Here is a 57,434-nt window from a genome sequence, read left to right as displayed (position 1 = left end):
TCAACCTCCAAGCCAAAGGGATCTGCATATCGCCGCGATCAGCAGAGACGGCCGGATGAATTGGCAAGCTTCCACCGGATACGGTAAGCGCGCGCGGGTCGAGACCGCCATCGGACGCTACAAATCGATCATCGGACCGCGTCTGCGGGCTCGGTCGTTTCTCGCTCAGCAGACGGAGGTAGCCATCGGCTGCGCCGTCCTCAACCGCATGCTTGCCTGTGCGCGCCCGAAATCCCTTCGCCGTAAGGCAAAGGCAGCTTAGATCACGCCATCAAAGACCGAGTTCCACAATCCTTCAGATCCGTGCACCAACGCCCAGTTCATGCGCGTTGCATGAATAATGCTGTGGGTAGGGTTATCTCACCCCAAATTTGATCCGTGCAACACCGCCCCTTGTGAACCACAAGAAGCTCTTCCGGCTCTATCGGGAGGAGAAGCTAACCAAAGCCCCTAGTAATCCTTTCAGCTCCGGCTCGTCTACGCGAGACGCCGCTTCGAAGGGCGACATCCATTCTATGGTGCGCTCCTTATATTCAGGGAATTTATCGAAGACCGTGTCGACAGCAAGAAGATGCACTTCGACCATCGCGGGGACCCTGTTGCCGCCGTCGAGTGTCTTGAGATACGTGTAATAGCCAGCGGGCTTTTTCTTGACTTTCCCTTTGACGCCTGCCTCTTCCCAAGCCTCTCGCTCGGCGACTTCATGCGCCTTCAATCCCTTGATGGGCCACCCTTTTGGAATCGTCCATCGGCGCGTTTCGCGGGTGGTAACCAGCAAGACTTCCGCGCAGCCATCCGAGCCGATGCGAAAACAGATAGCGCCGAATTGCTCAAAGCTCTCGCCGCGCATCATCATATCTGTGTAAGCAGCCAGCCGCGCGAGAAGGGATCCGTCTTTGCTCATGGGGTCGCTCCTTATCGCCAATTGGGATGGAACGCAAATTGGTTCCTGACAATGGCGGATGTGGGAATCAATGTGTCAATGCTAGCTAAAGCGGCAAATTCCCATAGGATCGATCATATTTATGACTTTATGGCGGAAATTTATTGATTTTCACAGAGTGGAGACGGAGCCGGCTGTCACTTCGCTGGCGAACGAAATGGCGGCTCAGCCCACCGCGCCCCAACCCTCAGCTTGGGCTCATATTAGTATGATCTGAGCGGTAGCGCATTCGGTTGGGCCCCCCTGACCGGATACGCAGGGCTCGGCTCTGCCGAGGCTGGCGGCACCGTGCCCGGGGTGTCGCCAGCCTCTCCAAGTGTCCGTCGACAGGCAAAAAAAAAGGCCCCGCCGAAGCGAGGCCGAGTTTGGCTGCTCCGGGAAAGACTAGAGCTGCTGCGCATGTTTAGCGCCGAGGGGCGAGGGAGGGGAGGCTATATTCCTTGGAACTGATACGGTGGCGAAAAGAAACGACGAGAGCCAGATTAGGGACGTTGTTGCATCGATCCGACGTTGTTGCATCGATCCCGGGTTTGCTAATATCTGGCTGTTGTTTTTGCTCCCAGGATGCATTTGATGCCGCATAAAGTTCAATGCCGACCGACGGCACAAGATTGCCAAGCAGAAATTTCAGGTGACGAATTGGGCGCGGTATAATGAAAGCCTGCGTCAACGTGGTGATTTGACCGTGTGGGGTGAGTGATGATGCGCTTTGCTTGTGGTCTGCGTCGCGCCGGATATCTCGGGGCGGCCAGCCCAAATACTCGGATCTGGCGATTACGCTGTGCTTGACCCTGCGTCTTGTCTACGGGCTGCCTCTGCGCCAGACCCAAGGTCTGATGCGCAGTCTCGCGACGCTGATGGGCATGGAGATTTCGGTGCCGGACTTCTCCACCCTGTCCCGCCGGAGCAAAGGGCTGGCATTGCCGTCGATAAAGTCCCGAACCAAAACATCAGGGCCGGTCCATCTGGTGGTCGATAGCACGGGGCCTGAAGGTCTTCGGCGAGGGCGAGTGGCTGGAAAACAAGCACAAAACCAGGGCAAGACGCAAACGATGGCGCAAGCTTCACCTTGGTCTTGATCTTGTCAGTGGAGAGATTGTTTGCTCCGATCTGACCGCGGATGATGTCGGCGATCCCTCGGCCTTGCCAGACCTTCTGGACCAGATCGGTGGCCCCGTCGACACGTTTATTGCCGATGGCGCCTACGATGGAGCGCCTACCCGTGATCTTCTGGCCGAACGCTTTGGTGAGATCGTCGAAGTCATTATCCCGCCTTCCAAGACTGCGGTTCCCAGCCCTCAATCGGTGCTGGCCCCATCTGTTCGCGACCGCCACATCGCCGAAATCGAGACCAAAGGCCGGATGGCATGGCAGAAATCCACCGGCTAAAACAAGCGCAGCCGGGTTGAGACCCAGATGGGTAGATGGAAAGCTGTGATCGGACCGAAACTCAAGGCGAGACACTTCGACAATCAGAAGACTGAAGCCAAGATCGGTGTCCGAGTTCTCAACCGGATGACCGAACTCGGTCGCCCCAGTTTAAGCGCGTTGCATGAAATGCGCCGGGGGTAGGGTTATCTCACCCCAACTTTGATCCCTGCAACACCGCCAATTTTACCCATCCACGCCGTTTCTCAGTTGCGCCACCCCTCAACAGATTGCCGTGGCGGTTGGCAACAGCGAACCTCAGGTTGGGCGCAGCACAAGGTCGAGGTTTTGACCTAGACCCGACATTGTTCCGCGCAGTGTCAAAACAATATCGCGATCTCTCCGGGTGATGGTTAGGCGAGCCGACGGGTTGGGACGAATAATGTCAGGCGTTTCGGTAAAAGCGAGCGAAAGCGTTTCCCCTATGCGAGAGCCGATCCGCAACAGTTCCCATGCTCTCGCGAAAGGCATTTGTATAGCGCGCCGTGTTTGCATTGTACTGGATGTCAATCCTCATTGATGTGCCAAATATAACTGCTGTCGAGCAGTGCCCGTCCAGGAGGATGCGCAGTACTTGGCTGGTGCCGTGAAACCTGCATGTCAGCGTGACCTGAGCCGTTGACACGCTCTAGCCTGCCGGTCCCCGCAAACTGCCCGTCGAAGGAATGAAGGAAAGTCGTGTCGCGGCTGCGCCTGGGTCGTTGTGGTCACTGCCAAAATCAAGATTGTCGCACACGCCTTCTGCATTGTGCCCACATAAGGCATCGTCATTCCTCCAACGCTTCGTCCTGGGCGAGACTGAGCTTCCCGTCGATCTCCGCAGGCCCCATCTCAGGCTCGGGCCTGCCCAGATCCGGCGCTCCAATCCGCTGGCTGTTTGCTCAAAGAAGGTTGCGAACGAATTGAGACGCGGAGCCTCCCGTCAAGCCACTATGGTCCTACTATCCACCCACCATGACGCGATCCTCGTTATCAAGCCGAATGACAGGCGCCGTGCTGATCTGGGTTCGGAACAGGCTTCACCGCTCCGCCGATCGCCCCCTGCCGAGGGCATTTCTCGCGACTACGCGTAATTGCCTAGAGTTGTTTGCCGAGGAGCCTCGGTGCCATCTACCGATATCGGTAGACTGACTCGCAACTTTTGCTTGCTCAAACGGCTCAAAAGCGCGGAATGGCGTACCCGTGGCTGAACAGGCGTTTCTGGCTGATCGTCGCACACAGGAAGTCCACCCGCCCTGCTACGCGAAATGGGAGAAACACGTATTGTCCCGGTGAATGGCTACGTGAAATTGACCAGCGATGCGGCGATGTCGGCGATGGAGCGGAAGAGGACGAGTGTGTCGTCCTTTGAAGGAGTGAATCCTCGCCGCCGCCAGAATTCAGCGGCCTCCTCGTCGACTGCATTGACCATTAAGGCCCGCCCGCCGATCAGTGCGGCAGCTTGAACGCAGCGCTGGAGTGCGTGCTTGACCAAGCCCGTTCCGATCCCCCGCCCCGCCCAGGCTTCGTCCGTTGCAAGCTGGCCAAGGAGAAGGCAGGGAACCGGATCAGGCGGTTGTCCGGTGCGGATTGAGCGTGGCAAGATCGCCGGCACTACGGCACTCGGCGCCAGACCATAATAACCGACGACGCGCCCCGCCTCGTGAACGACGAGAACGGCGGTGAAGCCCTTCTGCTGATTGGAGAGGGCGCGTGTCTTCAGCCAGTAATCGAGCGTCGGCTTGCCGCAGGAAAATTCGGAAACATTGTGCGCAACAGCGAGCGGTTCAGGAGCGGATAAAGCCACGGCTTACCGCTTTGGCCCATAACCGGGCTCCCAGGGGGCGGGTCGCTTGGCAAGCTCCACCATCTCGGGAACCGGAACTGCGGGAAGGGACAGGACTTCCATGAAATCGGCGAATCCTTCAGGACTCATGCGCACCAGCCGCTGCTCCATGATGACTTCTTCGGCCGCGCGCACGGCGGCGTCGCGCACAAAGTCGGTACGCGAACGGCCACGTAGGATGGCTGCACGATCAATCATTGCAACGTCCGCGGCAGGCAGGCGCATTGCAATCGGATATTCCTTGCGTTCGACGGTCGTAGCCATGGCTGATCTCCTTGAGGGAAAGATAAGGTCACGTATCGCAAAATGCAATACAATACGTCTGTTTCACCAAGACGGAAGAATGAAATTATCCACAGCACGCTCCGGAAACAATTTTCGCCGGACGCGGATCATTCGCCATGCCAGCATCGCCGATGTTACGCTGCACGTGACTTCCAGGCCTAACCGCTCCGAACGCTGTCGATCATTCCCCTTCGATTTCCGATTGCGGCAGCTCTCATGCGAATCCTGCTGGGATGACACATGCAACAACACAAATTGAATCGCCAAGTTAACCCGCTCCGGGTGGCGAGATGTTGTCGACCGTTGGTCTTTGCGCGCTATCAGGCCTGGATTATCTCAAGGAAGCTTGCCCCCCTAGACCAAAACGATCGGTGGAAATGCCGCTATCCGGCATTCGTCATCGCAGCGCGTCAATGACATAGCCTCCGCGCGCTGACAGGAATTCCGTCTTCTTAGACGATGTGAGGAATCCCATGACTAGCACCAATGAAATTGCCGACAAGATTGCGGCCGACAACACCCTGACGAAGGTCCAGGCCAAAGGCATCGTCGAAGCCGTGTTCAAGGCGATCGCAGAAGCTACCGGCTCCGACGATGAAACGTCCATCCCTAGATTCGGAAAATTCAAACTGAAAGCATCGCCGCAGCGCGAAGGCCGCAACCCGTCCACCGGCGCAACCGTAAAAATAGCGGCTTCGAAGAAGCTGACGTTTACGCCCAAAAGGCCCTCAAGGATGCACTGAACACCATGGGCTACTCTAGCCAGCGTGACAAACTCGGCGCATCCGTTGGAGCGCTACCTGCGGTCGCAGTAACGGGCGCTAGCATGGGAATGCTGCAGCTTTGGTGTTTGCGGATCGCCAGAGTCAAAAAATCCCGACCGCTACTGATGGATCCTGGAGACCTTGATGCGCCAATTGTCCATTTCAAATGTGCCGTCGCGCGCTATCGCGGCGATCAACAAGTCAGAAGGGCTAATACGCGTCGCCTTCGGAGCCGTCCGCACGATGATGTTGCGGAGTTGATCATAGGTATAGACGCCAAGCTCAATTTCCTCGCCGTCCTGTGTGACGCAGGCGTGAAACAAATCAGAATGATCAAGCATGATCTGTCTCCCGGTTCGTCGGCAGAAACTGGTGACCAGGCGCCGCAGGAAGGGTATCTTTTAGCGCCTGGCCCTTGTGGTCGCACCGGGCGGTGTAACCGCAATCAACTATATGCCTCAGGTTGCGTGAGTCAAGTATTCAGCCTACAGGCCTGTTACCCGAATTTACGGCAAAGAAAAAGGCCGGGACGCTTCCGTTCCGACCTTCCTCGATCTGTCTGGACACCACTGCCAGTTCATCCGTGGTCAGCGGTGGAGGCAAATTCTGTAACGCATCATGACATAGCCGGTTCCCAATTCAATTGACTTTTTGATCAAGTTGACACCCGAGCTAAGTTGTGACCGAAGCAGTGTTCGGGCACGCGAAATTCAATGCCAGAGACGGCCAGACCCAGTTCTTGTCAGCCGCCTTGGGGGGAGCACAGCTGTTGTCATGGCAGCGCCGAACGCAATGATCGAGGTGCAAAAGGGCGCACGCCAGCGCAACGATCCCCAAATTGCTACAAGCCTTACTGAGCGCAAGAACTCTGATATCGCACCGAGCGTTATGGATCAGGCGGTTATGAGACTTGTGCTAGAAGAGATCGAGCGTCTTGCTAACGACGCTATCGCAAACGGAGGTTAATGCTTTCTGTGATCGACGATGTTCGATGGTGCCCGGATCTGCTCCAGCGTGGTGGGTTCAAGCGTCAGATCAACGTTGTGAGGGGGCAAAACTTGCGCGTTGCGCAAAGCGTTTGGCTGGGCCCGGGTGCTTGAACGAGCGGGTGTTGCAGGTTTCTTGTCGGTAGGGCCGACAGTACCGAATGTTGTCATGGCGTTTCTCCTTGGCATTTCGCAAGCCAAACCTCACTGATGCCGTGCCAACTACGGCAACTGCTGATAGTTCCCTCACAAGTCAAACAATGTCCATTGCCCCTCCCGTTGGCCGCCCGGAAGACTCCAACTGTTGCCAGCAGCGGCTCGTAGTTCTGGCAATTATACAAGCGGCAACTCCCATCCTTGGAGGAAGCCCAGTCGCCAGGAGGTCGCGGACATGCGAAACGTCCAGTGAGCGGTCAAGACCGTTCACCCGAACGGCCGCTGTCGCTCTTTTCTGAAAGCGCGTATATCCCACTCTACGAAGAGCCCGTTCGCTTTTGCAAGGAACTTGCCGCGTTCGTGCGGATCGCCAATCAACGAGAAAAGGAGCAACCTGATCCGCGATACCCTCGGCGACCATCATGGACGGCGAGTGCGCATTTTGGCGCTATAGACGTGGAAATAGGCGAAGGCTCCGCGATGCCGCACTGAGCCAGGCGGCAAAGGCGGCTACGGCCGGAGCTATCATGGTGAGAAGTAGGACACCAAATCGTGATGGCGCGCCGCAAATCCGAGTGCAAACTTTTGAGTATGGCGTTCCAGGCAACTGGAGAACCAGGCATATCATGAGCGAGTGCCGTGAATGTTGAAGTTCGAAGCGGTGGGTGGGCGGAGCAAAAGCCGTCATTTGCGAATACGGTCGTTCGAGACGCGGCCGCGCGCTGGCTAGCAGCGGTAGAGAAATTTATGCTCGCTCTTGGCAGGCGGCATTCGCTCGGTCGAGTGCGGCTGCTGTCTTCTCACAACTTGTTTTTTAGCAATGGTCGCGCCCAAGGAAGAGCGTACCGCCCGTAGTTGCTGGCTCATTTAGTAAGACTGTCGGCTTTCACGCGGAGCGTTATGAGGACGCCACTTTGCGTCCAATCGTAAGCTAGTGAACCGGCCAGAGGCCCGGATATCGTTCGCTGGAGAAGTCTGCTGCCATAGCCTGCGGTGCCTTCGGGTGGCACGACCTCCGGACCGCCTTGTTCGGTCCACACGATTTCGACGTCGTCGCCGGTCAGGAGTCCAGAAACGTCCAACGTCCCTGCACCGACCGATAACGCGCCATACTTCAACGAATTCGTCGCGAGTTCGTGTATGACCAAGGCAAGGTGCGTTGCTGCGGCCTCACCCACTCCAGCACGTGGCACAGCAACCCTGATGCGCCCGGCGAACGCTCCCACGTCGTCATAGGGTGCCAGAAGGACGGCGAACAGGTCGCCGAGCAGCGCCGCTTTCCCTTGTCCACTTGGAAGCGGACGCACCAGGTCATGTGCCCTGCCAAGTGCAGTCAAGCGCTGCGTCAGTTGATGGGCCATTTCCTCTTTCGTGGTGGTCGAACGGGAAGTGATGCTAGTCAGGCCCGCAGCCAGGGCTAAAAGGTTCTTCACCCGGTGGCTCATCTCTCCAGCGAGCAACTCGTGGCCTTCCTCGGCCTGTTTGCGACCCGTGACGTCCAGAAAAACTCCGGTCATCTTGCGACCAATTATCCCGACGTCGTCACCCTGGCCACGTGCGGAAATCCACCGGACGTCAGAAGCGCCCGTCAGAATCCGGAAGTCGATTTCGTACGGGCCGACGATTGCCCTCGTCGCAACGAACGCCGCCCTTACCCGGTCGCGGTCCGCAGGGTGAATTTTCTCTGAAAGGTGCTCAAACGTCAGGACCTTGTCGCTGTTGACATCCCAGAGATCGTAGCCCTTCGTGTCCATCAGAAACGTGTCGTCGTCCACGTTCCAAGTCCATAGCGCCACTCCGGCGGCTTTGATCGCGTTGCGGAGCTGCTCGAGGCCCCAGTCCGGAGTGTCTGTAGCTTGAGTGGCTGTCACTGATCTTCCCCTACGTTCAAGACATCCTAGCGCATTGTGAACACCCGGTCGCGCTGGATTGTCCTTGCGGGGCGGCCCCTTTTCAAAACGTCGCCGTGCTCTATTGTTTTTGCTGAGATGCCACTAGAGACCAAATCGATGCCGACGACTGCATCGACATGACCTTCTACCGGAGACACTGCAGAGATGATGTTGGAAGACCTCTACCGGTTGCTGAGGAGCAGCCACGTGCAGGCACAGGGCGTTGTTGACACGATGACCCAGCCGGTTGTTGTCCTGGACCACAACCTCGGTGTGACCACGGCAAATAACGCCTTCATTAAAACCTTCAAAGTCGACCGCGACGACATCCTGGGCCAAGACTTCTTCAGCCTCGGTGACGGTCAGTGGGACATCGCCGAGCTTCGACATCTCATATCGGCGGTGGTCCCCAGGGCCGCCGCTGTTATCGGCTTCGAGGTAGAGCACGACTTTCCAGCAATTGGACAGCGCACGTTTCTCGTCGACGCGCGTCGCCTCAGTCACCCCGATGACAACAGCAAGAATATCCTCGTCCTTTTCGATGACGTGACGGATCGTCAGCGCGAGAGCGCCGAGATGGAGTTCATCGTCTCCGAGACGCGACACCGCATGAAGAACCTCTTCTCAGTGGTGCGTTCCATTGCGATGCGCACGGACACCAAAAATCGCACCGCTCTCGATTATCGCGATACCTTCCTTGGACGATTGGAAGCTTCCTTTCGGGCGCAAGAGATAGCCGCGACCAACGACGCGGCTGACCTTCAGGTGTTGCTGAAGCAGTCGATCGGCGAACCCGACATCAATCGCCTTTACTGCGATGGCCCCGCTGTGGAGATCTCCAGTTCCAAGGTTTTGCCTGTTAGCATGATCTTTCATGAGCTTATGACCAATGCCTTGAAATACGGTGCGTTTTCTGTTCCGGATGGTGAGGTCCACGTCAGGTGGACGCTTGAGCCAGGGACAGGACAGCGGACATACCTCCGCTGTGAATGGCGCGAGGCAAACGGCCCGCCGGTCGGTCCACCCGAGCGAAAAGGCTACGGTTCGGAACTGATCAAGGCCACCTCGGCTCAAGCCGGTGGAACGGTGGAACTTAATTATGACCCCTTTGGTTTAGTCGCCACGATCGAAATACCAATGTGAGGGACAATGGTTGAACCTGCGGGAGAAGATATCGAACGCAGATGCTGCGTCCTTGTCGTAGAAGATGAATTGTTCATTTCTATGGAACTTGAAGCTGCTCTTACCGACGCGGGATATCGGGTGCTGGGGCCAGCGGCTTCGGTAAACGATGCTCTCGAACTTTTGAGCAAAGAGCGGCCACACTTGGCGATTCTTGACTTCAACCTTGGCGGAGAGAAAGTTACGCCCGTCGCCCTCAAGCTAAAGTCCATTGGCGTTCCCTTTGTCTTGGCGAGCGCGAGCGACGGGGGAGAGCTTGCACGTTACGCCGTCTTTGCTGACGTCGGTAACCTCGGCAAACCAACGGACCTGAAGCGTTTGCTGAACGCGGTTCGAGATTTGCATCGGTGAGCTTGCATCCCGGGATCTCCGGCTCTCGTCATCGCAAGCCCTCAATAAGAACCCCTCGTAATCTAACAGGGATTGATATGATTCCCTGACCTCGGAGCCCCTGGGCGGGGCCTTCGTTGCTTCAGTCCGGTTTGGTCGGGGCCAGCGTCACCTGGCGTGATCGATTGTAAACGCCCTGCCCGCGCTCCAGTACGATCAGCCCACAAAACCAAGCTTGATGGCTCGCGTCGACGCACCTGTGGGGTGCCCCAAGCTGTTTCTCGCCGCGTTGTCGGCATGCCGCACGTCAAGCGTTCGATTGCATGACCGGCCCATTTCAACATGCACGCGCCGCAGCTCACGTCGATCTTTCAGCCGGCTTCCAGTCCGAAGACAGCGGCGGATTTCTGGCCCGTCCTGCGGCTTGATATTGACGACGTTGCCGAAGAGCGTGGCTTTGAGACCGATGCGGCGATCGACACATCCAAGCGCGTGGTTCAAGCCGCACGCTTTGCGCCATCGGCTGAAGATCGTGTAGACAGGCCACGCGCCTCCTTGCACTGGCGCGGCTGCAGAAAAGACGAACTATTTCTCTTCTTGAGCGCGTGTAATCAGCAGCAGCCCATAATGTATAGGCGCGGTGCCGCCGCTGTTGGGCTTGCCCAATGGAACCTTACGGTTCGCTCGGGTTCCTTTCGCGACGGTCTGAGCACCCGCTGTCCTTGACGCACGAAGTTGCCTAACCTCGACGTTGCTGTAGGGCGCGCCGGCTGACGAGCCGGAGGGGCCTGTCCGCGGACAAACTTGGACGCAGCAGGCCATGGCGAACATCGAAAAAGCAAGCCAAGCTGTAGCTGCGGGGGCAGATAGCAGCTGCGGTGAGTTTCATAAGGAATTCAACGTGCACTGGGCTAGCCAATGACGGCGCGCGCGAAGCTATGCAAAAGGGATCAGGCATGTTCCCTGGATAAACAACGGAATATTCCTGGTCGATGGTTGCGCCGGGACCGCAGTTTCTAATATAGTAACGCAGTTAGGCGCAACCGTTCATTGCAAACCGCGCATCGGCGCCGAGGGCGCCCGTCGATTTGGTCTTCAAACATGTTCCGCATCCGCAGTCACTTGCCTGATTGAGTCAGGTCTCGCGGCTTCGGAGAAGTCGGAGCCGGAGCCGGAGCCGGAGCCGGAGCCGGAGGGTGAAGGATCGTCGTGATCACAGCTAGCGCAAGAGGGACGCCGAATATGAGGATCAGAAGGACAACGATCATTCTCCGGACCTTGGACGATACCTTCTTGTTCGGCGATGCATCTGTCACTCATATCCCTCTCGTTCTCGAAATCCCAAACGGTTGTGTTTGAACGAGCGTCCGATTCTTTATAGCAGTTTTCGCTATGACGTGGGGGGGAAAAGCCGCATCAATGGGCCTCTATTCCGTGGTGATACAGTTCAGAACAACTACCCCGCTGCCACGACCGTGGCCGATGGCGAAAGGGCCAAACATTTCTTTAATGTTCGATTTATAATCTGAGGTGAAGCGATGCCGTGTGGCGGCGAAGTTGGGCAGCCTGACCGCCTGGGCCTTCGCTAGCAGGGACGGCCGTGATTACGCAGTTACCCGTTGATCCGCTCGGTGCAGGATCGGTGCCACCATGCGGACGCAGATCGATCCAAGCGCTTAATCCGATCAAAAAAATTCCTGCGATGTCACCGCCGATGTGCAGCGGACCTTGCCGCGGCGGGCCCGACAATGATCCGCCGATGACGCAGCATGCGGGGCATTGAGGACGCCTTGTTGGTTCGAGCACGTCCAGAATGCGCTGTTCGATCGGAACTGGCGTCTCTCGCCGCGGAAAATGGTGGAGAAATATCTTCTCGGGCGGCGGCGATCGCATGTCTAGCAGCGTCCAGTCCTCGAACGGGGAAGGATGCGTGCGGTAATGGATGGCGGCAGGCTCGCATGCGTCGCAGATGGCGAACGGAGTGGAAATCTTTCGCGCGTAACGGGTCGGGAGCATTCAAATGATAGTGGCGAGAGCTGCTGTTGACCCCCGTGCTGCAAGATCGTACACCCCGGTTGAGCCTTATGTCCAAGGCCTGCGCTCTGAGCGAAAAGGGAACCAGATGGACGTAAAATATCCCAATGCACGAGGGCACGTCTTCTCGGCAGTTCGGACACTCGCTACCTCCTCCGACAGCATTCAAACCCGATTGATCGAAGCCAGCGACAGCATTCTGGCGGTCACACTTGATGAGTTTGAAGGTGACATCGAACTGAAAATCAAGTTTGCCAGAATACTCGATCTTCTGGCCGTTGACCGTGACGATATCGAAATTGCCGCAGTCGAGAACGCAGCCCATATGAGCGATATCGACGCCATAAAACTCGCGGAACTCATCTGCGAGTTTTTCTACGATCTGGGTTAGGTCGGAGCTCCTTTGGTTCGTCGAGTAGATTGGGAGGGGTGCCTGGGAGCGCGCGAGCTGGGGCGCTGCGTCGACCACCTTTCGGCGCGCAACCCAACGTAATAAGCCGGGCCGTCTCGAAAATGCAGCTCGCGCAAATCCTCGGGCGAATCTGGCATTGGCGAGGCGCCTTCCCTTGGCCTCCATGACGCGGAGGCAATTGCGCCGACCCTCAAACAACATCGGCACCTGTGCGCTAGAGGCGAAAGCAAGTGGCGGCGAAAGGCCACATTGGAACGTCTCCGCCAGTGACCACTGTGGAATGCTGTGGGCTCGCTCAGATCCAAATGTGCAGTGGCTGTTCTAACAGAATGCGGACCTTGCACATGGAATGGCTGCTGCTGCATTTTCGTGTCACGAGTAGAGACTAGCCCTTCGCCACACGCAGGCGCTAAGGGAAAGCACCGCGCCGGGTGTACAAAAAGGCACGTCGTGTCCTGTGTCCTTTAAAAAGCCGCCGCACGCGGGGTTCGAATGCCCGCAGTCGCGGCTAGCCTGCCTTTTATTCATTTTTTGGGCGCTGTCGCCGAACTCATCGCCGGCTATGGTTGGCAGTGAGGTCCCTTGGACCGTCCATGCACGTCATGACCATAACTTTTCAGACGCAAGCGTTCGCTCGCAGCGTGAAGGGGCTGATCGGCCCATCTCGATAAAACAGCGCTTCATCCAACGATTTGTTTCAGATCATTGCGGAACTGAATCTTCGACAGTGGCATGTCGATGGTGAGTACAAGCCCCCGTTGCTCGTATACCACGTGCACCTGTCCGTATGCGCTCAAGCTCGAAGCAATGAGGCGCGACCCGAAACCTTTGCGACTGGGATCGACGACTGCCGGGCCGCCTGTCTCGCGCCAGACCGACATGAGGAAATCGTCTCCATCACGGCGGTCGATTCTCCACAATATTTCAATGTGTCCCTCAGTGTTCGAGAGAGCGCCATATTTACAGGCGTTCGTCAGGAGCTCGTGCAGGACCAGCGAAAATGCTAGGGCGGCCTGGGGACCCAGCTCAACCTCTGGACCCTCCGACCGGATGCGGTCGCTTTGGTCAAGCCCGATGTTCAGCACCGCGGCGTCGACGATGTTTGCGAGCGTCGCGCTCACCCAGTTCTTCTGAAGCAGGATGTCGTGGGCCTTCGAATAGGCTGCGATACGCGACTGCAGCTTGTCCGAGGCATCGTCAAGCGATGTGGCGTTGCGGAGAGACTGCGTGGCGATCGACTGCACCACCGAGAGGGTGTTCTTCATTCGATGGCCCAACTCGTGCATCAAAAGACGCTGCCTGTCGGCCTGGTCCCGCTCCTGCGTCCTGTCGCGAAGGATCTTGATGAAGCCGATGACAGTGTCGTCGTCGGCCCGAAGCGCCATCATTTCCCCCGAAGCCCAGAACGTCGTGCCGTCTTTCCTCAGGTGCCAACGTTCGTCGCTTCCTCGTCCAACGCTCAGCGCCGCGGTCATCTCGCGCTGCGGCACCCCCTCCTCCCTGTCCTCCTGAACGAAAAAGGCAGTGGCGGGCTTCCCCACCATCTCCTCGGCCGTCCAGCCGAGGATAAGGCGGGCACCCTCGTTCCAGCTTGTGACCAGGCCGTCGAGGTCCATGGAGATGATGGCGTAGTCGATCGCGCTCTGGACGATCGCTTCGAGAAAACGTTCCCTGGAGGAAATCTTGTCGGCTGCGATCTCGATCTTCATGGACATTTTCCTTGCACGCGGGTCATAGTTTTTGAACGACCTTTGTCCTCTTTGGAGCTAATTCGTCAATCCGCTCCACCGGGCATATGAAAAATAGCGCGGAATCACCCCGCCGGTCTTCGATACTTGGGCAAGTACGCAGACCCGCGACACTAGCTCCAATCTCATGGCTTCGAAAGGAACTCGGCAGAGAATAGCAGATCACCCTTTCGAGCATCAGCGGCCCCGATACTGCAACCTATCTCTGCACCGGAAACCCTGTGCCACTAAAAGTAGGAAATGCCCTGAAAGCCGGCCCGCATTGCTGCATTGGAACCCCCGAGAGGTGGAAAAGTTCCTCGGCGAAGGTCGTAGCCCGGTCGATTTTCAGGCCTGCGGGGAACGATATCTCTTCGTCAACGTTGCGGTGAGTCAGGTAAGGCCGAGCTTAACGGAGATATCAATGAAATATTCGGACGATGAACAACTGCGCAGGCGCGCTTATTCCATATGGGAGCGACAAGGTTGCCCCCATGGTAAGGATGACGAGATCTGGGAGTTGGCAGTGAAAGAAATGAACGGCCAATCGGCGCCGCAAATCGATCAGGGTGAGTGGCCCAAAGCGCAAAAAACGAAACCACGGAACGTCGAGAACTAAGTAGCGTCGACCGATTTAAAAGCGACCGGGCTCGGCGAGGCTCTGAAAAGCCACAACAAGGCCTGCCGCCTGCCGGCGCGATCAGCGACGTCGCCACTCCGGCGTGAGTGGCGCCATTCGACTTCAGAATCCGATGATGTATCAAGGCACAGTCGTTGCCGTGACAGACGGTGACAAGCTAGACCCTTGTCAACAAAGCCAAGGGACCCGGCGCGCGGCCGATACCTTCAGACTTGTTCCCGCCAGTCGCCGCGTCGGCGGAACCTTGGAGGCTTGGCGATTGCGTGGCAGTCCGTATCCTATCATACGGACCCAGACAGCCAGATGTCGCATTCCGCACAGATGCGGCGCTTGGCTTTCTCTAGTCTCCGGCGAAATTCTTTTCATTCCCCCTGCTGAAAATCCCGAAGTACTGCACTAGCTCTTTCCGCCTTGAACGAGGGCAAAGCTTTGCAGAAAACCAAGTTGGAGCGCTTCGATACTAAACAGGAGATCGACAGATCGTGGATGGTTTTCGATATCTTCACCGGGATGCCCGTCACGTTCGCTGGCAGGGCCATGCATGGGTTAGGCGAACAAGTGGCTCGGGAGCTAGTTGGGATGCTGAACGCGCAGGATATGCTACGACGAGCCTCGTTGGGTTTCTAGAACGCCGTCGGCTCGGGCGTGTGTTTGTGCAACTGGCTCCGACCTCCCCACGCCTGCGTCCAAACTCTCATCGCACACCCGGTGGTCCCGCTCAGCTCTCTGCATTATCGACCGTGGACGAGAGTGCTTCACTCAATTCCGCCTGGGAGAATGGTTTTGAGAGGCGCCGAATGCCCTTATCCGCGCCCTCCGGCAGTTCGGCGTAGCCGGTCGCTAGGATGACAGGGATCCCGGTATATTGCTCCGCCACCTTCCTAAGAAGCTCGACGCCGGTCATGTGCGGCATCGCCTGATCGGTTATTATAAGGTCCGGCAGCGGGTCTCTCGCCAGGATTTGAAGAGCCTCCTCCCCCGATTGGGCCTGAACGACCTCGTGACCGAGGTCTTCGAGCATCAGGGCTGTGTTCATAAGAACCAGGCCGTCGTCGTCGACGGCAAGCACCGTCAGACGTCTTCCATGCGCCGCAACCACCGGTGCAAGCGATAATGCGGGCGCTGGCTCGTCGGGCCCCTTGGTCGCAATTGGCAGCCAGAGCTCAGCGGTTGTTCCCTCGCCGGCGCGGGATATGAGATTCAAGACCCCTCCGGATTGTGCCATGAGGCCATGGACCATGGGCAGACCCAGACCCGTTCCCTTGCCGACGCCCTTCGTGGTGAAGAACGGGGTGGCGGCCTTTTCGAGTGTCTCCTTGTCCATTCCGGAACCCTCGTCGATGACAGAAAGGCAGATGTAGTCGCCGGCGGCCAGATCTGGAACCTGTCCCGCATCGACCGGACGACGCCGGGCCTCTATTTTGATCGTGCCACCCTCAGGCATGGCGTCGCGCGCGTTGACGACCAAATTGAGAAGCGCGCTCTCCAGCTGGTTGGGGTCTGAAAGGGCGGCCGGCAGGATGAGCGGGAACGTCGTAGCAATTTCGATCCGTGGTCCGATCGAGCGCTGCAAAAGTGCAGCCATTTCCTTCACGAGGTTCGGGACGTCTACCGCTTCGAGCTTGAGATCTTGCTTGCGGGAGAAGGCAAGCAGCCGTTGGGTAAGTGCAGCCCCCCGCTTTGCCCCCTGAATGGCGTTGTCGATGAGGTCGGCGTTATCCTGTCCGGAGAGTGCACGTTTCTTAGCGATCTCGAGGCTGCCGAGCACCGCCATCAGCAGATTGTTGAAGTCGTGCGCGATACCACCCGTGAGCTGTCCGACCGCTTCCATCTTCTGCGCCTGGAAGAGCTCCTGCTGGGCGCGATCGAGAGCTTCCTGCGCCTTCCGCCTTTCGGTGACGTCGCGTGTAACCTTGGCGAAACCGATGAGCGCGCCGTCCTCGGATCGGATAGCGTCGATGATCACGCTCGCCCAGAAGCGGGTGCCGTCCTTGCGTAGCCGCCACCCTTCCTTTTCGAAGCGGCCCTCTCTGGACGCTGTATCCAGCGCCTTTCGCGGCAGATCGTCTGCCCGATCCTCGTCCGTGTAGAATTTGGAAAAGTGCTCGCCGATGATCTCCTCCGGCTCGTATCCCTTGATACGCTGGGCGCCCTGGTTCCAACTTGAGACCTGACCTTCAGGATCAAGCATGTAGATCGCGTAGTCGGTGACGCCCTGGACGAGCAATCGGAACTGGGCCTCACTGCGCTTCAACTCGTCCTCGGCGGCTTTTCGTTCCGACAGGTCGCGCGTGATCTTTGCAAACCCGAGGAGGTGCCCGTCCGAATCCCGGATAGCATCGATGACGACATGCGCCCAGAAGCGTTGCCCGTCCTTGCGCAAGCGCCAGCCTTCTGCCTCGAAGCTTCCCTCGGCCTCCGCGGTGGCAAGCGCCTTTTGCGGCATGCCGGCCTCGCGATCACCGTCGGTGTAGAAACGCGAGAAGTGCTCTCCGAGTATTTCCGTTTCGGTGTATCCCTTGATGCGTTTCGCTCCGGCATTCCAGCTACTGACATGCCCACCGGTGTCGAGCATGTAGATGGCGTAGTCGGTAATTGCATCCACAAGCAACCGATAGCGTCCTTCCAGCGTGCCGGCCTGAAGTGCAGTCACGGTCTCAATCATATGCATTTCCCTCGCGCCCGTCGCTGTGTCGACGACCCCTCCGCACTTAGTCTTTCCTGCGGCTTGAGCAAGTGTTTGATCGAGTGAAACTGCTTTTGTGTTTCAGAAATTGGGCAGAACCTCGCGACTCCGGAAGTCGTCTGCATCGCGCGCCATCTCAGGAGGTCAGTTGGCTTTCCTTCATCTGCAACGTCACAACCACCCCGCTCCGCGTCCAGGCGTAGACGATCGATCCCCCGAGATGGCCGGTGACGGTACGTTGGAGAAGTTTGCTGCCGTAGCCTTCCGACGCCTTTGGTGGCTCGACTTCGGGGCCGCCCTGTTCGGTCCAGACGATCTCGACGTCGTCGCCGACAGTGTTTCCGGAAATGTCGAGCAAGCCGGTGTCGACCGAAAGCGCCCCGTACTTGAGTGAATTCGTTGCCAGCTCATGGATGACGAGCGCCAGGCTTGTCGCCGCCTTCTCGCCCAGTCCCATGCGTGGGACGGCGACACGGATGCGCCCGGCGAACGCGCCAACGTCATCGTACGGCGCCAGAAGCACCGCGAACAGATCGCCAAGTAGCGCAGCGCTCCCTTGCCCTCCAGGAAGTGGCCTCACGAGATCGTGCGCGCGTCCTAGCGCCGTCAGGCGCTCCGTCAACTGCTTGACCATCTCTTCCTTGGTCTGCGTCGCGCGTGAGGTTATCGCCGTTAGTCCGGACGCCAACGCTAGAAGGTTTTTGACGCGGTGGCTCATCTCTCCGGCCAGCAGCTCGTGCCCCTCCTCCGCCTGCTTTCTGTCTGTAACGTCGAGGAAAATACCAGTCGTCTTTCTTTTTGCAGCATCGCCGTTGTTGCCCTGACCGCGAGCGGAGATCCAGCGGACATTCGACGCGTCCGTCAGGATGCGGAAGTCAATCTCGTATCGACCCTCGATGGCTCTGGTGGCGACGAAGGCAGCCCTGACCCGATCCCGGTCGGCCGGATGAATCTTCGCCGAAAGGTGTTCGAACGTCGGCGTTGTTCCGATGGAGACATCCCAAAGCTGGTAGGCGTCCGCGTCCATGACGAACGTATCGTCGTCCAACGTCCAGGTCCAAAGGGCGACGCCCGCCGCCTTGATCGCGTTGCGTAGCTCTGTCGATGTCCATTCGGGCTGGCTGGTGGAAGTTTGATTCATCGAAACTCTTTCGTATCTTGCAGGGGCTCGTGTAGATGCGTCGATGCATTTAGCAGTAACCCTGCGTGGATCACAAACGCTAAACCGCCCAGTTCTTCATGACGCCAGCCTATATGATATTTGCTGAACTGAACGCTCCCGGCCGGTTTTAGCTTCAACCAATTGTTCGGAGGAGCACTTGCCTGGCGTCCGCGACCCCTCGAGAGGGCGTGCACCGCCGCGCGAGTTTCCCTTCCAATCCTAAAATAGCGCGCCATACTGCAAGTTCATGTGTGAAGGATGGACATTGAAGGACAGGGGGACGAAAACCGCCGAAGGCGATTGCGCAAGGATTTACGAGAGTTCGCCGGGGCCGCGTCGCGCTTGGGCCACAGGAGACCTGGCCGTCCGAACTGCGGACGCTAACCAGCGTCATGCTCGGTTCGCTCCAGCCGATGGTCATCGTCTGGGGGCCGCACACCAGACAACTCTTTACAATGACGGCTACGCGGCCATTTGCGGGGATCGGCACCCGGGCGCCTATGGACGTCCCTTCCATGAGCTCTGGCACAACATCTAGGATCAGGTCGACCCCTATCAGCCGCCTATGGTGGCCGCGGCACGACATCCAGTTCACAAGATGTATGGTCAGTGGTTTTTTTGGAACAGTTGGTGAGGCGTGGAGTTTGCGTCGTGCCTAGCAACTCGAGCACAAGGAACCCATTCCATGGCGAAAGAACCGAAAGACCTCAGTGACCTTCTCTATGAAACAATGAAGGACATCTATTTTGCCGAAAAGCAGATCCTGGTCGCGCTGCCGAAAATGGCCGCAGCGGCGCAGTCTTCGGATTTGAAGGCTGCTTTCGAAAAGCACCTCGGAGAGACGCAGGGCCACGTCACGCGGCTCGAACAAGCTTTCGAGTTGATCGGAAAGCCTGCCAAGGGCAAGACCTGCGCTGCAATCGGCGGCATTATCGAAGAAGGCAAGGAAGTGATGGAGGAGTTCGCCGACACGGCGGCGCTCGATCCGGGCCTACTTGCCGGAGCACAGGCTGTCGAACATTACGAGATCAGCCGTTACGGGACTATGGTCGCTTGGGCGAAGTCTCTGGGACTGGATGAGGTCGCCAATTTGTTGGCGCAAACTCTTGAGGAAGAAGAGACCACAGATCAGTTACTGTCGGAACTTGCAGAAGAGAGTATCAACGCAAAGGCGGCATGACCGGCAGTCTCTGCAGCGAAGCCTCGCGTCAGCGAGGCTTCTGCACGATGCCGATAGGTCTAGATAAAAATTCGACCGCAGGGGGAACATCAGCGGCTTTCAGAGCTTCAGAACTGTTACCCCTGTTCGGAGATTTCCCATGGCCAAGAAGACATCCAAAACATCGGCGCCTACGGCGAACACATCGCCTTTAGACAACGTAACCATCCACGACCAAAAACTTCGCCGCGGCGAAGGCGGCGAGCTTCATCAGATTGCCGAAGACGGTGCGCCCGTCCTGACAACGGCGCAAGGCGGTCCTGTTACCGACGACCAGAATACGTTGCGCGTCGGAGCGCGCGGGCCAGCCCTTATCGATGACTTCCATTTTCGTGAGAAAATCTTCCACTTCGACCACGAGCGCATTCCCGAACGGGTCGTTCATGCCCGCGGCTATGGCGCCCACGGCTATTTCGAGACGTACGAGTCCTTAGCGGCCTATACCAGAGCTGATCTGTTCCAGCGACCCGGGGAGAAGACACCGGCGTTCGTCCGTTTCTCCACCGTTGCCGGGAGCAAGGGATCGTTCGATCTTGCGCGTGACGTCCGCGGTTTTGCCGTGAAGATATACACTCAGGAAGGCAATTGGGATCTGGTCGGCAACAATATCCCCGTTTTCTTCATTCAGGACGCCATAAAGTTTCCAGACATGGTCCATGCGGTAAAGCCCGAACCGGACAGGGAGTTTCCTCAAGCGCAGTCGGCGCATGACAATTTTTGGGACTTTATCACCCTGACACCCGAGAGCATGCATATGATCATGTGGGTGATGTCTGACCGGGCGATCCCCCGTTCCTTCCGCTTCATGGAAGGCTTCGGCGTTCATACGTTCCGCTTCGTCAATGCCAAGGACGAATCCACTTTTGTCAAATTCCATTGGAAGCCGAAGCTTGGCCTTCAGTCAGTCGCGTGGAACGAGGCGGTCAAAATCAATGGCGCGGACCCCGACTTTCATCGGCGCGACCTGTGGCAATCGATCCAAGCGGGGAATTATCCTGAGTGGGAACTATGCGTGCAGCTCTTCGATCAGGACTTCGCCGATAGTTTCGACTTCGATATCCTTGACCCGACCAAGATTATTCCGGAGGAAATCCTTCCCGTCCAGCCGATCGGCCGGCTTGTCCTCGACCGCATGCCGGACAACTTTTTTGCCGAAACCGAGCAAGTTGCGTTCATGACGCAGAACGTCCCGCCGGGCATCGATTTCAGTAACGACCCCCTGCTGCAGGGCCGCAACTTCTCCTACCTCGATACCCAACTCAAGCGCCTCGGCGGTCCGAACTTCACCCATATCCCGATCAATGCCCCGAAGTGTCCCTTTGCGAATTTTCAGCAGGACGGCCACATGGCGATGCGCAATCCGGTCGGCCGAGTGAACTATCAACCGAATTCATTCGGCGAGGGCCCTCGCGAATCTCCGCTTAAGGGATACCGGCATTTTCCTTCGGAGGAACATGGTCAGAAGGTCAGATTGCGACCCGAGAGCTTCGCCGACCATTATAGCCAGGCCCGACAGTTCTACGTCTCGCAGACACCGCCCGAACAGCGGCACATCGCGATGGCTCTCATTTTTGAACTGAGCAAGGTTGAAACGCCGGTTATCCGGGAACGTATGGTATCTCATCTATTGAATATCGACGAAACGTTAGCGAGCAAAGTCGGCAATGCCCTCGGCTTCTTATCAATGCCGAAGCCCGCCGATGCGGCAATGCCAACGCGACAGGATCTCGATCCCTCGCCCGCTCTCAGCATCGTGGAACGCGGACCAAAGCGGTTCGAGGGCCGAAAATTGGGTATTCTTGTAACTGATGGCGCCGACGGCGAAATCTTCAAAGCCTTGCTGGCTGCGGTAACGGAGCAAAAGGCCGTGGTCGAGATCATTGCACCGAAGGTCGGTGGAGCGACGCTATCAGACGGAAAACATATCGAGGTGCATCACATGATCGATGGGGGACCGTCGGTGCTTTTCGACGCCGTCGTCCTGTTGCCATCGGCAACAGGCGTTGCCGATTTGGTGAAGGAAGCGGCCGCCCGGGACTTCGTCGCGGACGCCTTTGCCCATTGCAAGTTCATCGGTTACGTCGACGCGGCTCTTCCGTTAATGCACAAAGCCGGGATCGCCCATGCCATGGACGAGGGCACGATCAACCTCGGCGGCCCAAGAGACGCTCCCGCGTTCGTTCAAGAACTCGGCAAGCTCCGCATTTGGGCGCGCGAGCCGTCAGTCAAACTGAATTGACCGCGATTAATTGGGCCCGGCCCCGTTGGCCGGGCTCATCGTTGCTCCTGCGAAAGGATTGAATTTGGTAGGCGCATGCAAAGAGTTTCTGACGGAAATGGCCGCATTGATCGAAGTGACAAGGTATGCGCGTGGCTCCGCCTGGAAATTTGGGTTTCTAGCTCGCAGGGGCGTCTCCTATTTTCTGCATAGCGATCATCGTTCGCCTAGGGGCTACAATGGTCAGACCATCGATATGAAAACCGGCGTTTGCCGCCGACCGGACTTGACTGCAATCGCGTTCGCAGCAGAGCACTTCCAAAAGAACAGCAGCATGGGCGTCTATGTCGGAGCCGCGGATCCGATCGATGAGATCGCGAAGCGATTTTATGCCGCTTTTCCAACAGAGGCGGTTCCGGAGTTCTGCCAGATAAGTTTCGATCGGCCAACGGACGATCAGCCGGACAATTCGATGAGGGAATATACCAATCTGATTTTTGTTGGGTTTTCCGAAAGGCCACAGCAGGGAAAATGGGGGGAGCTGGCAAATATGGGGCTCGATCATGCCCTGCCGGCCTTTTCCAGTCACTGGTGTTCTAGACGGATATATTTGTCGGGCTAGGTTGCAACCCGGGATTTACCGTCTCGACATTGGCGCGCGGAATGAATCGACCATTTCGGTATTTTATGCCGCCGCATCAAGAAACGTTTGTTTTCGCAGAATTAGCTCCGCGCTCCTCCACTTCACGTTTGGCCCCGCCCGTCCCATAGAGCGGGATTCTTCGCGCACGTCTAGTTGGCGCCTGAAAGGCCAAGCCCATCCCTTTGCCAAGGCCTGCACTCGATTTCCGCAATCTGCTGGGGATGGAACCAACTCGTGACCTTGAGGTTCGAAGTGAAAGAGGAAACTGAAGATGAACCAGCCAATGGAACATATTACAAACGATCAGGCCCCGCGGCCAAATGATAGTGGTCCTGAGAGATCCGACATCAGATTCGCGAGCAAACAGTCAACGACGGCTGTTGCGACGATGATTGTGGTCGCCGGGCTAGCAGTGCTTGCCATTGGAGCGACGTCGCGGCTCATGTGGCCCAGGCCTGTCACTGATGCGCATAGGACTTTATCGACAATAGTTCCTGGAACCGGCGCTCCTGCCGGAGCCATCGATAACGGTGCGCCTTTTGGCCAGCCATTGCAGACGGCCCCCACCAACAGATCAGAAAATAACGAAAGAGAACTGAACGGCACGCCGCAGCTGCCAAGCCGCGACGGTGCTCAGAAATAGGGAGTATGGACAGTGTCAAACTCAGATAACCCAGGTAAAAGTGGCTCTGCCTCTGTTGAACAAGACGCAGCCGGGCAATATCGAAAACTGATTAAGTCCAGTGACAACAACGGAGTTGCAAGCGCCAAGCCTCGCGTCATTACGGGTTCCGATGACGCCACTCTCAACAAGGCCCCTCCTGGCAAGAAGGCTCAAAAAGACTGGGACATAAACTACGATCCTGGCGAGATGAATGAAGGCGAATTTCGCGGCTGACTAGCTTAAAATCTTTCCCGTCCAAGGAATAGATAATGGCAAGATTGCTTATAACGCTCGCCCCCTGGTTTCAGGTTGCTGCCGAGTCTCAAACTGATAGAGCCAGGTAGCAGGTTTTTGCTTCCAAGGCGGGTGCAGACATTGGAGATTGAAGCGGCAAAGTTTGAAATGCAACGGGGCAACGCCACATGCTGACTGACCACAGCCGTCCTCCTGGAAGACCGAGCGATGGACAGCCCGTTGACCTTGTCGAGGCAACGCTGTGAGGTAGCCGATGCACAGAGCGACCGCCAATGCCTCATCGGCCCTGACTCTGCATGCGCCGCTTTTTCGGATGAAACTTCACACCCCTGATCCTGCGGTTTGGATCGGCCGGGCTTGCCAGCCGTAAATGTCGCGGCAGACTGCTAGCAGTGAAGCCGCCCCCCTTTCGGTCCGCACTGGTCGCCACCCCCTATCCTGGAAAAGGGTTTCGCCACGCTTCCAATTGTTCAAGCCGTCCATACCACGCCTCGATATGCCGGAACTCGGCGAGCGGAATCTGAGCAGCGGTCGCAAAAGGAAGTGCCGCGGCCAGTGCGAAATCGGCGACAGTCATCGTCGTCCCGAGTGCAAAATCGCGAGTAGCCAAATGATCATCGAGCACCCGAGCATGCAGTCGAAAGTTCGTCTTCGCCTCCTCGATCACTGCAACGTCGGGCTCCCCGCCCCATAACGGCTTGATCAGGTATTCAAACCACAGCGTTGCCCCGTGCCGGGTGAAATGACTGGCATCCCAACTTAGCCAGCGGAGCACGTCGATCTGCCGGTGGTCATGCGGCCAGAAATCCGATGCAACTCTGTCAGACAGCCTGCACATGATGGCATTCGCTTCCCATAAGGTCCCCCTATCATCCTGCAGCACAGGGACTTTCCCGTTGGGGTTGAGTGCCAGGAATTCTGGGGTACGCTGTTCTCCCCTCGCCAGGTCAATCCTTACGAACTCGACGTCGGCTTTAAGAAAACGAGCGGCGGCGCAGGCCTTCCGAGGATTGAGTGTCTCGCAATAATAAAGCTTCGTCGATGCCTCACTCATATTCTGGCCTGCCGGATTCAGTTCCTAGAAAAACACCCAATCGCTCGAAGCTTTGCGACCAACCGTCTTCATGACCCTTAAGTGACGATGCACTTTCAAATCCACTTTGCCGAAAGGTCATTTCCGTGCCTCCGTCGCTCTCCTTCAACGTGATGGTAACGATCGTTTCCGGGCTCCTTTCGCCGGTTCCGATCTCCCAGGCGTGGGTGAAGACCAACCTGTGAGGCGGCTCGACCTCGAGATATTTGCCGCTAACCCAGTGCTCTTCTCCATCGGGCGCTATCAGACAGGCGCGGTGTCTCCCGCCGGGCCAGACTTCAAGCTGGTCGCCCACCGCCTTGAAACCGGCAGGACCGCTCCATTGGGTCAACGCTTTCGGGTCGGTCCATGCCCTAAAAACAAGATCGCATGGGGCATCGAACCTTCGTACAATAACCAGCTCGCGGGCGTTGTCAGTTTTAGTCTCCGGATTTGTCATTTTCGTTTCCTTGTACCGTGGACAGATAGTCATCGAGACGATCAAAGTTCTGATCCCAGAAGCGCCTGTAATCGGCGATCCAATCAGAGATCTTCTTGAAAGCGTCCGGCTCAAGTTCGCGGGGACGCGAATTCGCTTCCCGGCCGGAGCGGATCAAGCCGGCCTCTTCCAGAACCTTCAGGTGCTTCGAAATGGCGGGCTGAGATAACTTAAAGGGCTTGGCGAGTTCGGCTACGGTCGCCTTGCCGTAAGCAAGCCTGCCAAGAATTGCCCTCCTTGTCGGATCGGAGAGCGCTGAGAAAAGCTCATTAAGGCCATCATCCATATATCACCAAATAGCTATATACCTATATGGCTATATTCTCGATGATATGTAAAGGCAATTTTTTGGGAGGTCGGGTTGACGAGAACGGATGGCAAGTTTCTAGGCAAATTGGAACAAACCGCAGGGGTCAATGTTCTGAAATTATGGTCCAAGGAGAAGCCGCCATGTCCCGCGCAGCAGCTGCCATCTCAATCATCGCGATCTTTGGAATATTTCATGCTCCCGTAGACGCGGCCGAGTTCCGCAAAACTCCCGGTCAGAGCGAGTCTTCCCGCTCGCAATTGCGAAAAACGCCGGATATCGGCAGCGCGAATGGCGAGATCAACACCGACCCTGCTATGACTTACAGCACTAACCGGACGAAGCCAGGCAACGCCGCCGGCACTGATTGCCGAAACGGTAATGGACAGACATATCCAAACGCCAACACCGACAACCCCCCTGGCTTTCAACCCTGCCCCGAGTGACAACATCGAACGAGGAAGTCCATGGAAGTTCGAAGTGGCGGACCCCGAAGGGGTGACGCTGGAAGTGGTGCTGATCAATTTTGAGCACCGTCCCGGCTCGGCTGCGCTGGTATGCTTTTCATTCCTCGCTGAGCATTTTCGGATTTGTCGACCGGCGCGAGTTGGACGGGACTGCCAGCGTTGGCGCTATTGTCGACCGTGCCCCGCTGCGGCGTCGACCCGGCAGACGAGCCCGCGGCCGGAGCAGCGGTTTGGGATTTGTTTGGATCGATATGCTGACCCCACATCTCCACCCCGGCCCAGCCTACGGCCACAAGTATGAGAGCTGCGACCAACACGACAAACACGGGAGTGCCGCGCTCGGCTTGCCTAGCTTCGGTGGGTGACAGGACGGGTTTATCATCTTGATTTGGCGTCATGGAGGGTGCTCTTAGGTTAGAATTATTCCCAATAACCGAGACCACTAGCGATAGTTCCTTTCCTGGCGGCGGAAGCTGTCATGGGCCAAAACTCAAGAGACACGGCACCTCGCTGAATGTCACAGGGAAACCCCCTCCGCTGGGCCCTGGCCAACGCCCCTGTCCGCAGTTGAGTGACAGCGAAATTTCTTAACCGGTTGGTCAGGGAATGCTCAAAAGCAGCCTATGGGCTGACGGCAGACGTACCGAGCTCGACAAGCTGGGAACGTACCATGTTATCAGGTTCACGCAGGGAGCCATTGACGTCCTTTGGATAGTTGGCCCAACGCGGGCGGCGATGAGCCTCTTGTGGTGATCGCAATATGTCGAGGTGCTTGAGGGAACCGACCTGCCAGCAAGGCCCGAATGGGCGCTCATTCGCGCGCTTCAGGAAGTCGGCCTCAATTGACAAGTGATCACTTCGCAAGATCCTTGACCGTTGCCCCCAGCATTGGCCGGTCGCCCTCACAACGCTCCAAAGCGGCGTGACCGGAAGGAGGTCAATTTAGTGCCTACCGTGAGGCAGCCTTTGCTTCCGCTTTGTCCTCCACCTTTTCCGCTTCCTTCATCAAGAGAGCACTCATTTCACGCAATTCCCGCTCGTCCAGCTTTTCGACCCCAACAAACTTGTTGCTCGCCTTGCTGGTCAGGATGAGTTCATCGAGTTTCGCCTGGAGTGCCTTGCCGTCGCGATTTTGGGAGTTTTGAAGGACGAACACCATCAGGAAGGTTATGATGGTCGTCCCGGTGTTGATCACAAGCTGCCAGGTTTCAGAGTAGTTGAACATTGGACCCGTGACCGCCCATACAATCACGGCTGCCAGTGCTAACATGAACGTCAAGGGCTTCCCTGACCAATTCGAGATGGCGCTTGCGAAACTGGAAAAGAAACTGGCTTTCTGTGACATCTTGCTCTCCACTTATGAGAAGCCGATAGCTCGTTGCGCAAAACGCCCGGTTTAGGCTGCGGGTTCCATTGCATTGTGCCGACAATTCTGCAGGTGCGCTGCCTTGACACCGCCGCCCTGCTGAGAATGGCCGCAGCAATCTACGGGGCCGCAATGGGTCTAGAGAGTTCAGAAAGACCAAACAGGCAAAAGCCGCTGAGGTGCTTGGCTTATCGTTGTTGAGGGCGCGTCTTGGAAGGAGCAGCGACGGGCCGCATGCCCTGTTCGACAAAGATCCGTCACTTAAAGTAGTTTGCCGTTCTTCAGAAGAAGCAACTGTCTGGGTTCAAAGCGAGGGACGTGAATGCGCAACCTGAAGCCGTAAAGGTCGCATTGCTCCCGAGCTTAGAAGTGATCGTTTTCATTGCCCGCCCATACCCAGGTCTGGAAAAGAGAGCCCGGCAATGGAGCCGGGGTCTGGCCGCGTCAATCGTGCCGGGCCCCCGAGGCATACTCGGAAATCTTCGCGCTTGACGAATTCGGCCGGTCATTCTCGACCTCTCGAGTTTCGTTCGAAACCACCGCCCCCTCGTGACGCTCTTCTGCGGAAATCGTCTGATCCTGGAAAGCGCGGTTCTCGGAGGCGGCGTCGAATTGCACTCACTCGTCTCTCCACGCTGTTGTCGCTGATGCCCGCTCGACAAATGAGCAGGCAATCCTATGGACGCGGTAACCCGTCTGGACTCGGAAGGAATCCTTTTCAAGCTGGCGAACCGCCCACCCACCCATTGCACGATGGGGCAGGTCGTTGGTCGTCAGTTGTGGCCTTAAATGGCGCGCCAGCTCGTCATCATCGTAGCCGATGACTGAGATGTCACGAGGTATCTCCAGGCCCGCGTCGCGGATCGCATCAAATGCCCCCATAGCCATCTTGTCATTCTGGCAAAAAATCGCTGTCGGCCGCTGCGGCATCGAGAGAAGCTTCCGCGTCGCTTCATAACCCGACGTCGGCGTCCAGTCCCCATCGACCACCAATCGGCTATCAAAAGGTAGGCCACCCCGCGCCAGCGCTTGCCTGTAACCTGTGAGCCGGTCCTGCGCCGCCTCCATAAAAGTCTCGCCGCAGATGGTGGCGATCCGCTTGTGCCCGAGATTGATCAATGCCTCGGTTGCGCTTCGTCCCCCGTTGACCTCGTCCGGTACAACGCAGGGAAATCGGTTGTCATTGGCATAGCAGTTGAGGAGTACGACTGGAACGGGCACGTCATGAAAAGACGGATCAAGCGCCACTCGGCGGGTAAAGATTGACATGTAGACGATGCCCTGCACATCGGCGCGCAATAGTCGATCGAGAACTCTCTTCTCATTCTCGGCCCGTCCTTGGGTTTGCCCAATAAGGATGGTGACCTCATCCTCCCATGATTCCTGACGTGCGCCCTCAATAGCATTCACCGCTTCGGGCGTTGTGGCGAGCTGATCGACGATAAATCCGATGCACCCTCCCCGCAGCTCCTGAAGAGCGGCGCGCCTGATCGGGCTGGCGGCACCGTAGCCAAGTGACCTTGCTGCATTAACGACCCTCGCCTGAAGGTCGGACGAGATTTTGATATCGTTGCTGTTGTTGAGGACCACGGACACAGTCGCCTGGGAGCATCCAGCCGCTCTGGCGACGTCCATCATTGTCGCCCTTCTTGGAACCTTCGTGACGCTCAATCTCTGTTCTCCCAATAACCGGACACTTTCTACCCTAGCTAAAGATGTTTTGCCATTGACTAATAATTATTAGTTGGGATATCTTAGCGGGGATCCTGGGAGGATGCGCCATGAATGTTCACACAACACCTAGCTACGACATCTCCGCTCATTTGGAGACACTGTCGAACGATGGCATCATCGGGCTGAAGGGAGCGTTTACCCCTGAGTGGGCGGCTGAGATGCGCGAAGACATGATGACGGCCTTCTGGTCGGCCATCCAGCGGCCGGGCGGTGCCGTCGGGCGCGGTCCAAGGCGGTGGTACGTGGAGATCCATCCTCAAGATTTTCGCGGCTTTGTCGATCTGGTCGTTAACCCGTGGGTTGTCGACATCTGCACAAACGCCCTTGGCCCCGACTACCAGATCGTGGAGATCGGCTTTGACGTCCCGTTCCAAGGCGCGAAGTATCAGCCGTGGCACCGTGATTTTCCGTCACCGGTTGAGACCTATCGCGACCGAACGCTTACATCCCTGGCGTTCAATCTGACCGGCGTCGACGTGACCGAAGACATGGGGCCATTCGAAGTCGCTCCAGGGACCCAATTTGACGATGGTCGGGACTGGAAACACGAGATGTTTCCTGACAAGGCGCTGTGGGGCCGTTTCCAGGAGAGGGCCGTGCGCAAATATCCTCGGCGTGGAGATATCTCTTGTCGGTCAGCCCTCACAGTTCATCGAGGCACAGAACATCTGTCGCCAATTGCTCGCCCGGTCATGGTCTTGGGCGTTGATGCGCCCGGCGCCGGACACGCGGCGCTCCATGACATGATGGTCACGAAGGCGTGGCATGATGCCCTGCCTGACATCGCCAAGCGGCATTTGGTCTGCCGCGTTGTCGATGAATTGGTGCCTATTGTCCAGAAACATGACATTGAGGGACTCGTCATGGGCGCCGACCCCGTTTGACCTCTGCGTGATAGCTTGGCTCCTGTGCGAGCCCTCAAAGCAGCCTCTCATCATGTGGCAGGAAACGCCCGGCAGCCGACACATATGGAGAGCGATCCCGATCTTTGTGACAAGCCCGCCGAGCAAAGTGCCAGCTCAAAGGAAAAGTGCTCAAGAGCCAATTCCGGGCATTGGCCGCTCGGAAAGACGGCGATCGTGCGTCCAGTCGGCCTTATTGCAAGATGTCTTGAATGATGTTCAGCTTAAGAGCTTCCGATGGGAACATATAGCAGTTGTTCATCAGCCTGTCGTAGAGCGCGTCCAAAGATAGCTTGCTGCCTTGTACCAACTCGGCGAAACCTTCTGCTTCCAGCTTTTCAGCGGTTTCAAGAAGGGCGAGCTGCTCACGTATGATCTGAATGTTTGCCTTCATCGGGCCATTGAGATCAATCGACTTCTCCAGTCTACGTTCGTGGATAAGTAGCACAGCGTCTTCCGTCAGAAAGCGGCTGCTGGGAGCAAATGAAGCGAAAATCGTCACTCCGGCTGAATAGACGTTTGTCTTCCCCACGCAATACGCTCCGTGGGCTCCGTGGCGGCGGAATAGCCTGATTTCCAGAGCAATCCGGCGCGCGACGTCGGCATCGCCGCCAGTGGTGTTGAGTTCCATGATGAGATCTTCGTTGCTGTCTCTGACTTCTGATAGACGGTCGAGAACGAAGGAGAGAGTGCCGTCGGTAATAGGTCCGTGGACTGAAATATTAGGTTTAAACAGGAGCTTCCGAATGTCCGGCAGGGCCGGCTGGTCTCTTGCACCGACTGGCGAGGATTGCAGCACTATACTCTCTCCCAAATGGACACAAACCTTGCAGGATGCCGCGTATGTACGGGTGACTATCTAACCCCGGTGTCAAACGGAAGTTCCTCCTTGCCGCAAGCCTTTCTTTCAAGAGATGCAAAAGTCTAACGCCACAAATCCACGGTTCGGACCGCTAGCATCAATGACTGGGGCTGGCGGCGCTCACCTTGACGATAATATCGATCCTGACGCGAGGTGGTCGACATTCGACTATGGCTGACTAAAGCAAACAGGTGAGCCTTTTTGCTCACGGCGTTCGGCTTGCTCGAAGTCGGATTGGATCGGCGCTCATTATGCCCGAGGTCGCCGCAGATCGGTCAGTTTGGCGGAATGACCCGTCGTGCAGTCTATCATCAGCGACTTCTGGCGGCGACGCCAGTTCTTCAGGGGCGGAAAGCCACCGTTTGTCCACAACTGTTCAATTGCTGGATTCCTGCTATCGTTGCGGCTTGAGCGGGGAGTTAAAGTTATGTCAGTGTCGCGTTTAATGCCGGACGGCTTCTATTGGGCGAGATCTATCAAGCACGGAGACGCCCAACTTACTGTCGTCCAGGTTTCCACCATCTTCGGAGAGGAGCCGGAATATTGGACCTTGGTCGTGCCGGGTTCAGACCAGCACCATATGCTGGTCGACTTCGAGATCATCTGTCGCGTCGACCGCCCTCAACCACAATCGATGCGTGACGCTGCCGAGTAACGTAGGAGGCAGCCGCACCCCGCCGTCTTCGGCCGGCGTTTACGGTCGCCACGCCGTTGCCCTGGACGCAGCGATGCGGGCTCCTTGGTGGCCGCCTCCCAGTTACCATCGTGACTACGGCACTGACGCGACCATCGCGACGACAAAAACAAATCCAGTCGCCGTCGTTCGAAGACAGACAGCCCATTTTGTACCGTCCATCGTGCCTCTCCTTTCAAGGATTCCAGCCCGACGGGTGCGCTTGTCTTCCAGCCGCATTGCGATCTGGGGACATTCGTATTCCGGAACCACCCACGGCTCACCTCACAGGCACGGACCCATTGTCGCCGATTGCAGCAAGGGCGTATGACTTAATCGGGCTAAATCTCACGTTGGAAATAAGCCGAACACGAAATCTTCGAGCAATCGAAGGTTGGGAAGCGCGGATGAAATTCGCTCCAGCCGGCGTGAAGACTGTAGCCCATTTGGCAGACGGCCATGATACGGCGTGTCGCGGCAATGTCCCCAAAGGCATGTCCGATACCGAGGAGTGCAACCTGTTTCGACAGGGGCGAGACGTAGAAAGGTCCTAGTGTTCCGGTCGGAATGCTGCGCGCACCCAACGCTGCTCCGGACGCAAGATCAAGCCCGTCCCAGCCTGCATTGTTCCGCCGCGCAGTGGGCGATGAACACAGTCACTCTTGCCGACGGCCGTGAGGACGAGCTTGTTGCCGTCAAGCTTTGCGCTTGTGGACTTGATGACCAAGGCGACACGATCGGGTCCCTTTGACTGACTTGGCCAATAGTCTTTGCCAGCGGGACGTGTGACGTCTTCAACTCCTAAACGAAGGCGGTCTTGGCTCAGAAAGCCAACGGCTCCGGCTAAGAGCATGCCGTATATAGCGCATGATGGCCCCCTGATTTCAGTCACCGCCGTGATGTTGCGGTCGAAAGTGCACAGCTGCCGCGGCGACCTCCCTCGCCTCTCCAAGCTGGGGTAGGAGTGAAGCAAAAGGGGCATTCATGGCTTTGGCGTCGGTCTCGACGGCAGGGTTTTGACGTAGCGAGCGATCGCGACGCGGTCCCCCTCCGGAAGCATCGACGCATTTGTGACCACATCCGACATCGAGGAACCCACTCGCCCATGAGCCGGTGTCTCCGCCGTCTTTAACATCCGAGCGATGTCCGCCTCAGACCAGTCCCCTATTCCGGCCGGCGTGATGTTCGGGACGTAGCCTGTCCCCTGCGGATCGATACCCCCTGCAAACTTGGCGGTGGGCTTGATCGCCCCGAATATATTGCGGGTGGAATGACACTCGGCGCAGTGCGACAGGGTTTCGACCAGATAGCCCCCTCGGTCATGAACACCATCCCCGGTCAGCGTGACTTGCGAAGCGCCTGGCGCGAAGAACAGCAGCTTCCACAAGCCAACCGAGCGGCGAACGGCAAACAGCACGCTTGGATGATGAGGAGGCGCGCGCCCTGAGACTGGCGTGAGGGTCTTCAGATAACTGTAAAGGTCCCTGACATCGGAAAGGCTCATGCCGGTGTAGCTGGTGTAGGGGAAAGCCGGATAGTAATGCTCGCCACGAGGGGACACGCCCGCGACAAGAGCGTTGGCGAGATCTGCGACACTCCACGTACCGATTCCGTCGGTCGGGTCCGGCGAGATGTTGGGAGGTCGGAATGTACCGAACGGGGATGAAAGCGCCAGACCGCCTCCGAGCAGCAAACGGTCCGACTGGCCAGGGGAAGCGTGGCAGGATGCACAGTCGCCGGCAAGAAATACCTCCCGTCCGTGCGTCGGGTCGCCCTCTGTCGCAAACGCAGGGTCGTCCCGCGTAAACAGGGGGCGCGGCGTGGTCAGATACCAGCACACACTTATTATGCCGATCATCCCAATCAGCAGACCCCATGCCAACCTGTGTGTCGTAATCACTCGCAAAACGGCTCCGTATGAAAGATTGCAGCAATTCAGCAATCGCAACGCCCCAAAGGATTCATCCAGACATTTGCCACCATCCATACGCCGACGCGGCCGCATTGAGCAACAACGCACCCGCGGCGGCCGGACGGGTCGGATGAATGAGAGCAAGCGCCGCTGAGACCAACGCCATAACGGGTACGATGGCGTTCATAACGGGCCGTCGAGCGCGTGGCGAGCGCCCAAATTCAGGTTGATGCGCGGCAACGTCGCCTCGTTGCTAGGCGAACAATAGGGGCGGCGAGCCCGACGCTTCCAGGCCTCTAACGAACAGGATCTTTTTCCGTCTGGCATTGTCGCCTCCTAGTTCCGCATCTTGCTGCGGTCGGCCGGCAGTCCGGCTCTCTTCGCCTTGGCGGCATGTGTTGCTGGCGCGCTCATCATCGACCGGCATCATCTGTTTTTCGCATCGTTGGGTCCTTCATGAACCGAACCCCCAGTTTGAACGTAGGTTCCCCGCTCAGACCATTCTCTCGGCGGAACATTCCTGATCACGCGTCGTTAGGTCGGTCGTGGGAGGAGGTGACTATGGCAGGCAAACCGAAAGATCGGCCTAGGGTAAAACCATATAAAGGACCTGCGGGAGGCTGGGGCTCTGCGAAATCGGTGACAGAGATATTGTCGCGCGAGCATAGGCCGCTAAGTGGCGCAAAGCTTCTCGCCCAACAGAACAAACCGGAAGGCTACATGTGCGTGAGCTGTGCGTGGGGGAAACCCGCCAAGACCCACCCACTTGAATTCTGCGAAAACGGAGCGAAGGCCACGGCCTGGGAAGTGACCAGTCGGCGTGCCGACAGGGCGTTCTTCGATAAGCACAAACTGGCTGACCTAGAACTTTGGCGCGATCACGATCTGGAAGAGCAAGGACGCCTGACCCATCCCATGCGTTGGGATCCACAGTCGGACAAGTATGTGGCGGTATCTTGGGAAATGGCTTTCGAAGAGATCGGCCGGGAACTGAAGGCGCTCGATCCTCACGCCGTCGATTTCTATACATCCGGCCGGGCTTCGCTGGAAACAAGCTACATGTACCAGCTATTCGCGCGCATGTACGGAAGCAATAACCTACCCGACAGCTCCAACATGTGTCATGAGAGCTCTTCCGTTGCGCTCCCCCAAAGCATTGGCGCTTCGGTGGGAACAGCGATCCTTTCCGATTTCGAAAACACCGATTGCATCTTCTACATCGCGCAAAACGTCGGAACGTCGTCGCCGCGAATGCTTCACGATCTTCAGGATGCCGTCGATCGCGGTGCGAAGATCGTTACGTTCAACATGCTGCGCGAGCGGGGACTCGAGCGCTTCATCAATCCGCAGTCACCGAGCCAGATGCTGACCGGAAGCGAGACGAAGATTTCGTCGTACTACTATCAGGTTAGAAATGGTGGCGACATCGCCGCGCTTTTCGGGGTCTGCAAGGCGCTTATTGAAGCAGATGACGCCCTGAAGGTTTCAGCGACTTCAAGGGTCGCCGGCAAGGACGGAATTCCGGCCGACCCATCGAACGCCGCGATGGTTGCCTTTGCCGCATCGATCGCATCAGCGGACAAGAAGCACGTCCTCGATCATGATTTTATCAAAGAGCATACATGCGGTTTTGACGTATTCGCGTCGGCCGCCCGCAAATACGAGTGGGACGAGCTCGAGCGTGTTTCGGGCTTGACGCGTGAGGAGATGATGCAGGCGGCAGCCATCTACGGGAAATCCGACGCTGTGCTCACGATCTACGGAATGGGTCTGACCCAGCAATTGATGGGCGTGCAGAGCGTCCACATGGTCGTCAACCTCGCCCTCCTTCGCGGCAACATCGGCAAGCCGGGAGCCAATATCTGCGCGGTGCGCGGACATTCGAACGTCCAGGGTCAACGAACCGTTGGCATCACGGAGAAGCCGGGATTAGTACCGCTCGACAAGCTGTCCGAACTTTACGGCTTCACGCCACCTCGCTGGACCGGGCGGTCGTCGGTGGAGACCTGCAAGGCCATGATGGATGGAGAGGCCCGCGCCTTCATCAGCCTGGGTGGCAACTTCCTGAAGGCGGCACCCGAGACTGAAGCGGTCGAAGCCGCGTGGCGGAAACTTCGCCTCACCGTGCAGATCGCCACAAAACTCAATCGAAGCCACGTGTTGCATGGCGAGGTCGCATATCTGCTTCCATGCCTCGGCCGCATCGAGGTCGACGAGCAGGCGACGGGACCGCAGGCGGTGTCGATCGAAAGCTCGGTCGCACATTTCCATGGGTCGCGCGGCAAGATCAAGCCGGCAAGCAAGGAACTGCTGTCCGAACCGGCGATCGTCGCCGGGCTGGCGAAAGCGACATTGGGCGATACCGTCGTCCCGTGGGATCAATGGGTCGGAGACTATGAAACGATCCGCAACGCCATAGAGGCGACCTATCCAGAAACCTTCAAGGAGTTCAACAAGCGGCTCTTTCAGCCGGGAGGGTTCCCAAGACCCCTGCCCGCGCGGGAGCGCAAGTGGGTGACCAACAGCGGCAAGGCGAATTTCATTACGCCGGAGCGTCTTTTCCCAGAGCTGTCGACCGCATCCCGTACCGATGTCCTCCATTTGGCGACCCTTCGCTCCAACGACCAGTTCAACACTACGATCTACGGCTATAGCGATCGGTTCCGCGGTATCGAAGGCACGCGAAAAATCGTATTCATGAACGTGGCAGACATCGAGGCACTGGGCCTATCCAACGGCATGAACGTTGACCTGGCCACGGCGATCGACGAGAAAACCGTGCGCAGGGTCACGGGTTTGCGCGTCGTCGAGTATGGCATTCCCAAGGGGTGCTGCGCGGCATATTATCCAGAGACAAACCCACTGTTTCCCCTGCAGCACCACGACGCTCAATCGAAGACGCCGTCCTACAAACTATTGCCGGTTTATGTGACACCCTCCCTTGAAACTCCTCGCGATTGACCGTCTCAGCTTGGAAACGACGATGACTATCGACAAACCAACAAGGACGCGGGGCCAGGTTCTTTCGGCAACTGCATTTGGCGTTTGTCTTTTGATTGCGGCGGCGGTCGGATGGGAGCGACAGGGTCGAGAGTTCAGGTTGGATCCGCCAGTTGCTCAAGAACTTGACAAGATACGCTTGATGCCGAACGGCATCAGCGGCGCCCCGCCGCAGGTCTATTATGCGCTCGGGCAAGCATACGAGGCGGACAGCTATAATTTGAGCGAGGGAAAGCGTCTCTACGCGTGGTTTGGCTGCAGCGCCTGTCACGGCGACGGTCGGGGGGAAGCCGGCCCATCCTTTCTCGATGGCTGGTGGCTTTACGGACCGGAGATGGTGTCGGTCGTTTCCTCGATCAGGGATGGACGGCCTCATGGAATGCCTTCGTTCCGCGACAGAATGACGATCGAGCAAATCTGGCAGCTCGCGGGCTACATACAGACGATTGGTGCTTACAAGGCCAAGGTTGCCGCTCCGAGCCGAGACGACGCCAAGTTCACGCGGCCGGCTGAAAACCGAGCGCCGGCGGAAGGTCTTTTCCAGGAAGGACCGGTCGGGACGCACCCCGAGCAGGGGCCAACGCCATGAAGAGGACGCGGAGTTTAATGCCGGTGCTGTTAGTTGCATTGCTCGCAGGCTGCGCCGGCACGCAATCCGCGCTCGACGTACACGGGACATCCGCGGTCCATCTGAAGCATCTGATATTTGCCGTGGTGGCAGTCTGCACGACCATATGGATCGCTGTCATGGCTGTGCTCGCCGCCGCGATCCTTCGTTCACGCAGGCGCGATGCCCATACCCCGGATGCATCTGAAAAACGTATGAGCATGATTATCGCCGGTGCTGTTTGCCTTACGGTCGTGATCGTCGCCGGACTGACCCTTGGCAGCTTTTACACGACGCGGGCGATGGGCGAGATCGACAAAAGTGACCTCACCATCATCGTTCGCGCAGAGCAATGGTGGTGGCGCATCACCTATCCGGATGGCGGCGCGGCGTTAGCATTTCAGACAGCGAACGAGATTCATGTGCCCGTCGGAGGAAACGTCCGCCTTCAACTTGAGAGCGCCGACGTCATCCATTCGTTTTGGGTTCCGAGCCTCGCGGGTAAACAGGATCTTGTCCCCGGTCGAACCAACTTCCTGTCAATACGTGCGGAGCGGCCTGGCGTCTATCGCGGCCAATGCGCCGAATTCTGCGGACTGCAGCACAGCCACATGGCCATGTTGGTGATCGCCGAAGACGAAGCAGATTTTAAGCGTTGGCAAGAAGCACAGCGTCAGGACGCCTATCCGATTGTCGCCCAGGAAGTCGCCGCCGGCAAAGCGTTGTTTCTCACCAAGCCTTGCGCGGGTTGCCACACGATACGAGGATCCGGCGCCAAGGCGACGACGGGTCCCGACCTGACGCATGTTGGCAGCCGCCAGACCATCGCAGCCGGACTGCTGGATAGAACGCGCGGGTCGCTCGCGGCATGGATTGCCGACCCGCAGACCCTGAAGCCCGGCAACAACATGCCCATGGTCCCGCTGGGAAGCGACGAACTCCGCGAGATCTCCGCCTACATGGAGAGCCTCAAATGAGCGACGATCTACGCGATGCCGGTCTTGCCGATGACGAATTGCAGATGCGCCTCGGGAACATCTGGAAGACGCCCAACGGTCTCTGGGGCGCGCTTTCGACCGTCGATCACAAGATTATTGGGCGTCGCTACATCGTCACAGCATTCGTCTTTCTGCTTCTGGGCGGCATCCTGTCGCTTGCCATGCGGCTTCAACTCGCTCGGCCGGAAGCTCGTTTTATCGGGCCCGACCGCTATAATCAAATCTTCACGATGCATGGCACGAACATGATGTTTCTATTCGCCGTTCCGGTTATGGAGGCGATGGCCGTTTATCTCGTGCCGCTGATGGTTGGAACCCGCAACATTGCTTTTCCACGGCTGAATGCATTTTCCTACTGGATGTTTTTAGCTGGTGGGATCCTTCTTTGGGTCGCGTTCGCGCTCGACGTTGGTCCCGACGTCGGCTGGTTCGCCTACGTTCCGCTATCGGGTCCGCAGTACGGCGTTGGGAAACGGGCCGACATATGGGCCCAGATGATTACGTTCACGGAAGTTTCGGCGCTCGCAGTCTCCGTCGAGCTTGTTGTAACCGTTTTCAAGCAGCGCGCGCCCGGAATGTCACTTGATCGCATACCTTTGTTTGTCTGGTCGATGCTGGTGACGTCGTTCCTCGTGATACTGGCGATGCCGGCGATCATGGTCGCCAGCACTTCACTCATCCTCGACCGGCTTGTCGGTACACAGTTCTTCAATCCTGCGGAAGGCGGCGATGTCCTCCTTTGGCAGCACCTGTTCTGGTTCTTCGGCCATCCGGAGGTCTACATCATTTTTCTGCCGGCTGTCGGCATGGTCTCAACGATCGTCGCAACCTTCGCCCAGCGACCGGTATTCGGCTATCTGGCGATGGTGATGGCCCTTGTCGCGACCGGCGTTCTTGCCTTCGGATTATGGGTTCACCACATGTTCGTTGCCGGCTTGCCGCGTCTCGGCGAAAGCTTCTTCACCGCCTCAAGCATGGCGATCGCTATTCCCGCCGGATTGCAGATTTTTTGCTGGCTGGCCACCCTATGGTCGGGACGTCCCATCTTCAGGACGCCCTTGCTGTTCGTCATAGGATTCATGATCATCTTTGTGATCGGGGGGATGACCGGGGTCATGGTTGCCTCGGTGCCCTTCGACACACAGGTCCACGACACCTATTTCGTCGTCGCCCATTTCCATTACGTGCTGGTCGGGGGCGCGGTCTTTCCTTTGCTGGGAGCGATCTACTACTGGTTCCCGAAGTTCACGGGGCGGATGATGAGCGAGCAGCTTGGGCGATGGGTCTTTGGACTGATTTTTGCAGGATTTAATCTCACGTTCTTCCCCATGCACATCCTCGGTCTCCAGGGCATGCCCCGTCGTATCTACACCTACCAGCCGGAGATGCCATGGGCCGGGCTGAACCTGTTCATCAGTCTTAGCTCGCTCATTCTTGCTACCGGTTTCTTGCTGTTCTTCATCGACGCATTGCGCAGCGCACGATCCGGTCCGATCGCGAGCGCCAATCCTTGGGAAGCCTCGACGCTGGAATGGGCGACCTCCTCGCCACCGTCGCCTTACAACTTCATTCGTATCCCAGTCGTCAGCGATAGCGAGCCCCTGTGGAACAACCCTTCCGAGATCGCCGTCGCCAGTGGACTTCGCATCAATCGGCGCGAACTTCTTATAACAAGCGTCGTTGCGGCGATGCCGGAGGCGCGGGAATCCTCTCCCGGACACTCGATCTGGCCTCTCTGGGCGGCGATCGCGACGAGCGTCGTCTTGATCTGGTCGATCTACACACCCTGGGCCGTCGTTTTTGGATCGATTCCGGTCGCCATCGCACTGATTATGTGGTTCTGGCCCAAGGGGGTTGCCGAGGACGAGTCATGAAGCAAAAGGTCGTTCTTGACGTTGGGGATCTGACCCCTCACGGTATGGGCACCGCAAGCCCGTCCTGGTGGGGAACGCTCGCCTTCATGCTGATTGAAGGCACCGGTTTCGCTCTCGCGATCATCATCTATCTTTATCTGATGAGCCTGGCTGCGAAATGGCCGATCGAGGCCCCCGCCCCCGACCTGCTGCCGGGCTCTCTGATGACCGGTCTCCTTGCAGCAAGCGTCGTACCCAATATGTTTTTGGCCCGCTGGGCAAAGCGCCAGGACAGGGTCAGGGTACGCTTCGGACTTATCATCATGGCCATCCTTGGCGTCATACCGATATTCATCCGCGCCTTTGAGTTTCCAGCGATGCACATAAGCTGGGATCAGAACGCCTATGGATCGATTGTGTGGCTGGCACTGGGGCTTCACACGACGCATCTCATCACCGATCTGATAGAGACCATCGTTCTCTTGTGCTTGATGTTTACCCGCCACGGCGACAACCCTCGTCGCTATGGCGACGTCGGAGATAACGCGATGTACTGGAACTTCGTCGTCGCGACGTGGATTCCCGTCTACCTCTGTCTTTACTGGATACCCCGCCTATGACCGGATCCCGAATCCAGCTTGGAAGTCTGGTAATCGTCATGTGCGTCTGGGCTGCCAATTTGGAGCTCGGCCAGATCTTGCCGCATTTGGACTGCCAGGCACGATCCCTTTGGAGCATCGCTGCTTCCGCCGTTGCGCTCTCCGTAGCGCTGTTGGTCACTACGATCTCGACCCAGATCGGGCGGTCGATGCGGGGCGAAAGCAATCGAGTTCCCTCCTTGATGATCGCGCTCGGAGCGCTCCCGTTCATTTTCGCAATCTTGATGCAAGGAGCGGCGTCCATGCTCGTAAACCCATGCCAATCTTGAGTGCAATCCCAGCATTGCTGATATCCGCCACTTCGGCGCTAGCACACGGCAACGAGACGAACGGCGATGGCGACGCATGGACCTTCGATCCTTGGGTTGTCATCCCATTGCTTATCGCCGTCAGCCTCTACGCAGTGGGCTTCGCCAAACTCTGGCGCCGAGCTCACCTTGGCCGGCTGCAATTGGTCCAACGCGCGGTTCTTTACGGGACAGCCATGCTCTCGCTCATTGGAGCCCTGATTTCGCCGTTGCATTCCTTGGGGGAACACCTGTTCACCTTCCATATGATCGAGCACGAGATCGTCATGGCAGTTGCAGCACCGCTGATCGTGCTTGCGCGCCCGATGGCAACTCTACTTTGGGCCCTTCCGCGAGATGTCAGGCAGCAAGTCGGCGACCTGATAAGCGGAAGAATTTCGCGCCGAATCTGGAACTGCATAACCTCCGGCACGATAGCGACAGTCGTTCACGCGGTCGCCATTTGGCTTTGGCACCTTCCCGTGTTGCTCGATGCTTCAGTCTTGGATCTGACGGTTCATCGACTGCAGCACCTAAGCTTTCTGCTGACCGCGCTATTGTTCTGGTGGTCAGTCATATGGCGAAGTCAGCGCGGGGTCGCGGCCTGGCACATCTTTGCAACCATGGTCCACACCAGCCTCCTTGGCGCTCTTTTGGCACTCTCCCCCCGCGTGCTCTATCCGTTTCAAACGCAATTTGCAGCCGACTGGGGTCTGACATCGCTAGAAGACCAGCAGTTGGCGGGAATTCTGATGTGGGTGCCTGCTGGAACAGTCTACGCTGGCGCGGCACTTGCCTTGATGTGGCTACTGGTTGCAGATTCGAGCAAAGGAGGTGTTCATGTCTAATGTTTTTGTTCGCGTCCAACGCTTCAAGGTCCTCGGCGGAACGATTGCGGTCGTGCTTGTCTTTGCCATCTTCCTGGCGGCAAACGCGATATCCACCTGGCGAACGGAGGGGAACGTAGGGGCCGCCCTTTCTAGCGGTGATGCGTCTCTAGCGCCCCAGCTTTTTCGCCGATATGGTTGCACAGGTTGCCACACCATCCCCGGCATTCCCGGTGCGGATGGGCAGGTCGGAGGACCATTGGCCGGCATCTCGAAGCGGGTCTACATCGGTGGTATTCTGCCCAACTCGACCGAGAACCTCGTTGGCTGGATCGTGTCGCCTCAGCGCTATTCGCCCCACACGGCGATGCCGGCGACCGGGATATCGGACGCCGAGGCTAGAGACCTCGTGGTATATCTTTATTCCCACTGAGTGGCCCACGCACCTCTCCGGCGCGCGAGGCACGCAGTCCATCTTCGCGCCCGAGTGGGTCCCTGACGACCTATACGAGGCGGCAGGCAACGATCCATCAGTCGTAAGATGCGGATTCCCCCAAAGGGTTGGGGCCGGGCCAGTCCGCTCGCCGCACGCCGACGCTGCACGCTCTTTTCGTCTAGGAGAGTTCCATCACAACGTCTCTACCTCTTGGCTAACGCAGAGGTGCACGGGCAGCCGCGCATTTCGGTCGATGTTAGCTTCAGGCAATGTGAGCAATGCGAAAAACCCTTACCCGCACTCACCGCAGTTCGCGGCGATCGGCGCACCACTCCTGCTGCCCGACGGGCATTCCTGATGATTGTAGATGCCATTGGCAGGCGATGACGCCACGGGCGTTCCGCGTCTTTGTTCATGGCTTGCACGATGCCCGCCTGGAGCTTTGCAGCCGTCGCCCTTGCTCGTCGATGCGGGAACCAAAAGGCAATCAACGGTGTTGAGGCAGTGCTCATCATACCGTGGTACCCCCAAATGCAGTCATCGAAAACCACACCGGCCGGCTTGAGGCGAATAGTCGTCATCAGCGATTTCCAAAGTGGCAGGTGGGAAGACGCAGAGTTCGCTGCGGTGGAATGGTTTCGCGAACAATGGCTGTGCGGAAATCGGGGGCTCGCTCCTCAGCCAGTTCCGCGGGAAAGTGTGGAAGTCACGGGAGGTTATCTCGAACGTCTTCCGCTTGCGGTCGTAAAGGAAGGTTTAGCAGATTGTGGGGAGATCTGGACCCACCGCCGTGGTGCGATCCCAATTCGTGGGTCCGATAGCAACCCACTCCTTACCCATCGCACGTTTCAGATGGCCAGGCCAGGCGCACCGTTTGCTTCCAATGACATGCTTGGGCATATCGAGGCCTTTGGGCCTCCGTCCATCTTGTGCGTCTGGGGTCTTGGCGTCGGTGAGGACGTGCTATCGGCTTGTAGCAGCAGTTTCAAAATCTATAACTCGATCGACGCGTGCGCCTTGCGCGTGCCTTCGAAGGTAAGCCGGCATTTCGATCTCGTGCTAACTGGCTCCGAATGGCAGTCAGAGGTGGTACGCGAACGCCACCCGGCCATCACCACCGCTATCTTGCCGATTGGACCTGAGTTCGCATCTGAAATGACCTTCAAACCACTCAACTTGCCCAAGACCTACGACGTAATCTACGTTGCAGCGGCGCAAGCTTACAAGCGTCATGACATTTTGTTTGAAGCCCTTGCAAAGCTGCCTCGTTCAGTTCGCACACTTTGCGTCTGCGGCTATGGAGAGTTGATCGGCGCATTCCGCCGTCAGGTCGTTGAGCTCGGTATTGACGTGGATTTCGTCGGGCCGCCAGGGGTGCCGTTCGAAGAAGTCAACAGGCTTATGAATCAAGCGCGCCTGGGCGTGGTTTGCGGCGTCGACGACGGCGCGCCGGCGATCTTAACGGAATATATGCTGGCTGGGATACCGGTGCTTGCCAACAGTGAGCTGCGTTGTGGCCTGCAATATATCACTCCGACCACAGGGCGGACCGCTTCAGCGGAGAATTTTCACCACGGTATCGGCGATACGCTGCGAAGATTGGCTGAATTTAATCCGCGACAAGCTGTGCTCCAGAATTGGACCTGGCCTCATAGCGTGCGCAAGCTCAGTCGGCTCATTGCGAGCGCTTAACCAGATAAAATTGGCGCGTCGGAACATAACTCCCGATCAATGGTTCGGAATCTGTATGATCGCGAGGCATTCGATGAACCTACTAAACTCCGTCCCCCAGCTATCCGACAATAGTCTGTTGGACAACGCGCCGCTCATTTGTTTTTCGCACCTGAGATGGGACTTCGTACTGCAGAGACCACAGCATCTGATGGATAGGTTCGGGCGCGAGCGCCAGGTTTTCTACTTCGAAGAGTTCATTCCCACCGACCATCATCTCGCTTATCTAGAGATACATCCGTTCGAAGGAACCACCGTCAAGGCAATCCGTCCGCGCGTCCCACACTTATGGGATGAGCGCAAGCGAGAAGATGCCCTTCGTCGATTGCTGGATGATCTTATCCTGCTTGAAGGGGGCAGGCGTCCGATCCTCTGGTTCTATACTCCGCTAATGTTTGCATTCGCGCGCCACATCGATGCTGTTGCGGTTGTTTACGACTGCATGGACGAACTGGCTAATTTTAAGTTCGCGCCTGCTAACCTCAAAGCTTCCGAACAGGAGTTAATGGCCAGCGCTGACCTCGTTTTCACAGGGGGGCTCAGCCTTTATGACGCAAAACGGGGCCAGCACGACAACATCTATCCATTTCCATCCGGTGTCGACGCCAACCATTTTCGCGCGGCGCGCGACTGGTCGGTCACAGAACCGGCCGACCAGGCTATCATCCCGCACCCTCGTCTCGGCTACTACGGCGTCATCGACGAGAGGCTAGATCTACAACTGATCAAAAGCGTCGCCGCAGCCAGGCCGGACCTTTCGTTCGTTTTTCTGGGGCCGATCTTGAAGATATCGCCGGAGGAAGTGCCGAAGGCGGCCAATATTCATTACCTTGGCCAGAAGGCCTACACGGATCTGCCCGCCTATCTCTCAGGTTGGCAGGTGGCTTTGATGCCGTTTGCGCTGAACGAAGCCACCCGCTTCATTAGCCCGACCAAGACCCCCGAATACCTCGCCGCCGGTCGCCCGGTGGTTGGAACACCGATCGTCGATGTTGTGCGAGGCTACAGTGAAGTTCCGGGCGTTTTTCTAGCAGACGACGCGGAAGCATTCGCTGCTGGATGCGATGCGGCCTTGAGCATGGCCCGCTCCGACACCGCATGGCTTCAGACGGTTGACCATATGCTGTCGCAATCATCCTGGGACACGACATTCGAGAAAATGTCCGCCTTGCTTCAGCAAGTGCCGGCCCAAAAGGTCGTCTCGACCTTTGCACCTCAGAGATCAAACCTGCGGACCCCTTTCGGTGGTCAAAAAGATACATACGACTATCTGGTTGTCGGCGCTGGGTTTGCGGGAGCGGTTCTCGCCGAGCGCCTAGCGGCTGACGGCGGCAAGAAAGTGCTCGTCTGCGACAAGAAGCGGCACATCGGTGGTAACGCGTATGATCATTACGATGACGCCGGAATCCTCGTTCACAAGTACGGGCCGCACATATTTCATACGAACAGCGAAGATGTCGCGACATATCTATCGCGCTTCACCGCGTGGCGGCCCTACGAACATCGAGTGCTTGCAAAGATCGGCGATCTCCACCTCCCAATCCCGATCAACCGTACGACGCTGAATGCCCTTTACAATCTGAATCTTACCACCGAAGCCGCGGCGGCGCGCTTTTTGGCGGATCGTGCAGAGCCTGTTGACCCGGTGATGACGTCACGCGACGTTGTTATATCGCAAGTCGGCACCGAGCTGTATCGGATTTTCTTCGAAGGCTACACCCGCAAACAGTGGGGCTTGGACCCATCGGAACTTGACCGATCGGTAACGGCGCGGGTTCCCACTCGCACCAACTTAGACGACCGCTACTTCCTGGATCGCTTTCAGGCCATGCCGCTTGATGGCTACACGCGCATGTTCGAGCGCATGCTGGATCACGAAAACATCACCGTTATGCTCGACACAGATTTCGCCGATCTCAAGCAAAAACCCTTGGCAAAGCATACGATCTTTACCGGGCCGATCGATGAGTATTTCGACTATCGCTTCGGGTGCCTGCCCTATCGTAGCCTGGAATTCAAGCACGAGACGCATGATACGCGACGGCTGCTGCCGGTCGCGGTTATCAATCATCCCTCCGAAAACGTGGCTTATACCCGCGTCACGGAATACAAGCATCTGACGGGGCAGGTCCATCCGAAGACAAGCATAACTTACGAGTATGCGCGCGACGAGGGAGACCCCTACTACCCAATCCCGCGTCCGGAAAACCAGGCGCTCTACAAGAAATACGAGCGTCTCACACATGGACGTGAAGACGTGACGTTCGTCGGTCGCCTCGGAACCTACAAATACTATAATATGGACCAGGTGGTTGGGCAGGCGCTGGCAACCTACCGCCGACTGCAAGCTCGTTTTGCCGCGCCCTCCAAAGCGCTTTCCGGCGTCCAGCATGACTAGGAAGCCGCGCGTCGTTTTGGCAACCGACAGCATCGACCCGTCTGGGATGGGGGAACACATGCTTGCGCTCGGTCGAGCTCTCGGCAAGCGATGGGATGTCACAATCGCGTTGATGGCAGTAGACCCCAACCGCTTGCTTCTCGCGCGTGCTGCTCGCCACGGGCTCGGGATAAAGCTTGCGCTAGACACCGACGAATTAACCGACTGGTTGTCCAGATCGAACATCGACATTTTGCACGTACATGCAGGGATAGGATGGGAGGGACACGAACTCACCAGAGCTGCAAGCATCTCCGCCATTCCAGTCATCCGTACCGAACATCTTCCTTACCTCCTCACCGACCCAGAGCAGATCAACCACTTCCGACGCGAAACCGAAAGAGTAGCGCATCATATCGTCGTCTCCGAGGCATCGCGGTGCAGCTTCGTTGAAGCGCAGGTCGCGCCCTCGCGATTGACGCTGGTTCGAAACGGCATCTTTCCAAGCCGTGCGGAGAAGCCACGATCCGAATTGGTGGAAGAACTCGGCCTGATCGGCAAAATTGTTCTTCTGACAGTCGCCCGGTTCACAGAGCAAAAAGATCAGGCATCGTTGGTGCGCGCCCTCCCGGAAATTCTGAAGGCCAACCCGTCCGTGATACTGCTTTTTGTCGGGTCAGGCCCGGAGAAGGAACGCGTGAGCGCCTTGGCGGATGAACTGCGATTGTCCGGTCAAATTCAATTTCTAGGTCAGCGATCCGATGTGGCAGAGATTATGGCGATTGCGACCCTGTTCATTCTTCCGTCACGTTTCGAGGGCCTTCCCCTAGCCATCCTCGAGGCCATGTCGCTTGCCGTGCCGGTTGTTGCAACACGAATAGGTGGAACGCTGGAAGCCTTGGGGGAAGACCACCCTTATTTAGCCGAGCCCGACAACCCCCCCTCGCTCGCCTCGCTTGTCAATCACGCGCTCCGAAATCCCAAGGTTGCCGCGACCATTGGCAGGGCGGGCCGCGAACGTTTCAGACAAAACTTCTCCGTCTATCGAATGGCTGATGAGACCGGGGACGTCTACCAGCGGTTCCTCGCCCGCCCGACAAAGCAAATGCAAGAGGATGAAACCATGACGAAAACACGGCTGGGCTTCATCGGCGTCGGAGGAATAGCCCATCGGCATCTGGACATTCTTGGTAGCTTCGAGGACGTCGAGATCGTTGCGTTCGCCGACCCGGATCTTCGCCGCGCGGACCAGGCAGCAATGCGCTTCGGAGCCAAATCGTTCGGTCATCACCGAGAAATGCTCGACACCCAGCAGCTCGATGCCGTCTACATCTGCATACCCCCTTTCGCCCACGGCGAGCCCGAGCGCGATCTTATCCAACGCCACATTCCATTCTTCGTCGAGAAGCCTGTATCGCTCGACCTGGCGCTTGCCGAAGAATTGGCTAAGGAGATATCGAAAACCAACCTCATTACAGGCGTTGGCTACCATTGGCGCTATCTGGACATCGTCGATGAGGCCCGGAATCTGCTGGTCGACAATCCCGCGCAGTTGCTATCGGGCTATTGGCTGGATTCAACGCCGCCTCCGCAATGGTGGTGGAAGCAAGACAAGTCGGGTGGCCAAATGGTCGAGCAGACAACCCATCTGCTAGACCTTGCCCGGTTTCTCGTCGGCGAAGTGACGGATGTGTACGGACGCAGCACTCACAAGGACAGATCGGAATTTCCGGGCCTCGATGTGCCGACCGTCACGACCGCAAATCTTACATTCGACACCGGTGTCGTTGCAAACATAGCCTCGACCTGCCTTTTGGGCTGGAGTCACCGCATTGGGCTGCACATTTTCGCCGATAAGCTTGCAATCGAGCTGACCGATCGGGACATCATGATCGATATTGGAAGGGGGAGACCTGTTCGTGCCGCGGATGGCGATCCGGTTTGGCGAGAGGATCGTGATTTTATCGATGCCGTACGCGGCGGCGAAAACCGCATCCGCTGCCCGTATAGCGACGCGGTCGCTACCCACCGGTTGGCCCTTGCTGTCGTGTCCTCGGCTCGCACCGGGGAGCCTATCCGGTTTGATACGCCGCGCATTAAGCGAGATTTAGCCCCCTTGCAAGCTCAGCCGCGGCAGTTTGAGCCACAGTGTCTTCAGCCCGGCCATCGCAAAATACGTTCGCTTGGCATCGAAGAGCCCGGCCGAGCCTACTTCTTCGAGTATGAAGAAGGCCCGCCTGCCGACGGACGTGTGAAGCTCGATACGATCTACACCGGTTTGTCAGCCGGAACCGAGCTGACATTCATGAAAAATTCCAATCCCTATTTCCGCTCCCGTTTTGACGCCGGTCGGGGGGTGTTCGTCGAAAACGAGCCAGATTTGCGCTATCCGGTGCCATTCCTTGGTTACATGGAAGTCGCGCGCGTCACTCAGTCCCGAGACCTTGGCTTTTCCGACGGCGACGTGTTGGCGGCAAGTTACGGCCACAAGACCGGTCATACCGCGGACCCTTTTGACGATCTCCTGATCCCTTTGCGCCAGGAGATTGACCCTGTGCTGGGCGTCTTCGTTGCCCAAATGGGCCCGATCGCCGCCAACGGCATTTTGCACGCCGACGCGGAAACGTTTGGGGCTCAAGTACCGACACTTGGCGCGGGCGTTGCCGGGCGGCCAGTGATCGTGATCGGAGCTGGGACCGTAGGGCTGATGACGGCACTCTTTGCGCGATCGCTCGGCGCATCGGAAATTGTGATCACCGATCCGTCGGGTTTTCGCCGCGGAAAGGCGGAGGCAATGGGGCTCACAGCCATGACGGAAGAACAGGCGTGGCAGCATGCCAAGGCGCGCTGGCACGACGGAACAATGGGGCGCGGCGCGGACCTCGTCTTCCAGACGCGGGCTCATGCCCGCAGCTTACACACCGCACTGAAGGCCTTGCGGCCGCAGGGTACCGTCATCGATCTCGCGTTCTATCAAGATGGGGCAGATGCCTTGCGACTAGGGGAGGAGTTTCATCACAACGGCCTCAACATTCGCTGCGCCCAGATCAACCGCGTGCCCCGCGGGCTCGCGCCGCTTTGGGATCGCCGCCGACTTGCCGCCGCGACCGTCGACCTCATTGTCGCGGAGGGAAGAGCTATTCGCGAGCACATGATTACCCACATCGTCCCTATGGACGAAGCGCCCGCCTTCCTCAGCGATTTGGTCGAAAACCGGCCGGAGTTTCTGCAAGTCGTATTCAAGGTGGGAGGATGATGGTCGAACAAGCGCCGATGCGCATTCTTTTCGTATTCGCCTGGCTGGTCGTCGGTGGAGAAGAGACCGAGGTGCGGCTGCTTGCTGAACACCTTGACCGCCGCCGCTTCCACCTCGACCTGGTCGTTTGCTTCCGTAACCCGGAAATGCCCGAACAGACGCACCGGCAGCTCCGTGCCTTGGGGATCGACGTCGATACGACGCCTTACGAGCTGTCATTCGACGACACGGTCGTTTATCTCGCTGGAAAAATTCCAGGCTATGACGTCGTTGTCTCATGCCAGAACGTCGCTGATATCTATCCTGCATTGGAGCGTTTACATCTCCGGCCGCCCCTCATCGAACATGGCGGGCTCGTGTCAGAAGCGCTGGCTGGTCCGAAGCATTTGACCACGCGCTACGTTGGCGTTTGCCGCTCCATCCGCAACGCTGCCGCGTCCCGAATGCCTGGCCGCGAACACCATGCGGTCGAGATTCCCTCGATGGTCGATCTCGCGTCGTTCGACCCGGCACAGCGGGGCCAGAACCGAAACGCTCTACGCATAGCGGAAAACGAGAGTCTAATTGGCTGGGTGGGTCGCCTTGATCCAAAGAAGAACGTCGAGGTCTTCATCGAGGCAGCCGCATTGGTGCGTGCTTCAGAAAACTGTGCTCGTTTCGTGATCATCGGCGGTCCCGATACCTTCCTCCCGGAATATGCGGTGCAGCTCGAGGCCTTGGCAGCGAAACGTGGGCTGGGCGATGTGCTTCAGTTTCTGGGTGACCGAACAGATGTCCCGAGCCTGCTGTCGGCTTTCGACATTTTTGTCTGGCTTTCATCCGACGAAGGCATGCCGCACGTCATCGCCGAAGCGGGCGCGGCCGCCCTCCCCGTCATCGCGACGCCTGACAACGGCGCGAAACAGCAGATCGACGATGGAATATCCGGAGTGTTCGTTCCCTATGGGGACGCCGGTGCCGTTGCAACGCAGATGATCTCACTCATCCGCGACCCGACACGCCGGCGCGCCCTCGGCTTGGAGTTGCGCCGAAAGGTCGAGGCGAGCTATTCGGTGGAGGCAGTGTTGCCGCTATGGGAAGGGCTACTTTTGGATGTTTGTTGCCAGCGAAAGCCTGCCGGTCCAACCGGATTGTTCACATCGTTCATGCAGGGCGGATTTGAATGCTCCACCCATCGGCTCCGTCCGCGTCAGGACGAAGTATCGGGCCGTCGGGTCGATGTGATTGCCGCCGTCGGACACGATCGCCAGCCGGAAGACGACTATCGCCAACTTCAAGGTCTTGGGATCAGCTCGGTGCGCGACGGTTTCCGATGGCATTTGATCGAGAAATCCGGTGACTACGAATGGTCGAGCGTCAGGCCAATGCTCCGCGCAGCCGCGGCAACCAAAACTCAGGTAGTCTGGGACCTGCTGCATTATGGATGGCCAGATGATCTCGACATATGGTCGCCAGGTTTTGTCGACCGCTTTGCTCTCTTTGCCCGCGCATGTGCTCGCATCGTAAGGGAAGAGTCCGACGACATTCCTTTCTATTGCCCCGTTAACGAAATATCATTTTTCTCGTGGGGGGGAGGCGATGCCGGCTATTTGAATCCATTTGCGAACGGGCGGGGCTTCGAGCTGAAAGTACAGCTTGCTCGGGCGGCGATCGCGGCGATGGACGCCGTTCTTTCGGTGGATGCCCGAGCACGGTTTGTGCATTGCGAACCTGTGATAAACGTCGTGGCCGATCCGTCGCGACCGCAGGAACGACGCATTGCCGAGGGTCATCGCCAGTCTCAGTTCCAGGCCTGGGACTTGATCGCGGGAAGGATGTGGCCGCAGATCGGCGGCAATGAACGCTATCTCGATATTCTTGGGGTAAACTACTATTTCAATAATCAGTGGATCCATGGAGGCCCGCCGATCGACATCGGTCACGCGCTCTATAAACCCTTCAGCCAAATTTTGATCGAGACTTTCGCCCGATACGGTAAGCCGATCTTCATATCGGAGACCGGTACCGAGAACGAGAGACGTGCGTCCTGGTTCGAATATGTCGCTGGCCAAACCGGGCGCGCGATGGAATTGGGAGTGCCGGCCGAGGGCCTCTGCCTATATCCTGTTGTCAATCATCCCGGTTGGGACAATGATCGACCCTGTGAAAATGGCCTTCTTTCTTCGGAAGTCTCGTCATCCGGTCGGGACGTATATGAACCACTCGCCACGATGCTCCGGAAGGCATCGGAAAAGCTGAAATTGATTGGTTGAGCTTATTCATATCAAATTAATCAGGCTTCTCTGAGAGCCGGGGCGGTCTCTTCGGCAGCCCGACACTGAGGGACGTCCGCGATTCCCTCATCCAGTCGAGTTCGCAGCGGCATCTGCGCCAATGCGGTGAAGGAGACACGCTGGCTGTCCTGTCCGAACAATGCAGCGCTGGTGTCTCGGTCGAGCTTCGCGACGGACGATCTTGCTGCCGGCAACACCGCATCTTTATCGCACTCGACCTCAAGGTGCTGGACACACACCCGGGTCTGCGTCGTCATCGGCGCGCGGATGAACGCGATCTACAATCGCAATGTCGAGGTGACGGACAGGACTTCCTTTCTTCTCGATCAGGTGGCGCGCCTTGGCAATCTGCGCATGCTCGAAACCGCCCGCGACGCCGGCCGCAAGTATGGCATCGCCCTGACCTGCCCAGCATACCCTCGTTGCAGACGCTGACGTTCTAGTAACCGACGTCGTCGCCCCAGATCATCAAGATGTTGGCGTCACATTGCTCTCAAGCGGAGGTTATCGTCGAGCCTCCAGTTTGCACTTGCTAAAATTATGGTGCGAGAACAAGCTCTGAACTGGGGAAAAGGGGGAAGGGTCATGAAGCTTGCGGCATTGTTGGGCACTGCACTCACGCTGATCTCTTTTGACGTGACAGCATTCGCCGCTGAGGTGGTCAGCGGGACACTTGGCACACCGAGCGCGACAACGACAATTGACGGTCGACAAATTCCGCCGCCGCCAGGCCAGTTCGGCGGCAAGATCAATCTCGATGCGCTCCAGTCGACGCCCTATTGGCAGCCGCAAGTCGCGCCACCCAAGGGCGCTCCGAACGTCCTGCTGATACTGACCGATGACGTTGGATTTGCCGCTCCCAGCACCTTCGGCGGCGTCATTCCAACGCCGACGCTCGACCGGATCGCCACCATGGGTCTGCGATACACGAATTTCCATACGACATCGCTGTGCTCCCCGACACGCGCGGCGCTCATCACTGGCCGCAATCACCACTCGGTCGGCTTCGGCGTCATCGGTGAGGCATCGACCGGCTATCCCGGCTACGACAGCGTCATCACAGCAGACAAGGACACGATTGGCACGATCCTCAAGGCCAATGGTTATGCGACGTCATGGTTCGGCAAGAACCACAACACGCCATCTTTCCAGACAAGCCAGGTGGGTCCTTTCGACCAGTGGCCCATCGGCATGGGATTTGAATACTTTTATGGCTTTCTCAGTGGCGAGACCAACCAGTGGCAGCCGGACCTCTACCGAAACACCACCCGTGTCTATCCCTATCTGAACAACGCCACATACAATCTCACCACCGATATGGCCGACGACGCCATCAACTATCTCAATCAACTCAACCAGCTTGATCCTAAGAAGCCGTTTTTCCTTTACTATGCACCAGGGGGCACCCACGCGCCGCACCACCCGACCCCCGAGTGGATCAAGAAGATCAGCGACATGCATCTCTTCGACAAGGGATGGAACGCGTTGCGCGAACAAATCTTCGCCAACCAAAAAAGACTGGGCGTTATCCCGCAGGACGCGCAGCTCACACCTTGGCCGGATAAGATCATCAAGCCCTGGGAGCAGCTTTCGGCCGACGAGAAAAAGCTCTTCATCCGGCAGGCCGATGTCTACGCGGCCTTCCTCGCTTACACCGACAACGAGATCGGCAGGGTCGTCAAGGCCGTCGATGATATGGGCAAGCTCAATGACACGCTGATCATCTTCATCAGTGGCGACAATGGCGCTAGCGCCGAAGGGTCGCCTTCGGGAACGCCAAACGAGATGACCTTTTTCAATGGCGTCGACGTACCCGTCCAGGACCAGATGAAATTCTACGACGCCTGGGGTTCAGCGCTCACCTATCCGCATCATGCGGTTGGCTGGGCCTGGGCTTTCGACACACCGTTCAAATGGACCAAGCAGGTCGCATCCTATTTCGGCGGTATTCGCAACGGCATGGCCATCGCCTGGCCTGGTCACATCACGGATGCAGGCGGCATCCGCAATCAGTTCCATCATGTCATCGACATTGTGCCGACGATCCTGGAGGCAACCGGCATCCCTGCGCCCGCGACGGTCAACGGCATCACGCAAACGCCGATCGAGGGCGTCAGTCTCGCCTATACCTTCGACAAGGCAAACGCCAATCTGCCGTCGAAACATGTGACGCAGTATTTCGAGATGTTCGGTAATCGTGCGATCTACCATGATGGGTGGATCGCCTCCACAATGCCCTATCGTGAACCCTGGAACGGCACGGCTCCGACGCCGAAAGACATCGTCAACGGCGTCACCTGGGAACTGTTCGACTTGTCCAAGGACTGGACGCAAAACAATGATGTGGCGGCTGCCAATCCGGCCAAGCTGAAAGAGTTGCAGGATTTGTTCTGGGTCGAAGCCACGAAGTATCAGGTCTTGCCGCTGGACGCTTCTGCTCTGACGCGGTTCATTCTGCCCCGACCGAGCGTCGTCGCCGGACGCAACGACTTCATCTACACAAAGCCCATTGTCGGCGTGCCTCTCGGGACGGCCCCAAGCATCCTCAATAAGTCGTTCACGATTACCGCCGACATCGATGTGCCTACGGACGGCGGCAGCGGCATGCTCGTCACCGCAGGCGGTCGCTTTGGCGGATGGGGGTTTTATCTGCTCAAAGGGAAGCCAGTTTTTGTCTACGATCTACTCGACCTCGCCCGGCCAAGAGTGGAAAGCCCAGCCGCATTGACGCCTGGCATGCACAATGTTGTCTTCGCCTTCAAGTCTGACGGACCTGGCCTTGGCAAAGGGGGAACAGGCACGATCACCGTTGACGGCACCCAGGCCGCAAGCGGTACCTTTCCTCAAACCATTCCGTTTGCTCTTGAGGCGAGCGAGACCTTCGATATCGGTTCGGACACTGGAACGGGTGTGGACGATAACGACTATCAGGCACCGTTTGCGTTCACTGGCAAGCTCGGAAGCTTGAAGATCAAGCTTGAGGCGACACGCTGATGTGGCCACGGAAGAATTTCGAGCCATGACCACCGCCCGTCGCGGCACTCTTCTGTCCCTGTTTGCTGTCGTTGAAGGTGCGACCGGGCTCGCGCTAGTCGTGGTCCCGTCCTTGGTGGTTACTCTCTTGTTTGGGTCGACGTTGATAGCTCCGGAAGTCGCAGTGATCGGGCGAATTTGCGGCGCTGCGCTGCTCGCTGCCGCCGCAGCGAGCTGGGGCGCGAGAAACGACAACCGGCGTCATGGTCCTTTCGAACTACTGGTCGGCATTACGCTCTACAATTGCCTGGTCACCGCGATTTTTGTCTATTCCGCGCTTGTGCTGAAGATGATCGGCTTCCTGTTGTGGCCCGCGTCAATCTTTCATGCGGCGATTTCGATGTGGTGCTTGCTCGTCACATGGCGGGCGATCCGCGCCGCCTCGTAAGCTCGTGGGCGTAAGACCCTTGCGGCTCGCAACGTCTGCATTGCAGCGCTCATCGGCCGTGGGATCGCGACCTTCAACTACACCTATGACTTCGGCGATAACTGGCAGCACACGATCACGGCCGAAACAGTAGAGGATGGTTACCCTTCACTCGAATATCCGCGCTTCATTGGAGGTCGGCGCAGAGCGCCACCGAAGGATGCTGGCAGCACCTCTGGGTTTGAGGAATTCCTGATAGTCATGGCGAAGCCACGACATCCGCAGCATCCAAAGTTCGTGCGTTGGTATGGAGTCCGCTTTGACCCCGTCGATACCAGCGTTGATATCATTGAAGACCGTGTTGCTAAACTTGCCCGCCGTCGGACACTCGGAAAAGCTGGCTTTGCGAAGACCCAAAACCGGCAGCACTGACCAGATCTGAAAACACAGAACGAGGCAGCATGGGTTAGCGCAACTCCGCCCTGTACACCCTGAAATACGTCGCGGTGATGCTCGATGAGGACGAAGACTCCTTGCGAGAATGCTCGATTGAGATGTTCTCCGAGGATGGCTGCTTGTCTGCATATGACGCTGTCCAGGCTCAGAGCTCCGCGAGCACATTGTCTTGATCGCAAAGGCTTAAGATTTGCCCGCAGGCGGCAGGGATTTCTAAAATCTCGGCGTTCAGTGACCAACGATAGTTCGACCACCTTTCGCGCTTGCATTCCTTGACATGTATTCCACGGTCTAAGGCTCAAAACCAGCCGCGCTTCCAGAACCAGATCAGAGGCAGTACCGCACTGAGAATAATCGCGAGCCACGCCATGGGGTAACCCCAGCTCCAGCTGAGTTCTGGCATGTTTTTAAAATTCATGCCCCACACCCCGGCAATCAGGGTCGGCGGCACGCCGACAACCGACGCGATCGTCAGTACCTTGAAAATATCGTTTTGCTCAATCGTGATGTATCCAAGGACAGCGTCGAGCAGGAATTGGATTTTGTCCGAGAGGTGAGTTTCAAAATCACTCAACGACACCAGGTCCTTGGATACTGCGTTGAGACGATCGCTGTTTTCCTTGGCCAGCCAGTCGCAACCCACGTCGGCCGTATAGGACGCTATTCTTGCCACCCCCAGCAGCACATCTCTCGCCTTTGACAGGCGGTCACCAAGCGCGCCCACGCGTGAAAGAGTTTGGCGGAGCGTGGCAGAGGACTTGGCTGGATTTTTCAAGCTGGAAAGGTTACCGCGGAAGACCGCGCGCGAAACCTCGTCAATGCCAGAGCCCAGTTGTTCGAGGACGTCCGCGCCACGGTCGACGATGGCTTCCAAAAGCGCGATGAAGACACCGATGCTGCTGTTGAGTGTCTCGTCGGACGCGATCAACTTGACGACGGCGTCGAACGTCGGAAGCGCTTCGTATCGGATTGTTACCAGTATTTTTGGACCAAGGACGAAACCTGCGGCGGACACCTCGGCGTCCTCAAGCGTGGCATTGCCGATCACAGGCGTGGTGAGATAGAGATGTCCTTTTTCGCTTGAAAGCCTGCTGGATTCTTCGATCTCGCCAAGTGCCTCTCGTGTCGGAAGTCTTATTCCGACCTGACTTTCCACGAACATGCGCTCATCGTCGTTCGGGTCGAGCAGATCGATCCAGACCACCCGATCCGGGAGCGGGTCGGTCGTTCCGATTGATATGGAACGCTCTGTGTCGCGGTAAATATTCAGCACGTTCGATCCTTCTGAAGTGCCTGCGACTCTGTTCTGGCTAGCGCAACAGACGACGTTCGGCCCACCTCAAGTTCAAAGAGTCTCCCAAGGGACAACACGATGTCACGCCAACTTCAAGGTATGGCGGCAGCCGTAACAGAACAGCAGGTCCCGTAAAAGGCCCCGTCTAGGCGTGCAGGCGGAGTAAGTTTGTTTCGTTCGATGATTTAACCACTGAGTGGCACCGAGCGTCTGACTTAAGCATTGGCTCGTTGCTCCACCCCCTTCGTCGCTGAGTCATGCCGCCTTTAGGTCGGGTGCCCGCCCCGCGCGCGCCGCCTTAGGCAAAGCTTTCAGAACCTGGCGTTCGACGAAATAGATGTCCTTGAGAGTGTCAAGAAACACGTCGTCGATGTGTTTTGTCCACCATCGTGCTCTCCATCAAGTGATTACCGTCCCAATTAACTTTTTGTCGCAAGAATGGTTCGGGGACTTCCCGAATGGAACCAATCGCCGACCTCATGGTTCTAGCCTCAGGGATCCGTGAAACGATCCAATAACGTGAGGAAACACAATGAAAACAATAATCTTTGCTGCCGCTCTGTTCGGCGCTTCCGCTCTTACTTCCGTTGCCCAGACGGCAACGACGACGACGACCAACCCCGACACCCCGGCCGTCGCGACCCCCGACACGAAGAACCCGACAGCACCCGTCGCTGGCCACAACAGCTTTACAGAAGCGCAGGCCAAAGAGCGGATCGAGAAAGCTGGGTATAG

43 protein-coding genes and 6 pseudogenes are annotated in these 57,434 nt (G+C 57.6%); 31 read left to right on the top strand and 18 right to left on the bottom strand.

What is annotated here, in order from left to right; all coding sequences use genetic code 11:
* Nucleotides 1-262 (top strand): annotated as a pseudogene (locus tag CPY51_RS27610) (IS5/IS1182 family transposase); the annotation flags it as partial.
* A gap of 159 nt (nucleotides 263-421) precedes the next feature.
* Here the strand turns inward: CPY51_RS27610 and CPY51_RS27605 are convergent.
* Nucleotides 422-904: an NUDIX hydrolase gene (locus CPY51_RS27605; protein WP_111163426.1), complete on the bottom strand. Its 483-nt coding sequence runs from the start codon at nucleotides 902-904 to the stop codon at nucleotides 422-424.
* Nucleotides 905-1,516: 612 nt separating this feature from the next.
* Here CPY51_RS27605 and CPY51_RS27600 point away from each other — a divergent pair.
* Nucleotides 1,517-2,515 (top strand): annotated as a pseudogene (locus tag CPY51_RS27600) (IS5 family transposase).
* 1,135 nt (nucleotides 2,516-3,650) lie between these two features.
* Here CPY51_RS27600 and CPY51_RS27595 read toward each other — a convergent pair.
* Nucleotides 3,651-4,157, bottom strand: a complete 507-nt coding sequence (locus tag CPY51_RS27595; protein WP_111163425.1) for a GNAT family N-acetyltransferase — start codon at nucleotides 4,155-4,157, stop codon at nucleotides 3,651-3,653.
* A 3-nt stretch (nucleotides 4,158-4,160) separates the two neighbouring features.
* Nucleotides 4,161-4,460, bottom strand: coding sequence for a type II toxin-antitoxin system TacA family antitoxin (locus CPY51_RS27590; RefSeq protein WP_111163424.1), 300 nt, complete (start codon nucleotides 4,458-4,460; stop codon nucleotides 4,161-4,163).
* Between the two features lie 494 nt (nucleotides 4,461-4,954).
* On the opposite strand from CPY51_RS27590, the pseudogene CPY51_RS27585 reads away from it, so the two are divergent.
* Nucleotides 4,955-5,226, top strand: a pseudogene (locus CPY51_RS27585) (HU family DNA-binding protein); the annotation flags it as partial.
* A 138-nt stretch (nucleotides 5,227-5,364) separates the two neighbouring features.
* On the opposite strand, the gene CPY51_RS32915 reads toward CPY51_RS27585, so the two are convergent.
* Nucleotides 5,365-5,586 carry a hypothetical protein gene (locus CPY51_RS32915; protein ID WP_195909637.1) on the bottom strand — a complete coding sequence of 74 codons (222 nt, stop codon included), beginning with the start codon at nucleotides 5,584-5,586 and terminating at the stop codon, nucleotides 5,365-5,367.
* Between the two features lie 433 nt (nucleotides 5,587-6,019).
* Between CPY51_RS32915 and CPY51_RS27580 the strand changes: the two genes are divergently transcribed.
* On the top strand, nucleotides 6,020-6,211 hold the full coding sequence (locus CPY51_RS27580) for a hypothetical protein (RefSeq protein ID WP_111163423.1): 192 nt from the start codon (nucleotides 6,020-6,022) through the stop codon (nucleotides 6,209-6,211).
* On the opposite strand, the gene CPY51_RS27575 is transcribed toward CPY51_RS27580, so the two are convergent.
* Together CPY51_RS27575 and CPY51_RS27570 are read right to left on the bottom strand one after the other, a co-directional pair.
* A complete protein-coding gene (locus CPY51_RS27575; protein ID WP_111163422.1) occupies nucleotides 6,208-6,402 on the bottom strand; it encodes a hypothetical protein in 195 nt (64 codons plus the stop codon). The two genes, CPY51_RS27580 and CPY51_RS27575, sit on opposite strands and share 4 nt — an antisense overlap.
* Before the next feature lie 848 nt (nucleotides 6,403-7,250).
* Nucleotides 7,251-8,258 carry a sensor histidine kinase gene (locus CPY51_RS27570; protein ID WP_111163421.1) on the bottom strand — a complete coding sequence of 336 codons (1,008 nt, stop codon included), beginning with the start codon at nucleotides 8,256-8,258 and terminating at the stop codon, nucleotides 7,251-7,253.
* A gap of 189 nt (nucleotides 8,259-8,447) precedes the next feature.
* Here CPY51_RS27570 and CPY51_RS27565 point away from each other — a divergent pair, with 189 nt between their 5' ends.
* The 3 genes from CPY51_RS27565 to CPY51_RS27550 all read left to right on the top strand — a co-directional run bounded on the left by CPY51_RS27565 (nucleotide 8,448) and on the right by CPY51_RS27550 (nucleotide 12,216).
* Nucleotides 8,448-9,422, top strand: a complete 975-nt coding sequence (locus tag CPY51_RS27565; RefSeq protein WP_420820747.1) for a sensor histidine kinase — start codon at nucleotides 8,448-8,450, stop codon at nucleotides 9,420-9,422.
* 6 nt (nucleotides 9,423-9,428) lie between these two features.
* A complete protein-coding gene (locus tag CPY51_RS27560; protein WP_111163419.1) occupies nucleotides 9,429-9,812 on the top strand; it encodes a response regulator in 384 nt (127 codons plus the stop codon).
* Between the two features lie 1,999 nt (nucleotides 9,813-11,811).
* Nucleotides 11,812-12,216 (top strand): hypothetical protein, encoded by a 405-nt coding sequence (locus tag CPY51_RS27550; protein ID WP_244598803.1) that lies wholly within the window; start codon nucleotides 11,812-11,814, stop codon nucleotides 12,214-12,216.
* Between the two features lie 701 nt (nucleotides 12,217-12,917).
* Here CPY51_RS27550 and CPY51_RS27545 read toward each other — a convergent pair.
* Nucleotides 12,918-13,946, bottom strand: coding sequence for a sensor histidine kinase (locus CPY51_RS27545; RefSeq protein ID WP_111163416.1), 1,029 nt, complete (start codon nucleotides 13,944-13,946; stop codon nucleotides 12,918-12,920).
* Between the two features lie 325 nt (nucleotides 13,947-14,271).
* Here CPY51_RS27545 and CPY51_RS27540 point away from each other — a divergent pair, with 325 nt between their 5' ends.
* Nucleotides 14,272-14,583, top strand: coding sequence for a DUF2934 domain-containing protein (locus tag CPY51_RS27540; RefSeq protein WP_195909636.1), 312 nt, complete (start codon nucleotides 14,272-14,274; stop codon nucleotides 14,581-14,583).
* 739 nt (nucleotides 14,584-15,322) lie between these two features.
* On the opposite strand, the gene CPY51_RS27530 is transcribed toward CPY51_RS27540, so the two are convergent.
* Nucleotides 15,323-17,269 carry a hybrid sensor histidine kinase/response regulator gene (locus tag CPY51_RS27530; protein ID WP_420820746.1) on the bottom strand — a complete coding sequence of 649 codons (1,947 nt, stop codon included), beginning with the start codon at nucleotides 17,267-17,269 and terminating at the stop codon, nucleotides 15,323-15,325.
* A gap of 157 nt (nucleotides 17,270-17,426) precedes the next feature.
* Nucleotides 17,427-18,431 (bottom strand): sensor histidine kinase, encoded by a 1,005-nt coding sequence (locus CPY51_RS27525; RefSeq protein WP_111163412.1) that lies wholly within the window; start codon nucleotides 18,429-18,431, stop codon nucleotides 17,427-17,429.
* A 706-nt stretch (nucleotides 18,432-19,137) separates the two neighbouring features.
* Between CPY51_RS27525 and CPY51_RS27515 the strand changes: the two genes are divergently transcribed.
* From CPY51_RS27515 to CPY51_RS27495, 4 genes are all read left to right on the top strand, one after another.
* Complete coding sequence (locus CPY51_RS27515; RefSeq protein WP_111163411.1) at nucleotides 19,138-19,632, top strand: YciE/YciF ferroxidase family protein; 495 nt, start codon at nucleotides 19,138-19,140, stop codon at nucleotides 19,630-19,632.
* 139 nt (nucleotides 19,633-19,771) lie between these two features.
* Complete coding sequence (gene katE / locus CPY51_RS27510) at nucleotides 19,772-21,910, top strand: catalase (protein ID WP_111163410.1); 2,139 nt, start codon at nucleotides 19,772-19,774, stop codon at nucleotides 21,908-21,910.
* Between the two features lie 25 nt (nucleotides 21,911-21,935).
* Nucleotides 21,936-22,511: a hypothetical protein gene (locus tag CPY51_RS27505; RefSeq protein ID WP_146260179.1), complete on the top strand. Its 576-nt coding sequence runs from the start codon at nucleotides 21,936-21,938 to the stop codon at nucleotides 22,509-22,511.
* A gap of 676 nt (nucleotides 22,512-23,187) precedes the next feature.
* Nucleotides 23,188-23,430 carry a hypothetical protein gene (locus CPY51_RS27495; RefSeq protein ID WP_111163407.1) on the top strand — a complete coding sequence of 81 codons (243 nt, stop codon included), beginning with the start codon at nucleotides 23,188-23,190 and terminating at the stop codon, nucleotides 23,428-23,430.
* A 454-nt stretch (nucleotides 23,431-23,884) separates the two neighbouring features.
* Here the strand turns inward: CPY51_RS27495 and CPY51_RS27490 are convergent, their stop codons facing one another.
* The 3 genes from CPY51_RS27490 to CPY51_RS27480 are packed head-to-tail and all read right to left on the bottom strand — an operon-like array spanning nucleotide 23,885 to nucleotide 25,308.
* The gene (locus CPY51_RS27490) at nucleotides 23,885-24,505 is read right to left on the bottom strand and encodes a glutathione S-transferase family protein (RefSeq protein WP_111163406.1); all 621 of its coding nucleotides are present in this window, start codon (nucleotides 24,503-24,505) and stop codon (nucleotides 23,885-23,887) included.
* Nucleotides 24,498-24,983: an SRPBCC family protein gene (locus tag CPY51_RS27485; RefSeq protein ID WP_111163405.1), complete on the bottom strand. Its 486-nt coding sequence runs from the start codon at nucleotides 24,981-24,983 to the stop codon at nucleotides 24,498-24,500. Before CPY51_RS27485 ends, CPY51_RS27490 begins: the two co-directional genes overlap by 8 nt.
* Complete coding sequence (locus CPY51_RS27480; RefSeq protein ID WP_111163404.1) at nucleotides 24,964-25,308, bottom strand: ArsR/SmtB family transcription factor; 345 nt, start codon at nucleotides 25,306-25,308, stop codon at nucleotides 24,964-24,966. Before CPY51_RS27480 ends, CPY51_RS27485 begins: the two co-directional genes overlap by 20 nt.
* Before the next feature lie 164 nt (nucleotides 25,309-25,472).
* Between CPY51_RS27480 and CPY51_RS27475 the strand changes: the two genes are divergently transcribed.
* Complete coding sequence (locus tag CPY51_RS27475; protein WP_111163403.1) at nucleotides 25,473-25,775, top strand: hypothetical protein; 303 nt, start codon at nucleotides 25,473-25,475, stop codon at nucleotides 25,773-25,775.
* A 970-nt stretch (nucleotides 25,776-26,745) separates the two neighbouring features.
* On the opposite strand, the gene CPY51_RS27465 is transcribed toward CPY51_RS27475, so the two are convergent.
* The gene (locus CPY51_RS27465) at nucleotides 26,746-27,141 is read right to left on the bottom strand and encodes a low affinity iron permease family protein (RefSeq protein ID WP_111163401.1); all 396 of its coding nucleotides are present in this window, start codon (nucleotides 27,139-27,141) and stop codon (nucleotides 26,746-26,748) included.
* A gap of 639 nt (nucleotides 27,142-27,780) precedes the next feature.
* Nucleotides 27,781-28,833 carry a LacI family DNA-binding transcriptional regulator gene (locus CPY51_RS27460; RefSeq protein WP_244598802.1) on the bottom strand — a complete coding sequence of 351 codons (1,053 nt, stop codon included), beginning with the start codon at nucleotides 28,831-28,833 and terminating at the stop codon, nucleotides 27,781-27,783.
* 110 nt (nucleotides 28,834-28,943) lie between these two features.
* Between CPY51_RS27460 and CPY51_RS27455 the strand changes: the two genes are divergently transcribed.
* The gene (locus CPY51_RS27455; protein WP_111163400.1) at nucleotides 28,944-29,780 is read left to right on the top strand and encodes a phytanoyl-CoA dioxygenase family protein; all 837 of its coding nucleotides are present in this window, start codon (nucleotides 28,944-28,946) and stop codon (nucleotides 29,778-29,780) included.
* A 211-nt stretch (nucleotides 29,781-29,991) separates the two neighbouring features.
* Here CPY51_RS27455 and CPY51_RS27450 read toward each other — a convergent pair whose 3' ends face one another.
* Complete coding sequence (locus CPY51_RS27450; protein ID WP_195909635.1) at nucleotides 29,992-30,597, bottom strand: ATP-dependent Clp protease proteolytic subunit; 606 nt, start codon at nucleotides 30,595-30,597, stop codon at nucleotides 29,992-29,994.
* Between the two features lie 490 nt (nucleotides 30,598-31,087).
* Between CPY51_RS27450 and CPY51_RS27445 the strand changes: the two genes are divergently transcribed.
* A complete protein-coding gene (locus CPY51_RS27445; protein WP_111163398.1) occupies nucleotides 31,088-31,315 on the top strand; it encodes a hypothetical protein in 228 nt (75 codons plus the stop codon).
* Between the two features lie 1,000 nt (nucleotides 31,316-32,315).
* Here CPY51_RS27445 and CPY51_RS27435 read toward each other — a convergent pair.
* Nucleotides 32,316-33,191, bottom strand: a complete 876-nt coding sequence (locus CPY51_RS27435; protein WP_111163396.1) for a c-type cytochrome — start codon at nucleotides 33,189-33,191, stop codon at nucleotides 32,316-32,318.
* A gap of 615 nt (nucleotides 33,192-33,806) precedes the next feature.
* Between CPY51_RS27435 and CPY51_RS27430 the strand changes: the two genes are divergently transcribed.
* From CPY51_RS27430 to CPY51_RS27355, 15 genes and pseudogenes are all read left to right on the top strand, one after another.
* Nucleotides 33,807-36,206, top strand: a complete 2,400-nt coding sequence (locus CPY51_RS27430; protein ID WP_111163395.1) for an FdhF/YdeP family oxidoreductase — start codon at nucleotides 33,807-33,809, stop codon at nucleotides 36,204-36,206.
* A 22-nt stretch (nucleotides 36,207-36,228) separates the two neighbouring features.
* Complete coding sequence (locus CPY51_RS27425; RefSeq protein ID WP_111163394.1) at nucleotides 36,229-36,834, top strand: c-type cytochrome; 606 nt, start codon at nucleotides 36,229-36,231, stop codon at nucleotides 36,832-36,834.
* A gap of 17 nt (nucleotides 36,835-36,851) precedes the next feature.
* A complete protein-coding gene (gene coxB, locus CPY51_RS27420; protein ID WP_244598801.1) occupies nucleotides 36,852-37,829 on the top strand; it encodes a cytochrome c oxidase subunit II in 978 nt (325 codons plus the stop codon).
* Nucleotides 37,826-39,724: a cytochrome c oxidase subunit I gene (gene ctaD / locus CPY51_RS27415; protein ID WP_111163392.1), complete on the top strand. Its 1,899-nt coding sequence runs from the start codon at nucleotides 37,826-37,828 to the stop codon at nucleotides 39,722-39,724. Before coxB ends, ctaD begins: the two co-directional genes overlap by 4 nt.
* The gene (locus CPY51_RS27410; RefSeq protein ID WP_111163391.1) at nucleotides 39,721-40,323 is read left to right on the top strand and encodes a cytochrome c oxidase subunit 3; all 603 of its coding nucleotides are present in this window, start codon (nucleotides 39,721-39,723) and stop codon (nucleotides 40,321-40,323) included. The genes ctaD and CPY51_RS27410 overlap by 4 nt, the downstream gene beginning before the upstream one ends.
* A 295-nt stretch (nucleotides 40,324-40,618) precedes the next feature.
* Nucleotides 40,619-41,497, top strand: a complete 879-nt coding sequence (locus tag CPY51_RS27400; protein ID WP_111163389.1) for a cytochrome c oxidase assembly protein — start codon at nucleotides 40,619-40,621, stop codon at nucleotides 41,495-41,497.
* Nucleotides 41,490-41,909 (top strand): c-type cytochrome, encoded by a 420-nt coding sequence (locus CPY51_RS27395; RefSeq protein WP_111163388.1) that lies wholly within the window; start codon nucleotides 41,490-41,492, stop codon nucleotides 41,907-41,909. The genes CPY51_RS27400 and CPY51_RS27395 overlap by 8 nt, the downstream gene beginning before the upstream one ends.
* A 534-nt stretch (nucleotides 41,910-42,443) precedes the next feature.
* Nucleotides 42,444-43,604, top strand: coding sequence for a glycosyltransferase family 4 protein (locus CPY51_RS27390; RefSeq protein WP_111163428.1), 1,161 nt, complete (start codon nucleotides 42,444-42,446; stop codon nucleotides 43,602-43,604).
* A 73-nt stretch (nucleotides 43,605-43,677) separates the two neighbouring features.
* Entirely contained in the window at nucleotides 43,678-46,041 is a 2,364-nt protein-coding gene (gene glf / locus CPY51_RS27385; protein WP_111163427.1) for a UDP-galactopyranose mutase, read from the top strand.
* Nucleotides 46,034-49,276 (top strand): glycosyltransferase, encoded by a 3,243-nt coding sequence (locus CPY51_RS27380; RefSeq protein ID WP_111163387.1) that lies wholly within the window; start codon nucleotides 46,034-46,036, stop codon nucleotides 49,274-49,276. The genes glf and CPY51_RS27380 overlap by 8 nt, the downstream gene beginning before the upstream one ends.
* Entirely contained in the window at nucleotides 49,273-51,528 is a 2,256-nt protein-coding gene (locus tag CPY51_RS27375) for a glycosyltransferase family 4 protein (protein ID WP_111163386.1), read from the top strand. The genes CPY51_RS27380 and CPY51_RS27375 overlap by 4 nt, the downstream gene beginning before the upstream one ends.
* Nucleotides 51,529-51,609: 81 nt before the next feature.
* Complete coding sequence (locus CPY51_RS27370; protein WP_111163385.1) at nucleotides 51,610-51,984, top strand: type IV secretory system conjugative DNA transfer family protein; 375 nt, start codon at nucleotides 51,610-51,612, stop codon at nucleotides 51,982-51,984.
* A 150-nt stretch (nucleotides 51,985-52,134) separates the two neighbouring features.
* Entirely contained in the window at nucleotides 52,135-54,543 is a 2,409-nt protein-coding gene (locus CPY51_RS27365; protein ID WP_244598800.1) for an arylsulfatase, read from the top strand.
* A 25-nt stretch (nucleotides 54,544-54,568) separates the two neighbouring features.
* Nucleotides 54,569-54,970 carry a hypothetical protein gene (locus tag CPY51_RS27360; protein ID WP_111163383.1) on the top strand — a complete coding sequence of 134 codons (402 nt, stop codon included), beginning with the start codon at nucleotides 54,569-54,571 and terminating at the stop codon, nucleotides 54,968-54,970.
* A gap of 24 nt (nucleotides 54,971-54,994) precedes the next feature.
* Nucleotides 54,995-55,381: pseudogene (locus CPY51_RS27355) on the top strand (plasmid pRiA4b ORF-3 family protein); the annotation flags it as partial.
* A gap of 322 nt (nucleotides 55,382-55,703) precedes the next feature.
* Here CPY51_RS27355 and CPY51_RS27350 read toward each other — a convergent pair.
* On the bottom strand, nucleotides 55,704-56,609 hold the full coding sequence (locus CPY51_RS27350) for a magnesium transporter CorA family protein (RefSeq protein ID WP_244598799.1): 906 nt from the start codon (nucleotides 56,607-56,609) through the stop codon (nucleotides 55,704-55,706).
* A gap of 348 nt (nucleotides 56,610-56,957) precedes the next feature.
* Nucleotides 56,958-57,071 (bottom strand): annotated as a pseudogene (locus CPY51_RS27345) (DUF892 family protein); the annotation flags it as partial.
* A 160-nt stretch (nucleotides 57,072-57,231) separates the two neighbouring features.
* Here CPY51_RS27345 and CPY51_RS27340 point away from each other — a divergent pair.
* A pseudogene (locus CPY51_RS27340) lies at nucleotides 57,232-57,434 on the top strand (PepSY domain-containing protein); the annotation flags it as partial.

Origin of the sequence: Arminella tubonensis (genome assembly GCF_003240585.1) — a bacterium.
Taxonomy (GTDB): domain Bacteria; phylum Pseudomonadota; class Alphaproteobacteria; order Rhizobiales; family Rhizobiaceae; genus Rhizobium; species Rhizobium tubonense.
This window is presented reverse-complemented; position numbering and strand designations above follow the sequence as displayed.

Coding starts and splice junctions, on each gene's coding strand:
- CPY51_RS27605 (WP_111163426.1), bottom strand. CDS start 904: ATGAGCAAAGACGGATCCCTTCTCGCGCGGCTGGCTGCTTACACAGAT.
- CPY51_RS27590 (WP_111163424.1), bottom strand. CDS start 4,460: ATGGCTACGACCGTCGAACGCAAGGAATATCCGATTGCAATGCGCCTG.
- CPY51_RS32915 (WP_195909637.1), bottom strand. CDS start 5,586: ATGCTTGATCATTCTGATTTGTTTCACGCCTGCGTCACACAGGACGGC.
- CPY51_RS27580 (WP_111163423.1), top strand. CDS start 6,020: ATGGCAGCGCCGAACGCAATGATCGAGGTGCAAAAGGGCGCACGCCAG.
- CPY51_RS27575 (WP_111163422.1), bottom strand. CDS start 6,402: ATGACAACATTCGGTACTGTCGGCCCTACCGACAAGAAACCTGCAACA.
- CPY51_RS27565 (WP_420820747.1), top strand. CDS start 8,448: ATGTTGGAAGACCTCTACCGGTTGCTGAGGAGCAGCCACGTGCAGGCA.
- CPY51_RS27560 (WP_111163419.1), top strand. CDS start 9,429: ATGGTTGAACCTGCGGGAGAAGATATCGAACGCAGATGCTGCGTCCTT.
- CPY51_RS27550 (WP_244598803.1), top strand. CDS start 11,812: ATGATAGTGGCGAGAGCTGCTGTTGACCCCCGTGCTGCAAGATCGTAC.
- CPY51_RS27545 (WP_111163416.1), bottom strand. CDS start 13,946: ATGAAGATCGAGATCGCAGCCGACAAGATTTCCTCCAGGGAACGTTTT.
- CPY51_RS27530 (WP_420820746.1), bottom strand. CDS start 17,269: ATGATTGAGACCGTGACTGCACTTCAGGCCGGCACGCTGGAAGGACGC.
- CPY51_RS27525 (WP_111163412.1), bottom strand. CDS start 18,431: ATGAATCAAACTTCCACCAGCCAGCCCGAATGGACATCGACAGAGCTA.
- CPY51_RS27515 (WP_111163411.1), top strand. CDS start 19,138: ATGGCGAAAGAACCGAAAGACCTCAGTGACCTTCTCTATGAAACAATG.
- katE (WP_111163410.1), top strand. CDS start 19,772: ATGGCCAAGAAGACATCCAAAACATCGGCGCCTACGGCGAACACATCG.
- CPY51_RS27490 (WP_111163406.1), bottom strand. CDS start 24,505: ATGAGTGAGGCATCGACGAAGCTTTATTATTGCGAGACACTCAATCCT.
- CPY51_RS27485 (WP_111163405.1), bottom strand. CDS start 24,983: ATGACAAATCCGGAGACTAAAACTGACAACGCCCGCGAGCTGGTTATT.
- CPY51_RS27480 (WP_111163404.1), bottom strand. CDS start 25,308: ATGGATGATGGCCTTAATGAGCTTTTCTCAGCGCTCTCCGATCCGACA.
- CPY51_RS27475 (WP_111163403.1), top strand. CDS start 25,473: ATGTCCCGCGCAGCAGCTGCCATCTCAATCATCGCGATCTTTGGAATA.
- CPY51_RS27465 (WP_111163401.1), bottom strand. CDS start 27,141: ATGTCACAGAAAGCCAGTTTCTTTTCCAGTTTCGCAAGCGCCATCTCG.
- CPY51_RS27455 (WP_111163400.1), top strand. CDS start 28,944: ATGAATGTTCACACAACACCTAGCTACGACATCTCCGCTCATTTGGAG.
- CPY51_RS27445 (WP_111163398.1), top strand. CDS start 31,088: ATGTCAGTGTCGCGTTTAATGCCGGACGGCTTCTATTGGGCGAGATCT.
- CPY51_RS27435 (WP_111163396.1), bottom strand. CDS start 33,191: ATGATCGGCATAATAAGTGTGTGCTGGTATCTGACCACGCCGCGCCCC.
- CPY51_RS27430 (WP_111163395.1), top strand. CDS start 33,807: ATGGCAGGCAAACCGAAAGATCGGCCTAGGGTAAAACCATATAAAGGA.
- CPY51_RS27425 (WP_111163394.1), top strand. CDS start 36,229: ATGACTATCGACAAACCAACAAGGACGCGGGGCCAGGTTCTTTCGGCA.
- coxB (WP_244598801.1), top strand. CDS start 36,852: ATGCCGGTGCTGTTAGTTGCATTGCTCGCAGGCTGCGCCGGCACGCAA.
- ctaD (WP_111163392.1), top strand. CDS start 37,826: ATGAGCGACGATCTACGCGATGCCGGTCTTGCCGATGACGAATTGCAG.
- CPY51_RS27410 (WP_111163391.1), top strand. CDS start 39,721: ATGAAGCAAAAGGTCGTTCTTGACGTTGGGGATCTGACCCCTCACGGT.
- CPY51_RS27400 (WP_111163389.1), top strand. CDS start 40,619: ATGCCAATCTTGAGTGCAATCCCAGCATTGCTGATATCCGCCACTTCG.
- CPY51_RS27395 (WP_111163388.1), top strand. CDS start 41,490: ATGTCTAATGTTTTTGTTCGCGTCCAACGCTTCAAGGTCCTCGGCGGA.
- CPY51_RS27390 (WP_111163428.1), top strand. CDS start 42,444: ATGCAGTCATCGAAAACCACACCGGCCGGCTTGAGGCGAATAGTCGTC.
- glf (WP_111163427.1), top strand. CDS start 43,678: ATGAACCTACTAAACTCCGTCCCCCAGCTATCCGACAATAGTCTGTTG.
- CPY51_RS27380 (WP_111163387.1), top strand. CDS start 46,034: ATGACTAGGAAGCCGCGCGTCGTTTTGGCAACCGACAGCATCGACCCG.
- CPY51_RS27375 (WP_111163386.1), top strand. CDS start 49,273: ATGATGGTCGAACAAGCGCCGATGCGCATTCTTTTCGTATTCGCCTGG.
- CPY51_RS27365 (WP_244598800.1), top strand. CDS start 52,135: ATGAAGCTTGCGGCATTGTTGGGCACTGCACTCACGCTGATCTCTTTT.
- CPY51_RS27360 (WP_111163383.1), top strand. CDS start 54,569: ATGACCACCGCCCGTCGCGGCACTCTTCTGTCCCTGTTTGCTGTCGTT.